Source organism: uncultured Thiohalocapsa sp., from assembly GCF_913062725.1.
GTDB lineage: Bacteria > Pseudomonadota > Gammaproteobacteria > Chromatiales > Chromatiaceae > Thiohalocapsa.
This window is the reverse complement of record NZ_CAJXWY010000001.1, coordinates 56855-112958: the sequence shown is the minus strand read 5'-3', so window position 1 is coordinate 112958 and position 56104 is coordinate 56855. Positions and strand designations below refer to the sequence as shown.

The following is a 56104-nucleotide window of genomic DNA, read 5'->3' as shown; positions in this document are numbered from 1 at the left end:
GTACGAGCAACGCGAGCGTCATAGGATAAATGCTGAACGCGTCTGCGGCCGTGACCCGAGACCCGCGACCCGAATCACCGGCACCGCCTTCGCCGCCCGGCGGCGTGGTGATGGCAACACGGGCGACGCAGCGCCGGGCCCCGCGGCAGCGGAAATCCTGGGGCCGAGCACATGCTGCTGTCGAGCGGACGCGACAGACGCATCCCGGCCCGCGTCTCTGCAGCAATAACCGGCATGTTTGCCTCAGCGAATTGACGATTGTGACAGACGCCAACGCCGATACACCGGCACCCGCCGACGAATCCGCCACCGCCGTGTCGGCGGCCGATGCCGCGCGCCTCGCGGCTGCGATCAAGCATTGGGGTGAAGAGCTGGGCTTCCAGCAAGTGGGCATCGCCGATTGCGACCTCAGCCTCGCCGAAGCGCGTCTGGGCGCCTGGCTGGAGCAGGACATGCACGGCCACATGGACTGGCTCGCGCGCCACGGCAACAAGCGCACGCGGCCCGCCGAGCTGGTGCCGGGCACCCTGCGGGTGATCTCCGTGCGCATGGACTATCTGCCCGAATATCAGGTGAATATCGAGCGCGTGCTCGCCGACCCCGGGCAAGCCTTCGTGTCCCGCTATGCGCTGGGGCGGGACTATCATAAAGTGCTGCGCCAGCGCCTGAAGCGCCTCGCCCAGCGCATCGAGGCCCAGATCGGCGCCTTCGGCTACCGCGTGTTCGTGGACTCGGCGCCGGTCATGGAGAAGCCACTGGCGCAGAAGGCCGGGCTCGGCTGGATCGGCAAGCACACGAATGTCATCAATCCACAGGCCGGTTCCTGGTTTTTTCTGGGCGAGATCTATTGCGATCTGGATCTGCCCACGGACCCGCCGGCCCAGGACCACTGCGGGCGTTGCAAGGCCTGTATCGACATCTGCCCGACGGACGCCATCGTCGCGCCCTATGTGCTGGATGCACGGCTTTGTATCTCGTATCTCACCATCGAGCACCCCGGTCCCATCCCCGAGCCGCTGCGCAGTCGGATGGGCAACCACATCTACGGCTGTGACGATTGCCAGCTGGTCTGCCCGTGGAATCGCTTCGCACGCCTCACCGAAGAGACCGATTTCCTGCCGCGCGAAGGACTGGACACGGCGACGCTGCTGGCGCTCTTCGCGTGGGACGAAGACGAGTTCCTGAAGCACACCGAGGGCAGCGCTATCCGCCGCATCGGCCACGAGCGCTGGCTACGCAACATCGCCGTTGCACTGGGTAATGCGGCGCCGTCGCCGGCCGTGCGCGAGGCACTGCAGGCGCGCGCCGACCACCCGAGCCTGCTGGTGCGTGAGCACGTGCGTTGGGCGTTGAGTGCCCATGGTGTAAGCCCGTAGCGCACCAGCATCAGCACTTGCCCAGGCTCGGGCCCGCGCGCGTGCCCGCCGGACATGGCGCGGGTCAGCGGCAACGCCCGCCACGCCACCGCCCGAGCAGCCCGCACCGACCGCCCGATCGGCAGGGGCGCCCCGCTTCAGACCCGCAACAACGCCGCACGATAGTGCTTGAGCTCGGCGATGGACTCGCGAATATCGTCGAGCGCCTGGTGCTTGTTTTGCTTCTTGAAGGCCTCGGCGATATCCGGCGCCCACAGGCGGGCGAGGATCTTGAGGCTGCTGACGTCGAGATTGCGGTAATGGAAGAAGGCCTCCAGCCGCGGCATGCAGCGCGCCAGGAAGCGGCGGTCCTGGCAGATGCTGTTACCGCAAAGCGGTGCTTGCTTCGGCTGACACCAGTTGCGCAGAAAGGCCAACGTCTGCGCCTCGGCATCGGCCTCGGTGATATCGCTGCTGCGCACCCGCTCCAGCAGACCGGACGCGCCGTGGTGGCGGGTGTTCCACTCGTCCATGCCCGCGAGCACGGCCTCCGGCTGCTGGATAGCCAGCACCGGTCCCTCCGCCAGCGTGGTCAGATCCGGGTCAGTGACGATGCTGGCGATCTCCAGAATTCGGTCGTTGAAGGGGTCGAGCCCCGTCATTTCCAGGTCGATCCAGACCAGATTTCCCGTTTGCTCCATTGGCTTCTCCCGGCGGCACCACGATTTGTCGGGATGGTAGCGCGATCGTGCGCAATAGGGCGGCGAGCGTTGCTAGAATCCAACCCCAGCGATTTCCTGGAGAATAGCCATGCGCATGAAGTTCCCCACAGTCCAACTGCTCACCGCCAGCACGCTGCTGGTCGGCGGCACGGCATTGTTGCTGGCGAGCCTCGCGGCTGCGGCCAGCGAAGGCGCCGACGCCCATGCCCTGATCGAGAAGAACTGCACCAGTTGCCACGGCAGCGAGGTGTACACCCGAGACAATCGCAAGATCAACTCCTACAGCGCGCTCGAGACGCAGGTGGAGGCCTGTAACACCAACCTCGACACGGGCATGTTCCCGGAGGAAGTACAGGCCGTGGCCCAGCGCCTGAATCAGGAGTACTACAAGTTCGATCAGTGAGCCTGAGCGGACAGCCGGCGCGGCGGCGCAGCACGGCACACCGGCGGACGGCCGGCTAGTGCCCAAGCGGCGACTGTCGGAGCAGCAGCGCCGGCGCATCCTGGCCATCCAGGAGCGCCGGCGCCAGCGGTTCGAGACACGTGCGCAGGCCGTCCTCGATACGCTCGAGGCCGAGCAAGCGGGCACCGGCCAGACGCCCGCAGGCGCAGGACACGACGCCGACACTCCGGCCCGGCAGGGCCTGGTGGTCGCCCGCCACGGCGCCCATCTCGCCGTCGAGGCCGGCGACGGCATGCTGTACCACTGCGTCGCCCGCCGCCATCTCGGCCACCCGGTGTGCGGCGACCACGTCGTCTGGGTGGCCACCGAGCCCGGCCGCGGCGTGGTGACAGCACTCGCGGCGCGCGCCAATACCCTGAGCCGCCCGGACTATGCCGGCCGGGACAAGCCACTGGCGGCGAATCTGACGCTGCTGGCCGTGGTGGTGGCCCCGCAGCCGCCACCGAGCGGTTTTCTGCTGGACCAGTATCTGGTGGGCGCGGAGCTGATGGGCGTGCGCGCCCTGGTGGTGGTCGCGAAGATGGATCTGCTGGATACCGCCACGCGCCCGGTCTTCCTCGACACCCTGGCGCCCTACGCCGGGCTCGGTTATCCACTATGCCCCATCAGCACCAAGGGGCCGCCCGGCATCGATGCGCTGCTGGCGCATCTGCCCGGCGAGACCGCCATCCTGCTGGGGCAGTCGGGCGTCGGTAAATCCTCACTGGTGCAGGCATTGCTGCCGGACCAGGACATTCAGGTGGGTCGGTTGTCGGCGGCGACGGGCTTGGGGCGTCATACCACGTCCACGGCCACCTGCTACCGGCTGCCGTCGGGCGTCGCAGAGGGCGGCCGGCTCATCGACTCGCCGGGGGTGCGCAGCTTCCGGCTGGCGGGCCTCACCCAGGTGCAGCTCGAGTATGGCTTCCCGGAGCTGCGCACGCTGCGCGGCCAGTGCCGCTTCCGTGACTGCCGGCACCAGGATGAGCCTGGCTGTGCCGTGCATGCGGCGGTGGCAGCGGGCCGTATCCATCCGCAACGCTTGGAGCGCTTTCAGCAGCTGCGTACGGGATTGGTGCGCTGAGCGCGACGGCCGTCGACGGGCATTAGTCGCCATCGCCGGCCGCAGGATCATCGCCGAAAATGCCGTGCAAAAACCAGCCGCCGGCACCGCGCAGCTCGCGATAGATCCAGAGCCGCTCGCCGGCGATGGTGCGGGCGGCATAGTAGTCTCGGGCCACCGGGCAGTCGTCCCACCAGCCGGTGTCGATGCGCTCGCAGCCGGCCCCCAGATCCAGCGGCCCGTCCAGCCAGGGACGGCCGTCGCGCAATGACAACGCCACCGGCGCCGCCAGTAGCCACAGCGGTCGGTCACGACGCGCACCGGTGGCCGCGCCGGGCACCACCGTCTCCTGCGCCTGGGCCGGTTGCTCGCGGGCTGCCCTGCCCCGGCCGGCGGCCGGCGGCGCCCCGCGCCTGGGGCCCGCTGGCGCCAGGCTCGGCTCGCCCAGGCGCCACGCGCGCTCCGGGCGATGGTCCGCCACCGCCGCCAGCCCCTGCACCGCTGTCCACCCGAGCCGTGCCCGCAAGCGGTCCAGAAGCGCCGGATCGGGTGTCGCGCCGCCGATATCCTGGGGGAAGAGCTCGGTATCGGCGGGCGCCAGCGGGCGCAGTCGCTCGCTGCTGACGCTGATGGCCCGCACCGGCGCCGCCAGCCGCAGCCGGTCCAGGCGCTCGCGCAGCAATGCCAGCCAATGCTGCGGATCCCGCGCCGGCGCCGCCGAGCCGAGGACGAGTGGCGTGGGCGGCCCGTCGGCGTGGTGGAAGCGCCAGTGCAGGTGCTGCACGCCGGCCTGGCGGGCGTAGAGCACTGCGGCCAGCTCGTCGATGAGGCGTCGGCAGGCGAAGGCGAGTGCCGGGGCATCCGGTACCTCCGCCGGCAGCTCCAGCGTGGCGCGAAAGCGTGTCGGCGGCACGTGGGCCCGACGCGGGTCCGGGCGCTCGCCGAGCAGGCACTCCAGCTGCTGCAGCCGGTCGCTGCCCAGGCGCTCGGCGAGCCCGGCCCGTGGCAGACGCAGCAGTTCTCCGACGCGGCCAATGCCCATGCGCTGCAAGTCGTCCAGCTGCGCCGCCGTGAAGTCCAGCGCCGCCACCGGCAGCAGGGCGAGGCGGCGGCGCAGGGCGGCGTGGTCGGCGACGATGCCGGCCCCGGCACCTGCGGTTTCGTTGGCGTCAGTGCCTGCCCGGACATTCAGCTGTGCGGCCTCGCCGGCGGCGGCGAGCACCAGCGCCGCCGCCGGCGTCGGCGCCAGCACACAACGCGCCTGCCAGCCGAGGCCGGCGACGCCATCGAGCACCCGCCGGCGCAATGCCACCGCACCCCCAAAGAGCTTGAGGCTGCGGCCCGCCTCCAGCACCAGGGCCGCCGGCGGCGCCAGGCTCACCTGGTCGCTGAAGCCATAGGCCCAGGTCGCAAGCCGGCTGAGAGCGGCCCGCTCGGCGGCGGGCCGACGCGGCAGAATGCGCAGCTGCGCCGACAGCGCGCGGGCGGCGGCGGCCGATAGCGCGGGCACGATGCCGAGCCGTGCGGCGGCGGCATTGCAGGCGATGATGCGATCATGCTCGCTTACCGCCAGCGGCTGCGGCTGCGCCGATGCCGGCAGGTCTGCGGTCACCGCGGTGTCCGGCCCGTCCGCGGCGAGCGCGGCTCGGGCATCTGCCCCTGCCAACGGCGGATACGAACGGCGCCCGGCGGCTGGTGCGGGAGCGCGATCGGGCGGCAGCGCGCGGCTGTAGACCTCGAGCGCCAGCGCCGGCAGGTGCAGCGCGAGCCAGTTCATGGCGGTGTCCGGCCAGCACCGATGGCGGCGCGCGGGGCGGCTTCAGCGCCGCGGTGCGCTGCGCCGGCGGCGGCTCCGGCGGGCCAGCGGGGCCGGCGGCAGCCCATCGCCGACGGCCTGCACCTTGATGCCCGGCCCCGCCGACACGACGCCGACGCCGGGCCGTGGCTCGCCGCCGCTGTCGGCATCCGGTTGGGCCGGCAGGCGCAGCCGTTGTCCAGACCGACCGCCGCGCTGCTTCAGCAGGGTCACGTCGAGTCCCTCGGCGCAGGCGCTGACCTTGAGCCGCAGTGCCGCCGGGGAAGTCTCGCCGGCGGCGGCCAGCGGGCGCACCAGCAATACCGGCGTGCTCCTCTCGGCGGCGGCGAGCTGCAGGCGGCGCAGCGCCGCCGGTGTCCAGCCGTTGGCGCGCCGCTCGCCCGCGATGCCGCCGGCCCGAGCCCATCGCTGACCATGGGCATGATGATCCATCCAGCCGGCGCCCGGACCGGTCCAGGCCAGCACCGCAGCACAGGTGCCGGAGCGCAGACCCTGCTCCGCCGCCCAGGCGGCGTCGGCCCCGGCATGCACCAGCAGCATGCGTCGCAGGTCCAGCCCGCGGGCCGCCAGTGCCGGTGCGAAGGGAATGTACGGTGGACCCACCCAGAGGAGCCAGCGTGGCTGTCCGGGGTATCCGCCACGGCACTGATGGCCGTGGCTGAACGCCGCCAGCAGCGGCATCAGCAGCGCGAGGCCGGCGCCCGCGTGGGCGCTCAGCACCTCGCTGAGCCCAGCCGCCGGCCAGCCTTGGCCGGCCAGTGCGGCGTCCAGCGCGCGAAAGCCGGTGGGCAGGCCCGTGGGCGCCGCCGGCGGCGCAGCGTGGCCGCGCCAGAGGTCGGTACGATCGGCGAGGAGTTGATCGAGCTGCATGACGCTGCGCTGGGGTGATGTCTACAACGGGCGGGCGTCGCCGGCGCCGGGCGTCAGCCCGCGGCGGAGCACCCCAACGCCGAGCCCTTCGATGACGAGCGTCTGCTTACGCAGATCCACGTGGATGGGTGCGAAATCCGGGTTATCCGGCAGCAGCTGTACGCGGTGACGCCAGTGCGTCTGACGGCGCAAGCGCTTGACGGTCACCTCGTCGTCCAGCCGGGCGACGACGATCTGGCCGTTCTCGGCCGTGGGCGTACGATGCACGGCCAGCAGATCACCATCCAGGATGCCGGCCTCACGCATGCTGAAGCCGCGCACGCGCAGGAGATAGTCCGCCCGCGGATGAAACAGCCCGGGATCCAGCTGGTGGTGCTCCTCGATATGCTCGGCGGCGAGGATGGGGCTGCCGGCGGCCACCCGCCCCACCACGGGCAATTGCCGTTCGTCCGCCGCCGGCACCAGCAGGCGGATGCCGCGGGAGGTGCCCTGCTGCATCTCGATGACGCCGTGCCGGGCCAGGGCCTTGAGGTGGTCCACGGCGGCGGTGACGGACCTGAAGCCGAACGCCTGCGCAATCTCGGCGCGCGTCGGCGGATAGCCCGTCTCCCGTACGTGACGGCGAATCAGCTCCAGGATTTGGCGTTGGCGGGCGGTGAGCCGGTTGGACATGGGTGCGCCGGTTGCCGGGATGAAGGACTGTCATTTTAGACAGTTCTTACGCCGTCGGTCAAACGGATCATCGGCGCCAACGCATCGCCCGTCAGCGCCGTGTCCGCTCGCCGGACCCGGCCCCCCTCGATGCGGCCGCGACAACGGCGCCCGCCGCCGCTATGCTTGGCGCCGCCATGAACCGCGCCAAACGCACCGAGATCTTTTCCCGCTTGCGGGACGCCAACCCCAATCCCACCACCGAACTGCGCTACAGCAGCACCTTCGAGCTGCTGGTGGCGGTCATCCTCTCGGCACAGGCCACGGACAAGGGCGTGAACAAGGCAACGGCTAGGCTGTTTCCGGCGGCGAATACGCCGCAGGCCATCCTGGCGCTCGGCGAGGAAGGTCTGAAGGCGCACATCCGCACCATCGGCCTCTTCAACAGCAAGGCCAAGAACATCATGGCCGCCTGCCGCATCCTGGTAGACGCCCACGGCGGCGAGGTGCCGCGGGAGCGTGCGGCGCTGGAGGCCCTGCCCGGCGTGGGGCGAAAAACGGCCAATGTGATCCTGAACACCGCCTTTGGCGAGCCGGCCATGGCGGTGGATACGCACATTTTCCGCGTCGCCAACCGCACGCGCCTCGCCGTCGGCAAGACGCCGCTGGCGGTGGAACAACGACTGCTGCGGCTGGTGCCAAAGGCGTTCCTGCAGGATGCCCATCACTGGCTGATCCTGCACGGGCGCTATGTCTGCACGGCACGCAAGCCGCGCTGCCCCGAGTGCATCATCGCGGATCTCTGCGAGCACAAGCACAAGACGCCAGCGCCAAACGCCGCCGCAGAGACCGCAGCCAGGGGCGATGAAAAGCCGGCGCGTGACGCCACCTCATGAAACCCAGGCAGTCTTAATCTTTAAGGAGCGACATCCATGTTCGGTGCCCAGCGCGATCCCTATCGCCGCCGTTTCATCGCGGCATGGCAGAAGGCGCAGTCGGGGCAACCCCTGGATCCGCTGGAGCAGCGCATCGCCGAGGTCGTGGAGAAGCACCCGGAGTACCACGGGCTGCTCGCCGATGCAGACAAGGTGCTCGACCGGGACTGGCGACCGGAAGGCGGCGAAGCCAACCCCTTTTTGCACATGGCGCTGCATCTGGCCCTGCTGGAGCAAATCGGCGCCGATCATCCCCGGGGCATCGCTGCCCTCTACCAGGGCGCGCTGCGCGTGCACGGTGATGACGTGCACACACTCGAGCACCGCCTTCTGGACTGCCTGGCGGAGTCCATGTGGCGCATGCAGCGCGACGGCCGCGAGGATGATCCCAACAACTACCTCGCCTGCATTCGCCGCACCCTGGGCTTGCCACCCGCAAGCACGGATACCCGCCGGCTCTGAGTCTTGGGCCATTTACAGGACGTCGTTCGGCGCTGCTTGCGGTGCCAGGGGGTATGGAACGCCGTCACCCGGCGAGCCCGCATCAGCGACGCGCCAACGCCATGGCGGCGGACACCGGCTCAGTGCCCCCCGCCCTTGAGCGCGGACACCATGCCTTCGATGGTGTCCTTGGCATCGCCGAAGATGAGTGACGTGTTGTCCTGATAGAACAACAGGTTGTCGACGCCCGAATAGCCCGGTCGCATGGAGCGCTTGAGGAAGTAGACCTGGCTGGCGCGGCCCGCCTCCAGGATGGGCATGCCGTAGATGGGGCTGGAGGCGTCTTCCTTGGCGGCGGGGTTCACCACGTCGTTGGCCCCCACCACCAGCGCCACGGCGGCGCCCTGGAATTGCGGATTGATCTCGTCCATCTCGAGGACATGATCGTAGGGGATGTCCGCCTCCGCCAGCAGCACATTCATGTGGCCCGGCATGCGCCCCGCCACCGGGTGGATCGCAAACGTCACCGCCACACCCCGCGCCTCGAGCAATTCCATCAGCTCCTTCAGCGCATGCTGGGCCTGGGCCACGGCCATGCCGTAGCCGGGCACGATGATGACCTTGTTCGCATCCTCCATCCAGTAGACGGCGTCGTCGACGGAGGCGGATTTGATGCCCTTCTCAGCGGCCACGGCGCCGGCGCTGTCGCCGCCGCTGGCGTCGGTGCCAAAGCCGCCGAACACCACATTGATGATGCTGCGGTTCATGGCCCGGCACATGATGTAGCTGAGGATGGCGCCGGAGAAGCCCACCAGGGCGCCGACGATGATGAGCAGGTCATTGTGCAGCGTGAAGCCCGTGGCCGCCGCCGCCCAGCCCGAGTAGCTGTTCAGCATGGAGATGATCACCGGCATGTCGGCGCCGCCGATGGGGATGATCAGCGTGCCGCCGAGCACGAAGGCGAGCAGCGTCATCAGCAGCAGCGAGAGCACACTCCCGGTCATGGCGAAATGCACGGCCAGCAGTACCGTGACGATGGCGATGCCCGCATTCAGCAGGTGCTGCCCGGCGAATTTGATGGGCGCCCCGGACATGATGCCCTGGAGCTTGGCGAAGGCGATGACCGAGCCCGTAAAGGTGATGGCACCGATGACGATACCCGCCGAGAGCTCGCCCATCAGCACGGCGTTGAGGGTGCCCGCCTGGGCGCGATTGAGGAAGGTGCCGATGGCCACCAGCACCGCTGCCATGCCGACGAAGCTGTGCAGCGCCGCCACCAGCTGCGGCATCGCCGTCATCTGGATGCGCAGCGCCACCGCGATGCCGATGCCGGCGCCGATGACGCCGGCGATGATGATGAGCAGATAGTCCTGCACCTCGGTGCCGAGCAGGGTCGCGCCCAGCGCGATGACCATGCCGAGCATGCCAAAGAGATTGCCGCGCCGGGCCGTCGCCGGGTGTGTCAGCCCCTTCAGGGCAAAGATGAAGAGCACGGCCGAGACCAGGTAGGCCACGGCCAGTTGATTCATGCTCAGTGCCATGCGTCCGTCCTCCTATTTCTTCTTTTTGAACATGGACAGCATCCGGTGCGTCACCAGAAAGCCACCGAAGACGTTGATGCTTGCGAGCAGCACCGCGAAGAAGCCCATGCCGGAGGCGAGCCAGCCGGCCTCATCCAGTCCGGTCACCAGCAACGCTCCCACCAGCACAATGCCGGAAATGGCGTTGGTGAGTGCCACCAACGGGGTGTGCAGGGACGGTGTCACACCCCAGATCACGTAGTAGCCGATGAAGCAGGCGAGGATGAAGACGTAGAGGGCGGTGAGGGATTCGGACATGGGTGCTCCGCGGCTGAGTCAGCGGGGTTGAGTAAGCAGGGCTGGGATGTCAGCGAAAAGCGGCGATGCCGGGGGGCCAGTGACGTTCCCATGCCGCAGCATGGCGGTGCGGCACGGGCTGACCGGGTGTGCTACCGCGCGCCGCGTCGTCTCACGGCCGTCGTGCATGGGCGCTGCGTGCGCTCAGGCCGACACCAGCATGGCCTGAGTGATCTCATCTTGGCGAAGATCCTTGAGCACCGGGCCGCGATCGCTCTTCTCCACCATGATCTCCAGCAGGTTGGCGAGGTTCTTCGCATAGAAGGCGCTCGCATCCGCCGGCACCATGGCCGGATAGTTGGTGTGGCCGACGAGGATCACGCCGTGGCGCACGACGATCTGGTCGGCCTCGGTGAGCTTGCAGTTGCCGCCATTGGCCGCGGCGAGGTCGACGATCACCGAGCCCTCGCGCATGCGCCCGACGACCTCCTCGGTGATCAGCTCGGGCGCCGGGCGACAGGGAATCAACGCCGTGGTGATGATCACGTGCGCTTTCGCCAGCTCATCGGCCAGCAGCTGCTGCTGCTTCGCCTTGGCCTCCGCGGATAGCTCTTTGGCATAACCGCCCTCCCCGGCGCCGCTCTCGCCCAGGTCCAGCTCGATGGCCTTGGCGCCGAGGGATTCGATCTGCTCTTTGGTTTCGGGGCGCACATCGTAGGCATGCACATCGGCGCCGAGCCGCCGCGCCGTGGCGATGGCCTGCAGCCCTGCCACGCCGGCCCCGAGCACCACCAGCCGCGCCGGCTTCGCAGAGCCCGCGGAGGTCATCATCATCGGGAAGAAGCGCCCGTAGCGGGCGGCGGCCTCGAGCACCGCGCGATAGCCGGCGATGTTGCTCTGGGAGGACAGGGCATCCATGGACTGGGCACGGGAGATGCGCGGCATGCGCTCCATGCCCAGCACGGTGACGCCGTTCTCAACCATGCGGCCGACGGTGGGATCATCACCGCAGCTTTCCAGCAGACCGATGTAGACGGCGCCGGCGCGCACCGCCGCGGCCTCGTCGTCGCTGGGGCGGCGAACCTTCAGCACGATATCCGCCTGGAAGCAGGTCTCGCGCGCCACCAGCCGCACGCCGGCGGCTTCATAGGCGGCATCGGTGTAGTGGGCATCGGCGCCGGCGCCGGCCTCCAGCAGCACTTCAAAGCCCTGCTTGATGAGCTTTTGCGCCACCTCCGGCGTGGTGGCGACACGGGTTTCGCCGGCGAGGGACTCTTGCGGAATTCCGAGCTTCATGGGCTTGGTGTCAGGGCTGGTGGTGCGGTGATGCGTTTATTATCGGGCGGGCCGGCGCGTGGCCGGTCAGCGCTGCGGCATTATCGACGCTGCACCCGGTGATCTCAAGGAATCCGCGCCGCCGCCACCCGCCGGGCTGCGTCGGATCAACCGGCGATGAGCCGGATCACCGGGTCTGCCATCGGCGCCGGATGCCGGCGCACGCCCCGCATGGCTGCAACGCCAGGCGCCGCCGGCGGCGGCGTTTCAGTGCGTGCCGCCGTTGGGCGATTTCATGGCTCGCAGGATCTGGGCGGCGATCTCCTCGATGGATTGGTTGGACGTATTCAGCACCGAGATGTTGTGGCGTCTGAACATGGTCTGGGCTTCGCGGATGTCGCGTCGACAGCGCTCCGCAGAAGCATAGGCGCTGCCGCGGCGGCGCTCTTCGCGGATGGCCTGCAGGCGCTGGGCGTCGATGGTGAGGCCATAGACATGCGCACGGGCGTCGATCACCTCGGGGGGCAGATCGCCGCGCTCGAAGTCCTCCTCGGTGATGGGATGGTTGGCGGCGCGCAACCCGTAGTGCATGGCCAGGTACAGGCACGTGGGCGTCTTGCCACTGCGCGAGACCCCCACCAGCACCACATCGGCATGGCGGAAATTGTCCGGGCGCACGCCGTCGTCGTTGGCCATGGCGAAGTTGATGGCCTCGATACGCTTGGTGTAGCTGCTCGGCTTGGTGATGGCGTGGCTGCGCCCGGATTCGCGGCTCGGCGCCACACCCAGCTCAACGCTCAAGGGCTCCACGAAGTGCTCGAACAGCTCCAGGTAGAAACAATCGCCCTGCTTCAGGATCGCCGCGATCTCCTCGTCCAGCATGGTCGCGAAGACGATGGGCCGCACGTCGTCGCGGGCGTGGGCCTCGTTCATGCGCTGGCAGAGCGCCCGCGCCCGCGCCTCGGTGTTGATGTAGGGCATGTAGACCTGCTCGAAATCGACGGTGTCGAACTGCGACAACAGGCTGAGCCCCATGGTCTCGGCGGTGATGCCGGTGCTCTCGGATACGAAGTAGACGGTACGCTTCATGGGCTGTGATTCATATCAATGCGGCTCGGGACCTGCGGGGGGCAATATTAGTCGATGGTGAAAGAGCGCCGCCGTCATGGCGACGCAGACACCGCCACCGCGATAGAGGCCAGAGCCATGCCCACCATCAGCACCGACCAAGATCTGCGCAGTTTGCTCAATCGGTTACCCGAGGACCAGCAGCGGGTCGTCGGCGCCCGCTTCGCCGACAGCGTCAAGCGCTTGAGCCGCGACGAGCGTGTGAACCGCGCCATCGCCACGGCGCTGCGCGCGGATGCCGCCGCCGGCGAGCTGGAGGATGCCTACCGCACCACCAGGGCCTACGCCACCAAAACCTACACCGACTGCGGCAAAGACACGGACTGGCTGGCGCAGGCGGACCACTTCGTTGCGGCGGCGGCCGCCGCTGCACTGACACCGGGCAACCTGCTGCCGGAGAAAAGCAACCGTGCCTGGAAGGCCGCGATGCAGGCCCGCATGGCCAACAACTGCGAGCTGGTGGAGCGCGATGACGACGGCCACGGCGACGAGGTGCAGCGCCAGTACGCCATCGCCGGTGAGTTCCTGGGCGCCGCGGGCTGAGCCGTGTGCCACCGGCGGTCTGGCGCCCTCGCGCCAGCCCCGGGAGCGGTGCCCGACGGTGGCGATCGGCCGGGGACATCGCTCGGGGCCATCGATCGCTGCATGGACTTCCGGTCAGGCGCTCTGTCCGTCGCCTGCGGTGCGGGCATCCAAGTCCTGTGCCGCCAGCATCTCGTCGTAGAGCGCCCAGGCCTCGGCGGCGCGCGCGGCGTCGATGCGCTCGATGACATGGCCCAGATGCACCACCACGTAGTCGCCGACGGCGACAGTCTCCGGCCCCAGCAGCAAAAGCGTCGCCGCGCGCTCCACGCCCTTCGCCTCGCAGCGGGCGACGAGACCGTCGATGGCTGTGATCTGCATCGGAATACCCATGCACATGATGGCGACCCGTCCCGTTAAGCGTTGTCATCAAGCCTAAGGCGCGCCCGCTGGTGCCCGCAAGCCGTGATCACCGTCTTCCTGTGCCCGATCAATCCAAACGGGCGATGGCTGCGGCATCATCCGATGCACAAGCCCGCGCCCGGCGCCAATGCCGCCTCCCAATGCCGCCCCCCGGCGCCGCTTCCAGCACCGCCCCCAATGCGGCCCCAGTGACCACCCCGAGTGCCGCCCATCCCGGCGGCGAGCGAAGATATGCCCGTGATCGAGCAGACGCACAAGCCTTTCGAAGCCGCAGCGCCCACCCTGATTCTGGGTCTCGGCAACATACTGCTGACGGACGAGGCCGTCGGTGTCGCCGTGCTCCAGGCCCTGGAGGCCGCCACCGAAGGTAATCCCAATCTCACGCTGATGGATGGCGGCACGCTGAGCTTCACCCTCGCCGGGCCCATTGCGGAGGCGGCCTGGCTCATCGTCGTCGACGCCGCGCGCATGGGCCAGGCGCCGGGCACCGTCCGCTTGCTCGAAGGCGATGCCATGGACGCGCAGCTCGCCAAGCACGCGAACAACGTCCACGAGGTGAGTCTCTCGGATCTGTTCGACATCGCCCGGCTCACCGACAGCCTGCCTGCTCGCCGGGCGCTGGTAGGGATCGAGCCGGACACCGTGGATTGGGGTAGCACCCTGACCCCGGCGGTTGCCGCCGCCGTGCCGCAGGCGGTGACACAAATTCGCGCCCTGCTCGCGCGCTGGGGCGCGGAAGGCTGATATGGGCCCGCAGACACTGCCTTGGGTCAAAGCCCGCACAATTAGATTCAACTAAAATTATCAAATAGCGATATGGGAGCATGACATGGCATCCATCGGGGACATCCCGATCAAGGTGGAGGGCGAGCCGGCGGCCCCGGTCGCTTACGGCAATGCACTGCCGGTGCTGAGCCAGGTCCGCCACGCCTTGGCGCAGCTCATCCAAGGTGGCGAGCCGACGCAGATCGACCTCGGCGCCATGCCCTTTGGTCCGGGGGATGAGGAGCGGCTCATGACCCTGCTGGGCAGCGGCGAAGTCACCGCCAGCGTCGATGCACTCGGGCCCACCCGCATCCAAGAGACCGCCTTCAGCGGTGTCTGGGTGGTGGAGTACCTGAATACCGACGGTCAGCGGGTCGCCCTGCACCTGGAAGTGGACCATGCGCCGCGGCTGCTGCGCAGCCAGCCGGCAGATCTGAGCGACGCCCTGGCGGCCCTCGATGCCAGACTCTCGGCCCCGGACGCCAACCCTGCGCCGGGCGACTGAGCGCCCATGCGCCGGCGTGCCGGGCGCCCGATGAGGCGCGGCGGGGTGCCGATGCATCGGCGTCACGCAGAGGCGGCCCGTCCGCCAGCTTTTTTACGTCCGGCAAGGGATTGCCTGTCCCTCAAACAGCAGGAGGAATGATGGTCACAGCAAGCCCGCATCGGCCGGATGGGCGGCCCGCGCCGGCCCGGCAAGCGACACTCGGCGAGAGTCTGCGCCGCAACGGCGTCTCCCGCCGTGGTTTTCTGAAATTTTGCGCCGCCACCGCCAGCATGATGGCGCTGCCGCCGAGCATGGCGCCGGCCATCGCCGCGGCGTTGGAAAGCGCGCGGCGGCCGTCGGTGATCTGGCTCTCCTTCCAGGAGTGCACCGGCTGCACCGAGTCTCTCACCCGCAGCTTCTCGCCGACGGTGGAGAATCTGATCCTGGACACCATCAGCCTGGACTATCACCACACGCTGCAGGCCGCCGCCGGCGATGCCGCCGAGCACGCGCGCGAAGCCGCCATGCACGCCAATGCCGGCGAGTATCTGGTGGTGGTGGACGGCTCCCTGCCCGGCCCCGGGGCCAATCCCGGCTACAGCACCATCGCCGGCATCAGCAACTATGACATGCTGATGGAAACCGTCGCCGACGCCGCCGCCGTCATCGCCGTTGGCAGCTGCGCCGCCTTCGGCGGCTTGCCCAAGGCGAGCCCGAACCCCTCCGGGGCCGTGGCGGTGCAGGACCTGGTGAAGGACAAGCCCGTCATCAATGTCTCCGGCTGCCCGCCGCTGCCCATGGTCATCACCGGCGTGCTGGCGCAGTACCTCACCTTCGGCAAGCTGCCGGAGCTGGATCAATACAACCGCCCGCTGGCCTTCTTCGGTCAGTCCATCCACGACCGCTGCTACCGGCGGCCGTTCTATGACAAGGGCCTGTTTGCGGAAACCTTCGACGACGAGGGCGCCAAGAAGGGCTGGTGCCTGTATCGCCTCGGCTGCAAGGGCCCCATGACCTACAACGCCTGTGCCACCATGAAGTGGAACGGCGGCACGAGCTGGCCGGTGGAGGCCGGGGCGCCCTGCCTGGGCTGCTCGGAGCCCGATTTCTGGGACGCCGGGGGCTTCTACGACGCCCTGTCGGTGCCACCGGGCAATTCCGGCGACATGCTGCTCGCCGCCGGTGCGGCCGGTGTCGCCGTCGGTGCCGGCGTCGGTCTGCTGGCCCGCAGCCAGGCGAAGGGTGCCGCCAAGCAACACCAGACCGTCACCGCTGAAGAGCTGGAGCAGAAGCTATGACCGCTGTGGAGTTCCTGATGCTCACCAAGGGTCCGCTGTTCCAGGCGGCCCTGGCCGTGTTCGCACTCGGTGTGCTGGTGCGGCTGGTGGAGATTCTGGCCCTGGGGCGCGCGCACAACTACGCCGCCCCCCGCGGCAGCGCCGCGCTGGGTGGCCTGCGCACCATGTACAAGCGCTTCGAGCCCGACCCCGGCACCTTCAAGGCCGCGCCCTTCGATGTGGTGGTGGGCATGGTGTGGCACATCGGCTTCATCGTCGCGCTGCTCCTGTTCATCCCGCACGTGGAGCTGATCAAGTCCACCTTCGGCATCGCCTGGCCGGCCCTGCCGAATCCGGTGGTCGATGCGATCACGGCGATTACCATCCTGGGTCTGCTGGCGGCCCTGGTGCACCGCCTGGCGCATCCGGTCAAGCGCTTTCTGTCCACGCCGGAGGACTACCTGATCTGGGGTGTGACCTTCCTGGTGATGATCACGGGCTATCTCGCCTATCACCGCCTCATCAACCCCTATCCGCTGGCGCTCGGCATCCACATCCTGGCGGCCGAGATCTTCCTGGTGGTGCTGCCGTTCACCAAGCTCACGCACATGTTCACGGCCTTCGTCGCACGCTACTACAACGGCGCCACGTTCGGCCGTAAGGGGGTCCAGTCATGACCGAAGCCGTGCTCACACCCGGGGCCGACCTGCCTGAGAGCAGCGGCACCACGCAAGCCGCCGGTGGCTTCTCCTTGGCGCGCGGGCTGAATGCGCTGCGCGAAGAGATGGACGCCCCCGTCGCGTCCTTCTTCTCCAGCTGCGTGCACTGCGGGCTCTGCGCCACCGCCTGCCCGTTCTTCGTCGAGACCGGGGACCCGAAGTACACCCCCATCCACAAGCTGGAGCCCATGCGCATCCTGTGGGAGCAGGAGTTCACCTTCTGGGGCAAGCTCAAGGGGGTGCTTCGAGAAAAGCTGCCGCTGGACAAGCTCGGTCTGGACAAGCACTTTGCGGGCAAGCAGGTCACCGACGAGATGCTCGCCGAATGGGAGCCCCTGCTGTACGACTCCTGCACCATGTGCGGGCGCTGCTCCATGGTGTGCCCCGTCGGCAATGACATCCAGTACATGATCCGCAAGGCCCGCGAAGGCCAGGTGGCCTCCGGCCACTCGCCGGAGGGGCTCGTCGCCGCCTCGGTGCGCGCCGTCAATACCGGCAGCCCCATGGGGCTCAAGTGGAAGACGCTGGATGTGCAAATCAGGCATGTGGAGCAATCCACCGGCCTGGAGGTGCCCATCGACAAACAGGGCGCCGACTATCTGGTGTTGCTGTCCTCCATGGAGATCATCAACTTCCCGGAATATCTGGAAGCGCTGACCAAGATCTTCGCCCATGCCGGTGTCAGCTGGACCCTGAGCCAGCAGTGCTTCGAGGCCACCAACGCGGGCATTCAGATCGGCTCCAAGGACATCGCTGCGGTGCTGGTGCAGCGGGTGGTGGACGCCGCCGAAGCCCTGGACGTGAAGAACGTCATCAGCCCCGAGTGCGGTCACGCCTATACCGCCATCCGCTGGGAAGGCCCCAACGCCATCAAGCGCGCCTATCCGTTCAAGGTGTTCCACATCATTGAGGTGCTGGACCAACTGCGCGCCGACGGGCGCATCAAGACCGAGGGCAGGGAGGACGACAGGCTGTCGCTGCACGACCCCTGCAACCTGGCGCGCAAGAGCGGTGTGATCCAGCAGCAGCGCAACCTGATGGATCTGGTGGCGGAGAACTTCGTCGACCTGAAGGAGCACGGCAAGATGCAGTGGTGCTGCGGGGCCGGCGGCGGCGTCTCGTCCAACGAGCGCGCCGAGGCGCTGAAGCTTGCCGCCTTCAAGAAGAAGAAGGCACAGATCGAAGAGGTGGAGCCGGACCGCATGGTGACCATGTGCGCCACCTGCCGCACCCAGCTCGAGGAAGGGCTGGAAGAGTTCACCATGGACATCCCCGTGATCGGCCTGACAGAGCTCATCGCCGACCACCTTGTGGAGAGTGACGAGGGTACTCACGCATGAACCAACGCGTCGTCGTCGACCCCATCACCCGCATCGAGGGCCATCTGCGCATCGAGGCGGAAATGGATGGACAGAATATCGCCCAAGCCTACTCCTCCGGCACCATGGTGCGCGGCATCGAGACCATCCTGAAGGGACGGGACCCGCGCGACGCCTGGGCCTATGCCCAGCGCATCTGCGGCGTCTGCACCCTGGTGCACGGCGTAGCGTCGGTGCGCTCGGTGGAGGACGCCCTCGGCGTGGACGTACCGCCGAATGCGCAGCTGATTCGCAACATGATGATCGGCGCCCAGTACATCCACGATCATGTGATGCACTTCTATCACCTGCACGCGCTGGACTGGGTGGATGTGGTCTCGAGCTTGCGCGCCGACCCCAAGGCGACTTCAGAGCTGGCGCAGAGCATCAGCCGCTGGCCCAAGTCTTCACCGGGTTATTTCGCCGATGTGCAACAGCGCATCAAGGGCTTCGTGGAGTCCGGCCAGCTCGGCATCTTCGCCAACGGCTATTGGGGCCACCCCGCCTACAAGCTGCCGCCGGAGGCCAACCTGATGGCGGTGGCGCATTACCTGGAAGCGCTCGGCTGGCAGCGGGAGGCGGCCAAGCTGCACGCCATCTTCGGCGGCAAGAATCCGCACCCGAACTTCGTCGTCGGCGGGCTCACCTCCCCCATCGATCTGAACTCGGACTCGGCCATCAACGCCAAGAAGCTGGCCCAGGTGCAGGATCTGATCAAGCTGATGCAGCAATTCGTGGCCCAGGTGTATGTGCCGGACACCATTGCCATCGCAAGCTTCTACAAGGACTGGGCCGAGCGCGGCGAAGGGCTCGGCAACTTCCTCTGCTACGGCGACCTGCCCATGTCCGGCGGCAGCCTGCGCAATACGGCCGACTTCCTGTTCCCGCGCGGGGCCATTCTCAACCGGGACCTCGGCAACATCCAGCCGGTGGACCTCCATGCCGACGGCGAGATCCAGGAGTTCATCGCCCACTCCTGGTACGAATACGACGCGGGCAACGAGGCCGGCCTGCACCCCTACGCCGGCGAGACCAATCTGGAATACGACAGGCGCGGCGGCGTGAAACCGCCCTACAAGCAGCTCGACGTGCAGGACGGCTACTCCTGGCTCAAGTCCCCGCGCTGGAACAACGCATCCGTGGAGGTCGGCCCGCTGGCGCGCATGCTGCTGCTCTACGCCGACACCAGCGCCCAAGCCCATCCACAAGCCAAGGAGCTGGTGGACTCGACCATGGCGCAGCTCGGGCTGCCGGTGGACGCGCTCTTCTCCACCCTCGGGCGCACCGCCGCGCGGACGCTGGAGTCTCAGATCGTCGCCGACGCCATGCAGGGCTGGTACGACCAGCTCATCGCCAACGTCAAAGGCGGCGACAGCAAGACCTTCGCCGAGGCCCTGTGGCAGCCGTCCAGCTGGCCCAAGCGGGCCCAGGGTGCCGGTTTCATGGAGGCCCCGCGCGGCGCGCTCGGGCATTGGATCGTCATCGAGGACGAGAAGATCGCCAACTACCAGGCGGTGGTCCCCTCCACCTGGAACGCCGGCCCCCGCGATCCCGAGGGCGTCCCCGGCGCCTACGAGGCCGCCCTGCAGCACAACACCCAGCTGCATGATCCCAAGCAGCCCATCGAGATCCTGCGCACCATCCACTCCTTCGACCCCTGCATCGCTTGCGCCGTGCACCTGGCCGACCCCGAGACCGGCGAGTCCATCGAGATCAAGGTGAGCTGAGACCCACGCCCCGGCCGGCGGCGCAACGCCGCCGGCCCACGCCCTGCATGTCGCTGGTCCTCCAACACTATTTCATGTAGGTGCTCAACGAGCGTAAGCTGGCGCCGGTGAGCGTGCGCCTGCCGACCTTCGAGGAGCAACCCCCTGATCTCCAGCCCCCGCGTCATCGTCGGCCTCTCCGGCGGCGTCGACTCCGCCGTCGCGGCGCACCTGCTGCGGCGTCAGGGCTACGCGGTGGAAGGCCTGTTCATGAAGAACTGGGAGGAGGACGACGCGCCCGGCTATTGCTCGGCCGCCGAGGATCTGGCCGACGCGCAGGCCGCGGCCGATCAGCTCGGCATCCCGCTCAGAACCGTCAACTTCGCCGCCGAATACTGGGACCGCGTGTTCGCCGCCTTCCTCGCCGAATACCGCGCGCTGCGCACCCCGAACCCGGACGTGCTCTGCAACAGCGAGATCAAGTTCCGCGCCTTCCTGGACCACGCGCTGGACCTGGGGGCCGAGTGGATCGGCACCGGCCACTATGCCCGGGTCACCCACGGCGCAGCGGGCAGCCGCCTCGGGCGCGCCCGGGATGCGGCCAAGGACCAGACCTACTTCCTGCATCGGCTCACACAGCACCAGCTCCAGCACGCACTGTTCCCGCTGGCGGACCTCACCAAGGCGGATGTCCGCGGCATCGCCCGCGGGCTGGGGCTTGCGAATGCGGGCAAGAAGGACAGCACCGGCATCTGCTTCATCGGCGAGCGCCGCTTTGCGGACTTCCTGGCGCGCTGGCTTGCGGATGACCCAGGCCCCATCGAGACACCCGCAGGCCGGGTCCTGGGCGAGCACCGTGGGCTCGCCTGGTACACCATCGGCCAGCGCTCGGGGCTCGGCATCGGCGGCGTGCGCGAGGCCGGCGAGGCGCCCTGGTTCGTCGCCGCCAAGGACGCCGCGCGCAACGCGCTGATTGTCGTCCAGGGGGCTCGACATCCCCTGCTCTACGCCCAGGGCCTGTGCGGTGAGCAGCTGCACTGGATCGCGGGGGCACCGCCGGTAGCCGCAGACCGGCTGCCGTTCACCTGCCTGTGTCGGCTGCGCCACCGCCAGCCGCTGCAGCGCTGCACCCTGGTCGAGTACGATACGGCCCTGTGCAGGGTTCGCTTCGCCGAGCCGCAGCGCGCCGTCACGCCCGGGCAGTCCGTGGTGTTCTATCTTGGGGATGAATGCCTCGGCGGTGCCGTGATCACCGCGGCGGCTTAGGCCCCGCCGACGTCGCCGGCCCAGGCGGCCTGGACGCTTGACGCTTGCCCTTGCGGATTGCCCCGGCCCTGCCCCCATATCCGTCAGACCGGCGGATGCGCCAGACACCCGCAACGCCCTCCACACTCGCCCTCGCAACTCGCCACGCACCATGGAACACTCCGACCAAGACCGCCTCATCGCACTCGCCGGCCTGCATCAGGCCGCCTACTGCGTGCAGCGCATTGCCAACCGCGGCACCGTGGACTCGGCGCAGATGGAGCCCTGCATCTACAGCCTGTTCCAGATCGACGCCGCTGATGTGGCATCGGTCTATGGCGAGCCCGGCGCCGTCGCCACCGGCGCGCGCCAGGTGGTCGCGCAGCTCACCGGTGAGCCGCAGCGCGAGATGGAGCTCACCCGCTATGTCATCGCCCTGATGCGCCACGAGCGCAATCTCGGCGGGCGGCGCAAGATGCAGCAGGAAATCGCCCGGCGCGTGCAGGGCGCCGCCGCCGCCCGCGGCGACCTGCCGCTGTTGGACCGGGAAGTGCTGGCGGGCCTCGCCGGCATCTATCAAGACACCATCAGCAAGCTCACGCCGCGCATCATCGTGCGTGGCAACCCCCTCTATCTGCAAAACCCGGACAACCAGGACCGCATCCGCGCCCTGCTCCTCGCCGGCATCCGCGCCGCCCTGCTCTGGCGCCAGTGCGGCGGCAGCCGCTGGCAGGTGCTGCTGGGCCGACGCAGGATGCTGGACGCCGCCCGCGCCTATCTGCGGGATACCGAGCGCGTCTGAGCAGGGGTCAATGACCCCGCCAGAGCGTTGAAAAGCTCAGTCGCTCCGGGACGCCAGGACGAAGTCCCCGAGGAATGCGAGCCGCCCCCGGGGGCTGGCCTTGCGTGCATAACGTTCGTCAGCGGTAATGAGCGTGGCCTCACGTTCCAGTGCAACGGCATGATAGAGGGTGTCGAAGAGGTGATGGTTCAGGTCCGTGGCAAGCCGCGCCGCGCGCAGCAGCACCGAATGCTCATCGCAGACCTGAAGCTCCAGCGCATCGAGCAAGCCGGACGCGCGCTGCAGGATATCCGGGTTCAGGCGCACCACGACGGCCGTGGTCTCTAACAGCCAATGCACTGGCTGGATCACGTCGATGCGGCCCTGGCGGACCGCATCCAGGATGTCGAGCGCCCGGTCAGTGTGCGGCTCGGTCAGCGGGTCAGGAAAGACCCACTTGACTGCCACACTGGCATCGATCACCGCCCTCACGGGCGCCCATCCTCCCGGGCGCTGCGGATCTCCTGATCCGACCTCGGATGCTGCTCCGCGCGCAGCGCCAGCAAGGCATCGATCGCGGCTGCACGCCGCTGCTGGCGCCGTCTATCCTCAATCGCCTGCCGCATCAGAGCGGTCAGCACGGCGCTCTTGTTCTCACCTGCAAACAGGGCGTTGAATTCCGCTTTGACCTCGTCGGGCACGCTGAAATTGACTGTGGCCATCGGTCTGCGCTGTTGCGTTGTTGATGATTTCAACACACACTAGCCGGACCAACCGGAGACTGCAAGTGCCATAACATCCGGTTTGGCGGCGACACGCATCGCCAGATGTCTCGCCGCGGGCGCTTTGTCCCATGACAGGCAGTCTGGCAAAGGGGGAAGGCAGCGCCCGGCATTCGCTGCATTGATCAGGCGTCGGCCGCCGGCTAATCTGGAGGGACATTCCAGATCAGCCGAGCAACCCGTGCTCCAATATCACCCGCGCACCCTCGCCGCCACCATCCACAGCGTCTCGGCCCACTTTCCGGTGCTGTTGCTGACCGGGCCGCGTCAGGTCGGCAAGACTACCCTGCTGGAGCATTGCTCCGGGCCGGCGCGCCGGCGCGTGACGCTGGACGATCTGGATCAGCGGGATCTGGCCCGGCGCGACCCGAAACTCTTTCTGCAACGGCATCCGCCACCCGTGCTGATCGACGAGGTGCAGTACGCCCCGGAGCTGCTGTCTGTCATCAAGATGACCGTGGACAGTACGCAGCAGCCCGGGCAGTTCTGGCTCACGGGGTCGCAGAAGTTCCGGCTTATGCAGGGGATCTCGGAGAGCCTGGCGGGCCGCGCCGCCGTACTCGATCTGCTCGGACTGTCGCGGGCGGAGATCGCCGGTCACGCCGAGGATGCCCGGCCATTTCTGCCAACCGCGACCTGGCTATCGTCGGCCAGAGCCGGCGCAGAGCCCCTGGCGCTCCCGGATGTCTATCGCGCGATCTGGCGCGGCTCCCTGCCCCGGGCGGCGCTGGATCCCAGCATGCCGCTGGAGGTGTTCTTCAGCTCCTATCTGCAATCCTACGTTCAGCGCGACGTCCGAGCCCTGGCACGGGTGGGGGATGAGCTGGTGTTCCAGCGCTTCGTGCGTGCCGCCGCTGCCCGGACAGGCCAGCTGCTGAACTACGCGGATCTCGCCCGTGACGTGGATGTCGACCAGAAAACTGCCAAGCATTGGCTGGCGATCCTGGAGGCATCCGGACTGGTGTTTTTGTTGCCCCCCTGGCACAGCAACCTGACCAAGCGGCTGGTGAAGACGCCGAAGCTGTATTTTCTGGATACCGGCCTCTGCGCCTACCTGACGCAGTGGACATCACCCGAGTCCCTGGAGGCGGGCGCGATGTCCGGGCACATCCTCGAGACCTATGTCGTCGGCGAGATCCTGAAGAGCTGGTGGCACAACGGGCGGCGTGCCCCGTTGCACTTCTACCGGGACCGCGATGGCCGCGAGATCGATCTGATCATCGAGCAGGACGACCACCTTTACCCCGTCGAGATCAAACGGACCGCGACACCGCGACGCAACGTGACCACCGCCTTCGACAGGCTCGACGGCCTCGGTCCGGAGCGCGGGGCAGGCGCGGTGATCTGCCTGTGCGAGTCCGATGTGCCGTTATCCGATGATGCGACCGCGATCCCCGTGGGCTACCTGTGAGCCAGCGTCGTCAACATCGAGCCGTCCGCTGGTCAGCCGCAGAGTATCCCAGCCTGGGCTTGACGGGAGGGCCTTGCCGCCACAGCCTGGATCAGCGCCCTCGCCGCCGGTCATGCAATGGCAACAATTGCGGGGGGGCTGGTGCATCGGGGGCCATGCATCGCTAGAATCGGTAGGATTCCGCACCGCAACAAACCCCTCCGGAGTCCCAGATGCACGACAGCTTCAAGGCCAAGGCCCTCCTCGACGTGGCCGGTAAGCGCTACGAGATCTTCCGCGTGGACGCCGTGGCGAACAGCGCCCGGCTGCCCTTCTCCATGAAGATCTTGCTGGAGAACCTGCTGCGCCACGAGGACGGCGTGACGGTGAAGCGCGCCGACATCGAAGCCGTCGCCAACTGGAACCCCAAAGCCGAGCCCGACACCGAAATCCAGTACCGCCCCGCCCGCGTGCTGATGCAGGACTTCACCGGCGTGCCGGCGGTGGTGGACCTGGCGGCCATGCGTGACGCCATGGGCGCGCTCGGCGGCGACCCGGACAAGATCAACCCGCTGCAGCCGGCGGAGTTGGTCATCGACCATTCGGTGCAGGTGGACAAATACGGCTCCGACGCGGCGCTGGGGCTGAACGCGGAGCTGGAGTTCTCGCGCAACAAGGAGCGCTACCAGTTCCTCAAGTGGGGCCAGCAGGCCTTCGACAATTTCAAAGTGGTGCCGCCGGACACGGGCATCGTGCACCAGGTGAACGTGGAATACCTGGCCCGCGTCGTCTTCGGCCGCGAGCGTGACGGCGTGCTCCAGGCCTACCCGGACACGTTGGTGGGCACCGACAGCCACACCACCATGATCAACGGCGTCGGCGTGCTCGGCTGGGGCGTGGGCGGCATCGAGGCCGAGGCCTCCATGCTGGGCCAGCCGGTGTCCATGCTGATCCCGAAGGTGGTGGGCGTGAAGCTCACCGGTAAGCTGCCCGAGGGCGCCACGGCGACGGACCTGGTGCTGACCATCGTGGAGATGCTGCGCAAGCACGGCGTGGTGGGTAAGTTCGTGGAGTTCTACGGACCGGCGGTGAAGACCCTGCCCATGGGCGATCGCACCACCATCGCCAACATGGGCCCGGAATACGGCGCCACCTGCGGCCTCTTCCCCATCGACGACGAGACGCTCGACTTTCTGCGCCTGACGGGCCGCAGCGACGAGCAGGTCGCACTGGTGGAGGCCTACGCCAAGGCCCAGGGCATGTTCGACGCCGACGGCAGCCTGGAGGCGGACTACAGCGAGACCCTGGCGCTGGACATCGGCACCGTCGTGCCGAGCCTCGCCGGGCCCAAGCGCCCGCAGGACCGCGTGGCGCTCACCGATGTGAAGGCGGGCTTCGAGGCGGCGCTGAAGCAGGTCAACGCCGAGCGCGGCGTGGAGCGCAACCCGGGCGTGCAGACCACCATGGACGGCCAGGACGTGGCGCTCGGCGACGGCGCCGTGGTCATCGCCGCCATCACCTCCTGCACCAACACCTCCAACCCCAGTGTCATGCTCGGCGCCGGGCTGGTGGCGAAGAAGGCCGTCGAGCGTGGCCTGACGGTGCCGCCCTGGGTCAAGACCTCGCTGGGTCCGGGCTCCATGGTGGTGACCAGGTATCTGGAGGACGCCGGGCTCATGGCGCCACTCAAGACGCTGGGCTTCCACGTGGTGGGCTACGGCTGCACCACCTGCATCGGCAACTCCGGGCCGCTGCGACCGGAGGTCTCCAAGGCCATCGCCGACGGCGACCTGACGGTGGCGTCCGTGCTCTCCGGCAACCGCAACTTCGAGGGCCGGGTGCACGCCGAGGTGCGCATGAACTACCTGGCCTCGCCGCCGCTGGTGGTGGCCTACGCCATCGCCGGGCGCATGGACTTCGACCCCTACAACGATCCGCTGGCCACGGACCAGGACGGCAAGCCGGTGTATCTGCGCGACATCTGGCCCACCCAGGGCGAGGTGGCGGACACGGTGGCGAGCTTCCTGGGCCGTGACGACTACGTCCAGACCTATGCCGACGTGTTCAAGGGCGACGCCCGCTGGCAGGGGCTATCGGCGCCCGCCGGCAAGACCTTCGCCTGGGATGCGAGCAGCACCTACGTGCAAGAGCCGCCCTATTTCCAGGGCATCACCATGGCGCCCGAGCCGGTGGCCGCCATCACCGGCGCCCGCTGCCTGGCGCTGCTCGGCGATTCGGTCACCACCGACCACATTTCCCCCGCCGGCAACATCAAGGCGGACAGCCCCGCCGGGCGCTACCTGATGGAGCATGGCGTGCAGCCCGCGGACTTCAACTCCTACGGCTCGCGCCGCGGCAATCATCAGGTGATGATGCGCGGCACCTTCGCCAATATTCGCCTGCGCAACAAGATGGCGCCGGGCACCGAGGGCGGCGTGACCCTGCATCAGCCTTCGGGCGAGCCGATGTCCATCTATGACGCCGCCATGCGCTATCAGGCCGACGGCGTGCCGGCCATCGTCATCGCCGGCAAGGAATATGGCTCCGGCTCCTCACGGGACTGGGCCGCCAAGGGGCCGCGGCTGCTGGGTGTGCGCGCCGTCATCGCCGAGAGCTACGAGCGCATCCACCGCACCAACCTGGTGTGCATGGGCGTGCTGCCGCTGCAGTTCCAGCCGGGCGAGAGCGCCGAGTCCCTGGGGCTCACCGGCCATGAGTCCTTCAGCATCGAAGGCCTGGACGACGGCCGCGCCAAAGCCGTCACCATCACCGCCACCGGCGCCGATGGCGGCGGCAAGCAGTTCCAGGCCCGGGTGCGCATCGACACCCCCAACGAGGTGGAGTACTACCAGCACGGCGGCATCCTGCATTACGTGCTGCGTAAGCTCGCCGCCTAGGCCGCTGCCATGGACCTCTCCACCCTCACCGCCATCTCCCCCATCGACGGGCGCTACGGCAACAAGACCGAAGCCCTGCGGCCGCTGGCGAGCGAATACGGCCTGATCCGCCATCGGGTGCTGGTGGAGGTGCGCTGGCTGCAGGCGCTGGCGGCGCATCCGGGCATCGCCGAGGTGCCCGCGCTCTCGCCCGCCGCGCGGGAGCGCCTCGATGCCATCGTCGAGGCGTTCTCCGTGGACGACGCCGGCCGGGTAAAGGCCATCGAGCGCACCACCAACCACGACGTCAAGGCAGTTGAATACTTCCTGAAGGCGCAGGTGGCGGACGACGCCGAGCTGGCCGCTCTGACGGAGTTCATCCACTTCGCCTGCACCAGCGAGGACATCAACAACCTCGCCCATGCGCTGATGCTGCGCGCGGCCCGGGAGGCTGTCCTGCTGCCGGCCATGGATGCGGTGATCGGCGCCGTGCGCGATCTGGCCCATCGCTACGCCGAGCAGCCCATGCTCTCGCGCACCCACGGTCAGCCGGCGTCGCCGACGACTCTTGGCAAGGAGATGGCCAACGTCGTCCATCGCCTGCGCCTGCAGCGCAATGCCGTTGCCGGCGTCCACCTGCTCGGCAAGATCAACGGCGCCGTTGGCAACTACAACGCCCACCGTGTCGCCTATCCCGGGGTCGACTGGCCGGCACTGGCCCGGGACTTCGTGGAATCCCTGGGCCTCACCTGGAACCCCTACACCACCCAGATCGAGCCGCATGACTACCTCGCCGAGCTGTTCGACGCCCAGGCCCGCTTCAACACCGTGCTGCTGGACTTCTGCCGCGACGTCTGGGGTTACATCGCCCTTGGCTATTTCAAGCAAAAGACGGTGGCCGGCGAGGTCGGCTCATCCACCATGCCGCATAAGGTCAATCCCATCGATTTCGAGAACGCCGAGGGCAACCTGGGCATCGCCAATGCCCTCCTCGGCCACCTGGGCGCCAAGCTGCCCGTGTCACGCTGGCAGCGGGACCTCACGGACTCCACGGTGCTGCGCAACCTCGGCGTCGGCCTGGCCCACACGCTGATCGCCCTGCAGTCCGCGCAGAAGGGCATCGGCAAGCTGGAGGCAGACCCCGCACGCCTGGCCGCGGACCTGGATGCCAACTGGGAGGTGCTCGCCGAGCCCATCCAGACGGTCATGCGCCGCTACGGCGTGGAGCAGCCCTATGAGAAGCTGAAGACCCTCACCCGTGGGCGCCGCATTGGTCCAGACGCCCTCGCCGCCTTCATCGAGCAGCTCGCCATTCCTGAGCACGCCAAGACCGAGCTCAAGGCCCTCACGCCAGCCCGCTACCTCGGCAATGCCGCGGAGCAGGCGCGGGCCGTCTGACGCGCGCCGACGCGCCGGGTGCGCACGCCTGATGCCACGGCCTTCAGCACAGTAGCAGACACAAAAAAGCCCGCCGCAGGGCCTGCGGCGGGCTTCTGGGGCATGGCCGCCGGCCTGCGCCGCCGGCCGCCGGCCCGCTACATCGCCTCGGGTACCTCGAGCACCACCACACGGCGGCGCAGCGGGTTGTTCTCGAGCGGGCCCAGATCACCGACCTGGAACTCGGGTGGCACATCCCAGGAGTAGCCGGTGACGCTGGCGATGTCACCCCGGGGGATGCCCTGATCGATCATGTATTCGCGGATGGTGTTGGCGCGGTTCTCGCTGAGCACCAGGTTGTAGTCGAAGGTGCCGAGCTTGTCGGTGAAGCCACCGATGACCAGACGCTCCTGACGCGGCGAGGCCTTGACGTCCTGGATATAGTCGTCCAGAGCCGTCAGGACCGAGGGGTTCAGGATATCGTTCAGGCCGTAGCGGTCCAGCGCAAACTGGATGCGCAGCACCAGCGGGTCACGGACCTCGATCACCTGGCAGGGCGGCAGGTTGGTGGGGCCGTCGGGCGGCGTCGACTGCCAGCACTCGCCGTAGCTGGTGGCCCACAGCTGGCCCTCCGGTGCGGCCGGGTCGCCGGCGGCGTACCAGTAGGTCTCCTCGGGCTCCTGGGCGACGGCGCCGAAGCTGAGGGCGGCGGTCGCCGGCAATGCCAGCGCCAGGGTTCGCAGGGTGGTGAGATATCGCATCTTAGACTCCCAAAATGTTGCGTGATGTCAAAATAGGCAGTGGCGAGCGCTGCTGCAAGTGCCCTGTTGCAGTGTGGCGTTCGCCGGCGGGCAGGAACGCAGCGGCGCGCATACTGGGCGGGATACAGGCATCGGCCCCGATAGTTTAGCCAAAGTTCGCGGCATTCGCGCAACTTTTTCGATCTTTTCGGTTTTCTTGCATCACGGCATTCGGGTCTTTCCTGTAAGCCATTTACCTAAAAAGGCTTTCTATCGTGCTCATGGCACTTGCGTACCTTACAACTGTTGCTCTTGAACAACATGATCGCAACCGCCGTGCCCGCCATGCCTGATGGTTCCCAGTTACTGGTCCGCGGTGCGGTCTTCATCGTGCTCGGCGAGCTGTGCTTTGCGAGCATGGGCGTTGGCATCCGACTGGTCTCCACGGAGCTGGATAACACCATGATCGTCTTTGCCCGCAACCTCCTGGGGCTGTTGTTGCTGCTGCCATGGCTCGCGCATCGCGGCGTGGGCACGCTGGCAACCGCGGTGCCGGGCTTGCATCTGCTGCGTGCGGGGGCCGGCGTCGCCGCCATGTATTGCTTTTTCTACGCCATCGCCGCCATGCCGCTGGCTGAGGCCATGTTGCTGAAGCTCACCGCGCCGATTTTCATGCCTCTGATCGCCGTGCTTTGGCTGCACGAACGGGTGACGCCGACGCTGGCGTTGGCGCTCGGCATCGGTTTCGCGGGCGTCGCCGTGATCCTCGACCCGGGGGTGACGGGCAGTGGCATCAGTGTCTCGCCGGTGGCGCTGATCGGGCTCATGGGCGGCGTCCTCGCGGCCCTGGCCAAGGTGACGGTGCGGCGACTCTCGCGCACCGAGCCGCCGACACGCATCGTTTTTTATTTCGCCCTCATCGCCGCCGCCATTTCGGCGGTACCGCTGACCTGGAGCTGGCAGACGCCGTCCTGGCCGGCGGCGGCAGGCCTCGTCGCCATCGCCGTCGCCGCCACCCTGGGCCAGCTGGCGCTGACCCGGGGCCTGTCGTTGGCGCCGGCGTCGCGCATGGGCGTGTTCGGCTACTCCGCCGTCGTCTTCGGGGCCGCCTACGGCTGGCTGCTCTGGGACGAGCCGCTGACGCTGACCACCATCACGGGCACCCTGCTCATCGCCGCCGCCGGCCTGCTCGCCACCCGTGCCCGCACCCGCTCGCGGCGACGACCGCTGCCGACGCCGACCAGGGCCGTGCCTCCCGGGCAGCGCTGATCACGCGCGCGCATCGCCTGTACCGCATCACCGGTATTGGCCCGCTGGCCTCGCGCCCGTCGCAGGCGCGCCCTTCAGAATGTATCCACCAGCTTGGTGGCGAGCCGCGTCTCCAGGGCCTCGGCGACGGAAATCCAGTACATGCGATCGTTGGGAACGGAGGCCGCCGCCAGCGCGACGGTGTCGTCGATGCCCATTTCGCGCAGGTAGAGTGCCGCCGCCACCACCGACAGCTGCCCACCCTCGTGGCTGCTCAGATGCTTGGGCACCTTGCTCTGATGAATGCCGAGCTTGGCGCTGCGGGTCACGTAGCGCTCGATGCCGCCGGCGAGCACGTCGACACAGGCCGATGTGCACACATCCTGCACGCCGACCCTGAGACCGTTCTGGCGCAGGTAGCGCCCCAGCCGCCGGGCCTCGAAGAGCGAGCCGCCGGGGCTCGAGATGAGCAGACCAACCGCCTTCTCGCTGCGCAGCTTGTCGATGACCTCATCGGCGAAGCCTTCCTGAATCTCGCCATTGACCACGACCCAGGTGTTTCCAATGTTACCGGCGGCATCGAACCGGACCAGTCCGGAAGCGGCGTCGGTGAGCGCGGCGAGCTGCTCGCAGGCGTTGCGCGCCAAGCGCCGCAAGGCATCCCGTGCCCCCGCATCGCCGACGGCGGCGACGGTCAGGGCGTTGGCGCGCTGCACCATCTCTTCCACCGTAAAGTCGTAGCGCTCCACGGCGGCGATGACCGCGGCGTCGGTGGCGCCGCGGTCATCGTTCTGCACGACACGGCGCAGGTGACAGGTGGCGATGGTGGTCAGCAGCTCGTCGCGATCCATGCCGGCGGGTCGTGTCGCCGCCGGCTGCTCGGGCTCGAGGCCGAGGCCGGCGCAGCCCGCCAATAGCAGGGCGGCGCAGAGCGCCAGGGCCACCGCCGGCGCATGCCGGCGCCTGCGCGCGGATGCCGGGCACCGACGGGACCCCGCATCCATCAGATGATTCGCACCGGGATGTCGGCCTCGGCGAGCGCCGTCTTCACGTCCGCAATGGGCACCTCCCGGCGATGGAAGATCCCCGCCGCCAGGGCGGCATCGGCACCGGTGGCGGTGAAGACCTCGACGAAGTGGGCCGGCGTCCCGGCGCCGCTCGAGGCGATGACCGGGATGCGCACGGCGGCGCGCACGGCGGCCACCAGCTCCAGATCGAAGCCCAAGCCGGAGCCGTCGCGGTCGATGCTGTTCAGCAGGATCTCGCCGGCGCCGAGGGCCTCGCAGGTCCGGGCCAGCTCCACCGCATCCACATCGCGGCCCTCGCGGCCACCGCTGACGGTGCATTGGAACCAGCAGAAACGCTCGCCGTTCGGGCCCGGGTGGGCGGTTTCGATGACGGGGCGCTCGGTGGCCTCGGGGCCGCTCACATACACCCGCCTCGGGTCCACGGAGATCACCACCGCCTGATTGCCGTAGCGCGCGGCGATCTGCTCGATGGCGCTGCCGCCGTCGGCGCCCCGTTCGCGCACCTGCTCCACGGTATAGACGGCATCCGAGCCGATGGAGATCTTGTCGGCGCCGGAGCGGAAGTACTCGTCGGCGACGTCCAAGGCGCTGTAGCTGTTGCCGTCGGCATCGGTGAAGGCGCGGATGCCGCCGCCGATGGTCAGTGGCACGAACACCTGCTCGGAGGTGCGCCGCAGAACCTCGAGCATGGGCTGATCGCGCAGCGGAAAGTCGCGGAAGGCGGTGATGTTGAGGAAGGTGATCTCATCGGCGCCCTCTGCGTAGTAGCGCGCCGCCAGCTCCACCGGCTTGCCCAGGTTGCGTACTTCCCCATCCTCGCGCACGTCGTACTGGTCGCCCTTGGTGACCACCAGATCGCCGGCGTCGTTACTGCGCACATCCAGGCACGCGATCACACGCCTGGCGAGCCGGGTTGGCGGCGCCGGCGGATGCGGTGTCTTGGCGGCTTCCGGTGCCGAGAGGATGCGCGGCGCAAACGCCGGTGCCACGGCGACGGTGCCCGTGAGAAAGCGTTGCAGGAAGGCGAGCCCGGCGGGCCCGCTCTTTTCGGGGTGGAACTGCACCGCGATCACCTGCCCGTGCTGGACGGCGGACACGAATGCATCGCCATAGTCGGTCTCCGCCAGGAGCCAGTCCGCATTGGCGGCCTCCGGCCGGGCACAATAGGAGTGCACGAAGTAGAAGCGATCCGCCGTCAGCCCCGCGAAGAGCTCAGCATCACGGCACACCCGAACGCCGTTCCAGCCCATGTGCGGCACCGACAGCGCCTGCGACGGGAAGCGCGCCACGCGGCCCGGAATCAGCCCGAGGCCGGCGACCTCCGGCGACTCGTCACTGCCCTCGAAGAGACACTGGAGCCCGATGCAGATGCCCAGGAAGGGCCGATCCGCCCGCAGGTAATCCAGCAACGGCGCGACGAAGCCCTGGTCCCGCAACCGCGCCATGGCGGCGCCGAAGGCGCCGACGCCGGGAAACAACAGGCGCTCGGCGGCGAGGATGTCTTCGGGCGTACGTACATCCCTGACCTCGTAGCCGAGACGGGTGATGGCGTTGCGCAGGCTGCGGACATTGCCCGCACCGTAATCGAGAAGAGAGATCATGGCAGAGGGTCTTGGCTGGCGGCGCTGGAATTGGATGTTACCAGTCTGTGATCAGACATCGATGCCCTCCGCCTCCACCACCCGGGCGAGCGCCGCCTCCATGGTGGCACGGGCCTGCGCGGTGGCGGCATGCAGGAAGGCGTGCAGGGCGGCGTCGTCCGCATTGCGGTTTTCGCATTCGCGGGAGTAGGTCTCGAAGGCCACCAGGCTCGACACGAGCTGTACCAGGTGATGGGGGCATTCGCACTTGACCGTCGGCGACGCCGCGGCGATGCGTGACAAGGCCGCGGCATCGTAGAGGCGCGCCGGCGGCGGCGCACTGAGATCGAAGTCCGCGAGCAGCGCCGCCGAGCTGCCGCTGCCGGCCACATGCATGGCGCCGCACCAGCGCCGCAGCTCGTCGGCATTCACCGGCGCCCGCTTGGCCAGCATGTGCTGCGCCTCGAGGCGGCCCACCACCTCGCGGCTCGCATAGTTGTAGATCACAAGCGTGCGCGGCGCCCCGCTGCGCACCGCCAGGTCGGCGAGCTGGCGCAGCTGGTCATCGTGGATGGTCGGACACTCCAGCACCAACAAATCCAGGCCGAGCCTGCCCACTTGGTCGCGGAACACCGACTCTTCGGTGTAGAGGCCGACGAACTGGACCTGTGCCTCCGTCTGCTCCTGGTCCCGACACGGCTCGGTCTGAATCATCACGGGCAGCGACGGCCCCAGCACAGCCACGCGGCAGGGATGGGCTTCCTGCAACGCCGGCGCCGGCGTGTCCAGCCCCTGGGCGCGCTGGCGCAGATGCTCCAGCGACAGCCGCGCCACGTGGCTGATGGCATCGCCGTTGTCGACCAGGCGCTTGATCAGGTTGAGCCGGCTCACGTCCTCGGCATGATAGAGGCGCGTGCCCGCCTCCGAGCGCACCGGTGTGACCACGGCGTAGCGGCGCTCCCAGACGCGCAGGGTATCCGGCGGAATTCCCGTCAGCCGCGCCACGGCACCGATGCGATAGGTCTGGCCGACGGCGGGTGCGTTCGTATCGGTCACAAGCGGACCCCGCATGTTAATGTTTTGTCCATATCGTATTTAAACATTCTATTGACAGACGACCGATGACAGCCGAGAACTCCGACTCAAGGCTGGACAACTCATGGACACAACGCCGCCGCATGGATGCACTATCCCGGGCAGCGCCGCCACCATTGCCTTCGAGTATGGAGTCAACTCGGGCGCGTCCAAGTTTTGAACAGCCTATCACCGATGTCCCGCCCCGCCCGGCAGGAGGGCCGTGCACGGCGGTGCGGTTGCTCAGCGCCCGCGCAGCCGCGCCAGGAGCCGGCGCCACAGACCGCTGCCCGGCAGCAAAGCGGCGAAGACGATGGCAACGATGGCAGCCTGGTACCAAAGCAGGCCCAGCCAGGGTGGCGTCACCCCCCCGGTCATCCATTCTTCGGCGAGCCGCTGGCCGTTGAAGAACGCAAAGTACGCCAGAAACGCGAGCGCGAGCCGCCCACCGCTGCGCTGTCGCGGCGACAGCTGTATCAGCGGTACCGCAAGCAAGCCGAGGACGATGACACCCACGGCGGCGCTCAGGCGATGCTCCAGCTCCGCACGGTCACGGATATCTGTCGATGCGAGCAGCGCCGCCGTCGGCGTCGCCGCCCGGCGCCAGCGCTCCGCCTGGCCGGCGCCCGCACCACTGATGTAGTACGTCAGTCGTGCAAAGTCGAACAACGTATAGGCGGCCTCTCCGGGGATGCCGTCGAAGCGTCGCCCCTGCTCCAGCACCACCGCCCGCGCCCCGGCCACGGCGGATTCGCGGTAGGCGCCACGCTCGGCGAGCACGATACGCGGCGGATCGCTGCGACGATCCTGCACGAACACGCCCGTCAAGCGGCCGCCGCTGTCCATGCCCGCCGCATAGAAGGTCACGGCGCCGTCGCTTTGCTGATAGAAGCGCCCGGCCTGCAAGCCGCCGATGCGCGTGGCCTCGTCGTCCTTGCGCGACTCGATGAGCTGGATCTGCGCCGAGGCGTAGGGCTTCAGCACCAACGCGAACCAGGCCGTCACCAGTGCCACCGGCAGCGCAAACAAGAGCACGGCCCACAACAGCCGCAACGGCCGCAGCCCGCCCGCCGAGAAGGCGATGAGCTCGCTGTCGCGGGCCATGCGCCCGAGCGCCATCAACACCGCGAGGAAGGCCGCCGGAGCCAGCAGCGTCGCCGTGTCACGCAGCAGTTGCAGCCCCAGGAAGTGCAGCACCAGCCCGGCGCGCAGATTGCCGATGTTCACCTGCTCGAGCGTGCGCAGCAGGAGCATGCTCGCCACCACCAGCACGAGCGTCGCCATGATGGCCCCGAAGACCTTGACGATCTCGGTGAGGCAATAGCGCTCGGCGATGTGCCACATGGTCGTCCCCCCCCGCAAGCCTCAGGCGCCGCCAACGCTACCGCCCGGACGACGGCAGGTCTGCGCAATGGCGGCGAGCCGGGCGCGGCGGAGGGCTTCGGGGATATCCTGGCGCGCCGTCGCCGCAGCGGCGATGGCGCGCTCGTTCACCTGGCGCACGGCGCGGGCACAACGGCGGATCAGCTCGCCCTGGGCGTAGGTGCGCTCCTCGAAGCCGGTGCGCCCGCGATAGTCGGCCTCGCAGGCCAGCAGCATTTGCTCCAGCCGGCGCGGGCGCCGGAACAAATCCGCGGCCTCGAACAGGCCGAGCAGGGCCGCAGGCGCAAGGGCGTGCGCGCGATGCACCTGGCCATGATAGCGGGCGGTCAGCCGCGCCAGCTCGCAGAAGCGCCTGGGCACCCTGAGCCGCGCACAGACATCGCCCACCAGCGCAACACTGCGCGCCTCGTGACCGTGGTGCTGCGGCCATTGCGCCGCCGGCGTGGTCGCCTTGCCAAGATCGTGGCAGAGCGCGGCGAAGCGCACCTCGAGCGCATCCGACAGCCGCGCCGCCATATCCACCACCAGCATGGCGTGCTCACCGGCGTCGATCTCCGGGTGCGAGCCTGCGGGCTGCGGCACGCCCCAGAGCCGATCCAGCTCGGGCAGCAGCCGTGCCAGTGCGCCGCAGTCGCGCAACACGCGAAAGAACCGCGACGGCCTGGACTCCGACAGTGCCTTGGCCATTTCCTGCCAAACGCGCTCCGGCACCAGCGCATCCACCTCGCCGGCGGCGACCATCTCGCGCATCAGTGCCATGGTCTCGTCGGCGACGCGGAAACCCAGCTCGGCGAAGCGCGCCGAGAAGCGGGCGACGCGCAAAATCCGCACCGGGTCCTCGGCGAAGGCCGCGGAGACGTGACGCAGCACCCGCGCCTTGAGATCCGAGACGCCGCCGAAGGGGTCGATGATGCGCCCGTCCCAGTCCTCGGCGAGGGCATTGATGGTGAGATCCCGACGCGCCAGATCCTGCTCGAGCGTCACCTCGGGCGCGGCATAGACATCGAAGCCGTGGTAACCCGGTGCGCGTTTACGCTCGGTGCGCGCGAGGGCATATTCATCCTTGGTCTCCGGATGCAGGAAGACCGGGAAGTCCTTGCCCACCTGCGTGAAGCCGCGCCGGCGCATCGCCTGCGCGCTGGCACCGACGACGACATAATCGGACTCGTCCACCGGCAGGCACAGCAGCCGGTCGCGCACCGCGCCGCCCACCAGGTAAATCTCCAGGCCGTCGGTGGCCGCGCTGCTCACGTTTGGCGCTCCGGGGCGGCGGCACCAGGCGTGCGTGCGCGGGCGGGTCTGATTGTGGTGGCCGCTGACATCGGCACTCCGCGGCTGAGACGGCACTGAATTATAAACGCGGCAGCGCGGCGCCTTGACAGCGTTTGGCGCACGCTCACGGGGCCACGGCAGACACACGCCCGGGCTGCGAGCCATTACAATGCAGGACCTTGCACACTGCGCGCGGGTGACGTGCCATGACTCGCCTTCTGGGCTACTTGCTGGTGCTGGCCGTGCTGGCCTATGGCCTCTGGCCCTACGACACCGTCTTCAGGCTGGACGATGCCGTGCGTGCCACCGAGCCCGAGGACCTGGCGCCCTTGGTGGATCTCGCCGCCATCCAGGCCAACTATGCGGCCCGCCTCGGCGCATCGGTGCCGGTCTTCGAGCCGCGCGGCGGTCCCGGCCCCGGGCAGGCGCTGCTCTGGCTGCAGAGTAACCTGCAACGCCTGGGCGATGCCGCGCTGGATCAGGCCATCACGCTGCAATGGGTGCAGGACAGTCTGCGCCAGGCCGCCGAGCGCGTCAGCGCAAGCCAACCGGCCCTGTTCATCGACGCCGTCGACTTCGCGTTTTTCGAATCCTGGAATCGCTTCGTCATCCGGCTCGGCCCCCTGGGAAGCGAAACCCACGTGGTGCTCGGACTCGAGGGCAAGGACTGGCGCATCGTCGATCTCGTGCGCTGAGGTGGTGCGCACGCCCTGGGACGCCATGGGCGCCGTCTCCAGCCTGACCGCCCGCTGCTGGTGAGCATCCGCCCCGACTCGCGCGGCTGGGGCATGTCCCGCGCGGGCGCATCCTGATTCAGGCGCGCCGGGGCGGGCGCACTGTAGTCAGCCCGTCGTAACGGCCGTCGGATGCCAGCCCATAGCCCGTGACGCCCCGCCGTGTGGCGAGCACCTGATCCTCGAGCCACAGCGGCAAATAGGGCAGATCCCGGTGCAGCAGATGTTGTAGCGCCCGGTAGAGGGCCGCCTGACGCCGGGCATCGGGCTCGGCCGCGGCCGCCTCGATGAGTCGGTCGGCCGCGGCGCGGCGATACCGCCCGCGGTTGGCCCCATCCGGTGGCACTGCTTCGCTGTGGAACGCGTAGCGGAAGAGATCCGGGCTGCGGATGCCCACCCAGGTGAGGCTGTAGAGCTGGAAGCGGCCCGCCTTGATATCACCGAAGAAGGTCCCCCAGTCGTAGCTCTGCACCCGCAGGTCGATGCCGACGGCGGCGAGCTGCGCCTGGATGACGGTGGCGAGACGAATCCGAAAGGGATCGCTGGAGGTCTTGTAGCTGAGCGCAAGCGGCCGGCCGGGGCCGTAACCCGCGTGCGCCAGCAGGGCGCGGGCGGAGACCGGGTCGTAGGGGTAAGGCGCCAGGTCCGCGGCACCGGCCCAGTGCTCGGGCGGAAACAGGGCCTCCGCCAGGCGCCCGTTGCCCTGAAAGAGCCAACGCAGAATCGCGGTGCGGTCGATGGCATGGGCAATGGCGCGGCGAACCTCGGCGCGGCCGGTGGCGGGGTCCGCGAGGTTGAAGCCCAGATAGGAACAATTGATGCCCGCGCTCTGCACCACCCGCACCGACGGCTGGCGGCGCAGATAGCCCACCAGCGCTGGTGGCAAATCGTTCTGCAGCAGCTGCACCTCGCCGCGCAGCAGCTTCATGACCCGGACGTTCGGGTCCTTGACCGTCACCAGTTCCACGGCCATGTCATCGTGCCGGCGCCGCAGCATGAGCCGCCCCGGCGCCGGCCAGCCCGCCAGCACGAGGGGCCCGCTGCCGACGGGCGCACGCTGAAAGCCGTGGCCCGCCTCCACCAGCGAGGCCGGCAGAATGCCAATGCCCAAGTGATAGGCGAAAAGCGGCTCGGGCTGGCGGAGATGGAAATCGAGGGTGCGTGCATCCCGCACCTCCATGCGCGCGATCACCGACAGCACGGCGCGATGATGGGAGGCGGTCGCCGGGTCCAGCACCGAGGCATAGGTTGCCACCACATCCGCCGCACCCACCGGCTCGCCGTTGCTGAAGGCGGCGCGCTCGGCACGCAGGCGAAAACGCCAGTGCCGGGGAGCCAGCTGCTCGAAATCGGCGATACCGGGGACCGGGCGGCTCGCACCATCGAATTCCACCAGCCGTGCATAGAGCAGCCGATTCACCCGCTCGGACGCGGCGTCGGTGGCGAGCCGCGGATCCAGGTTGCGCGGCGCATCGGCGATACCAAGGCGCACAGCCGCCGTCGCCGGCCCATCCCGGCCACAACCTGCGCCCAGGCCGACCATGGGCCCGGCGAGGGCGGCGCGGATCAGACTGCGGCGGTGCACATCGACGACGCGGGCAATCCGCAAATCACCAATGCCGGTACGGATGCCGCGCGAGATTGACGTTGTAGTAGCGCCCGTCAGCGGTGACTTCGCGGCCGGCCCAGTCGGGCATATCGAAGGGCTCGTCCTCGTGGCCCAGCTCCACTTCCGCCATCACCAGCCCCTGATTCTCGCCGGCGAAGACGTCCAGATCCCAGACATGGGCGCCGCAGCGCACGCGATAGCGGACCTTATCGATGGGGGCGGAGACCGCCAGCTCCGCGAGCATGGCCACCGCATCGGCGCTGGGGATGGCGTATTCGTACTCACTGCGGCTCGCCCCCCGCGCCATGCCCTTGATGGTGAGCCAGGCCCGCTCACCCGCCACGCGCACCCGCACGGTCGCGTTCTGATTATTCGCCAGATAGCCCTGCATGATGCGCGTCTCGGACTCCACCGCATCACGCCAGCTATCACCGATGACGAGGAACTTACGCTCGATTTCTGTAGGCATCGCCGGCAACACACCCAAGTCGATCAATAGCATTCAGGCACAAGCATACAAGCGCCCAGTACAGCAATGAACAATCAACCACCAATAACCATTAACCAACAACCATTAACCAACAACCAATCACACCCCCCGCTCAAACACCGCCATCGACTCCAAATGCGCCGTATGCGGAAACATGTCCATGGCGCCGGCGGCCATCAGCCGGAAGCCGAGGCCGTGCACCAGGTGCTCGGCGTCGCGCGCCAGCGTGGCGGGATAGCAGGAGACATAGACCAGCCGGCGCACGCCGGTGGCGGCCAGCGGATCGAGCACCTCGCGCGCGCCGCTGCGGGGCGGGTCCAGCAGCGCCAGATCGAAGCGCTGGCCGTGCCAGGGGGCGGCCGCCGTGGGCTCGGCATAGAGGTCCGCGCACTGGAATTCGACATTGTCGATGCCGTTGTGGGCGGCATTGCGGCGCGCCCGGGCCACGAGCCCGGCATCGCCCTCCACACCCACCACACGCCCCGCGCGTCTCGCCACCGGCAAGGTGAAATTGCCCAGGCCGCAGAACAGATCCAGCACCGCCGCATCCGGCTGCGGGTCCAGCAGCCCCAGTGCCTGATCCACCATGCGCCGATTCATCTCGAGATTGACCTGGGTGAAGTCCGCGGGCTCGAACAGGATGTCCAGATCGCCACTCGACGCCCGTTGCAGCTCGGGCATCGGCAGGCGGTAACTGAGCTGAACGTCCTGGCCCGGCAGCGGCGCGATGGAGTCGGTGCCGCCGGGCTGCAGATACAGATGCAGTCCGGTGTCGGCGGCGAAGGCCTGCAGTTTGTCCACGTCCTCCGCCGACGGCGGGTCCAGCACCCGCAACACCAGCACCGGGGGCCCGTCGCCCTGGGCCACCTCGATCTGCGGCAGGCGCTCGCGGATGGAGAGGCTGTCCACCAGCGCCGCCAGCGCGGGCAGCCGTGCGCCCACCGCCGGATGCAGCACGTGGCAATGCGCGAGATCGGCGACGAACGATGATCCCCGCTCGCGAAAGCCCACCAGCACCCGGCCCTTTTTGGCCACCCGGCGCACGCCGAGGCGCGCCTTGCGGCGATAGCCCCAGGCCCCCCCGGCCAGCGGCGGCAGCCAGCGCGCCGGCGCCACCTGGCCGATGCGCGCCAGCGTCTCCGCCAGCACCTGCGCCTTGAGGTGCACCTGGGCGGCCGGGTCCATGTGCTGCAGCGCACAGCCGCCGCAGACGCCGAAATGGGCACACCGGGGCTCGACGCGCGCCGGCGACGCCCTGAGCACCTCGGTGACCACGCCTTCATCGTGACGCCGCGCCCGCCGGGTGTAGCGCATCAGCACCTGTTCTCCCGGCAGGGCGCCGGGCACGAAGACGGCTTTGCCATCCACGTGGGCCACGCCGCGGCCGTCGTGGCTCAGGGATGCCACGTCCGCGACCACGGGGGCGGTGGGCAGGGGCTTGCGCTGCTTGCTCAAGGTGCTGGTGTGCGGCCCCGGGCGCTCAGGCGGGATAGACGCCGGTGGAGAGGTAACGATCGCCGCGGTCGCAGACGATGCTGACGATCACCGCGTGCTCCACTTCCTTCGACAGCCGCAGCGCCGCGGCCATGGCGCCGCCGGAGGAAACACCGGCGAAGATGCCCTCCCGGGCGGCCATGGCGCGCATGGTGTCTTCGGCCTCCTGCTGGGAGACATCGATGATGCGGTCCACCCGCGAGGCGTCGTAGATCTTCGGCAGATAAGCCTCCGGCCAGCGGCGGATGCCGGGGATACTGGCGCCCGGCTCCGGCTGCACGCCGACGATCTGGATGGCTGGATTCTGCGCCTTGAGATAACGGCTGGTGCCCATGATGGTGCCGGTGGTTCCCATGGCGCTGACGAAATGCGTGACCGTGCCGCAGGTATCGCGCCAGATTTCCGGACCCGTGGTCTCGGCGTGGGCCAGGGGATTGTCCGGGTTGGAGAACTGATCCAGGCGCACGCCGATACCCTGGGCTTCCAGTTCCCGGGCCAGATCGATGGCGCCCTCCATGCTCGCCTCGCGCGGTGTCAGGCGAATCTCGGCACCGTAGGCGGCCATGGCCTGGCGGCGCTCGACGCTCATGTGCTCGGGCATGATGAGCAGCATGCGGTAGCCCTTGATGGCCGCCGCCATGGCGAGCGCGATGCCGGTATTGCCGCTGGTGGCCTCGATCAGCGTGTCGCCGGGGCGGATACGCCCGCGCGCCTCGGCGTGGCTGATCATGCTCAGCGCCGCGCGATCCTTCACCGAGCCCGCCGGATTGTTGCCCTCGAGCTTACCGAGAATGATGTTGGACGTCTCCCCCGGCAGGCGTTGCAACCGCACCAAGGGTGTGTTGCCGACGAATTGCTCGATACCCGGATAGTCCATCTGTCGATGCTCTTGCTGGTGGCCGCCGGCGAAGCACCATTGTGCAACAGTGCCGGCGCCCGGCAAAGCCCCGGACACCATGCCCGCATGCCGCGCCGCGGCGTCCTCCCCGGGGCCCGTCAGCCCACCCGCCGCAGCAGCACGAAGGCGGCGGCGGCAAAGATCAGCGGCGGTGCCAGCGCCGCCACCGCCGGACTCATGCCGTACAGCAGAGACAAAAACGCAAAGCTGCGGCTGACCAGATAGAAGGCGATGCCAATGACAATGCCAACGAAGACCTTGAGGCCCGTGCCGGTGCTGCGCGACGTGCCCAGCAGCACCGGGATGGCGACGAAGATCATGGCCAGAATCAACAGCGGCTGCACCAGCTTGCCCCAGAACGCCACCTCGTAGCGGCCGGCGTCCTGGTCGGTGCGGCCCATGAAGCGGATGTACCGGTAGAGCCCCCATACCGAAAGCGCCTGGGGCTCGACGACAATGACCTTGAGCAGCGCCGGGCGCAGCAGCGACGACCAAGCCGTCTCCGCGAGGCGCTCCACGCGCACGCCGTCGCCGCTGATCAGACTGCGCTCGATATTCTTCAGCACCCAGCTGCCGTCGCGATAAGTCGCGCTCTCGGCGTAGGTGGCGGCGATCAGCGTCGTGCCACGCACCTCGTAGATATAGATGTCGCGCAGGTCCGCCCCCAGGCCGAGCCGACGGATGTTGACGAAGGTCTCGCCGTCACGGGCCCAGAGACCGGCGCTGGTCATGGCGACATCGTCACCGCTTTGGCTCAGCTGCCGCAAGGCCACAGCACGCTGCTCCGCCGGCGGTGCCACCAACTCCCCCACCACCACCGTGGCCGCCGCCAGCAACGCGCCGCCGAGCATGGCGCCGAGCACAATACGCCCGATGGACACACCCGCGGCGCGCATGGCCACCAGCTCGGAGCCCTGCGCCAGCTGACCCAGCCCCACCAGGGCGCCGATCAGGGTCGCGATGGGGAACACCTGATAGAGGTAGCGCGGCAGGCTCAGGGTGACGAACCACAGCGCATCTTTGAAACCATAAGCCTCGGTGCCCAGCTTATTCAGCTCGTCCGCGAGCAGAAAGAACGCGAGCAGTGGCAGCAGCACCGCCAAGGTCACCAGGGTGCCGAGGATCACGGCCCGGGCCAGGTAGCGGTCCAAACGGGTCACAGTTGCATGCCCAGTCGTGTATCCAGTCGTGTGGTCCGTCGTGTGGTCCGGGCGCGGCTGTGGCGAGTCGCATTTCTGCCTTCCACGGCATTCCGGTAGACTCAAGGCCGCGGACATTAGCACAGCCGGGCGCCGCCACGGTGCCGGCGCCCGCAGCAGCAGCAGCCAGCCAGTCGCAACAGGAGACCCCATGCAGCTCAAGATCGTCGGCGGCGACCTCGCCAAGGCCAAAACTCCCTGCCTGATCCTCGGCGTCTATGACAAGCACAAACGCTCCGCCCCGGCGGCGGCCGTCGACGAGGCCAGCGACGGCGCCATCACCCAGCTGCTGCGCAAGGGCGATCTGGACGGCGGCAAGGGCCTGCTGCTGGCCTACGATCTACCGGGCATCGCCGCCGAGCGGGTGCTGCTGCTCGGCCTTGGCAAGCGCAAGGAGTGCAACCGCGGCACGCTCACCAAGGCCCTGGGCACGGCCCTGTCGCGGCTCGGCGAGCATCGCGTCACCAAGGCGCTGCTCGCCCTGCCGGACGACCTCGACGACTACGCCGGCGTGCGCGCGGCCGCACTGAAGGCGGCCGAGGGCGCCTATCGCTACGAACAGACCAAGCCGCCAAAAGCCGATGCGCCGCCACTGCTCGAGCGCTTCGAGCTCTGGGTGGCGCCGGCGCAACACGCTGGCGCCGAGCGCGCCGTCGCCCATGCCGAGGCCATCGGCGCCGGCGTCGCGCTGGCCCGGGAGCTTGGCAACCTGCCCGGCAACATCTGCACGCCCACCTACCTCGCCGAGCGCGCCACCGCCCTGGCCGACCAGCTCGGCGCCCTCAGCACCGAAGTGCTGGACGAAGACGCCATGGCCGAGCTCGGCATGGGTGCGCTGCTGTCGGTCAGCCGCGGCAGCCGCCAGCCCGCCAAGCTCATCAAGATGACCTACCAGGGCGCAGCCGCCGACGCCAAGCCCATCGTCCTGGTGGGCAAGGGCCTCACCTTCGACGCCGGCGGCATCTCCATCAAGCCCGCCGGCGAGATGGACGAAATGAAATACGACATGGCCGGCGGCGCCAGCGTGTTCGGCGCCATGGTGGCCGCCGTGCGCATGGGCTTGCCCATCAACCTGATCGGCGTGGTTGCGGCCTCCGAAAATCTGCCTGGGGGTGCCGCCAACAAGCCCGGCGACGTGGTCACCAGCCTATCCGGGCAGACCATCGAGATCCTCAACACCGACGCCGAGGGCCGGCTCATCCTCTGCGACGCCCTCACCTACGTGGAGCGCTTCGAGCCGGCGGTGGTGCTGGACATGGCCACCCTCACCGGCGCCTGCATCATCGCCCTCGGCAAACATCCCTCCGGACTCTTCACCAGCGACGACACGCTGGCGAAGGAAATCACCGCCGCCGGCGAGGCCGCCGACGACCGCGTCTGGCGCCTGCCGTTGTGGGATGACTACCAGCAGCAGCTCGACACCAACTTCGCCGATATGGCCAACATCGGCGGCCGTGAGGCGGGTGCCGTCACCGCCGCCTGCTTCCTCTCGCGCTTCACCAAGGCCTACCCCTGGGCGCACCTGGATATTGCCGGTACCGCATGGGTCAAGGGTAAGGAGAAAGGCGCCACGGGCCGGCCCGTGCCCCTGCTCAGCGAGCTCCTCATTCGCCGCAGCGGCGTAGCGGCCGCGGACTAGGAACGACCCGCAACGGACCGCCGGCGACCGCGCCATGACCCGGGTGGATTTCTACGTGCTCGCCGACGGCGCCCGCGGCGACCGCCTCGGCCTCACCTGCCGCATTGCCGAGCGCGCCTACGGCGAGGGCCGCCGGGTGCTGGTCCACTGCCCCGACATGGATCTCGCCCGGCGGCTCGATCGCCTGCTGTGGACCTTTCGCGACGGCAGCTTCCTGCCCCACGGCCTGGTGGGCGAGACCAACCCCCGCTACACGCCCCTGCTCATCAGCACCAACGGCGAGCCCGCCGACGAAGATCAGGTACTCATCAACCTGGGCGCAGAGGTGCCGGAATTCTTCGGCCGCTTCGAGCGCCTGTGCGAGCCGCTGGACCGCGACCCGAGCATCCTGCGGGCCGGACGCCAGCGCTGGAAGTACTACAGCGACTGCGGCTACGACCTCAAGCACCACGAGGTACGCTGACCCGCGCCGCATCCCGTGCTGGTGCTGACCGGCCCGCGCCAGGTCGGCAGGACATCCCTGCTGGAGCGTCTCTTGCCTGCGCACCACTCTGTCAGTCTGGATGTGGCCACCAACGCCGAGAGGGCGAAGACCCGCCCTGCTGAGGGCTGCGCTGGCGCGACTGGCATCAGCCTGCCGCGACGCTCTGGTTCTCCTGGCCGCCGTAGGGTCTTGCGCCGCGGCTTGAGCACGTCGGGCGCGCGGGGCCGGCGGCGGCGGTGCGCGGCTAGCGCTCGCGCAGGCCGAGCACGTCCTGCATGTCGAACTGGCCGCGCTCCTGGCCGGCGATCCAGTGCGCGGCGCGCACGGCGCCGCGGGCGAAGGTCATGCGGTTGCTGGCGCGGTGGCTGATCTCCACCCGCTCGCCGTCGGCGGCGAACCAGACCGAGTGCTCGCCGACGGTGTCGCCGGCGCGGATGGTTTCGAAGCCGATGGTCTGGCGCTGCCGCGGGCCGGTGTGGCCGTGACGGCCGTAGACGGCGACATCCTCCAGTGTGCGGCCGAGGGTGGCGGCGATGACCTCGCCCATGCGCAGCGCCGTGCCCGAGGGCGCATCCACCTTGTGGCGGTGGTGGGCCTCGATGATCTCGATGTCCACGTCATCACCCATGACCTGGGCGGCCATCGCCAGCAGCTTGAAGCAGAGATTGACGCCGACGCTCATGTTGGGCGCATAGACCAGGGCGATGTCGATGGCCGCCTCGCTCACCGCCTCGCGCTGCCCCGGGCTCAAGCCGGTGGTGCCGATGACCATGCGGCAGCGCGCGTCGCGGCACAGGGTCAGGTTGTGCATGGTGGCGTCCGGCGTGGTGAAGTCGATGAGCACGTCGAACTCGCCGAGCACCTCGTTCAGGTCGGGGCGCAGCGCGGCGCCGAGCTTGCCGACCCCCGCGACTTCGCCGGCGTCTAGGCCGATGAGGCCACTGTCGGCCTGCTCCGTGGCGGCGCTCACCACCATCCCCTCGGCCCGGTGCACGGCGCCTACGAGGGTACGCCCCATCCGCCCGCCCGCTCCGGCCACTGCCACGCGTATCGCTGCCATGGTTTTCCGCTACCTCAGTCTCAGTTCTATCGCTTTGCTCTCGGCGCAACCATACCCGAGCCCGCGGCGGGGCGCGATGCGCCAGCGCAGCCCACCGGATGGTACGGCGCCGCGCGTCGCGACACGGCTGGACGCGCCGGCGGCCGGGGCGTAGGCTCGGGCGCCAATCCGTCGACAACAGCAATTGCAGTCACGTCCATGGCCGTCCTCAACCGTCAGACCGTGCAGAAGATCTCGCGCGGGCTGCGCTCCCGCTATCCCCTGTTCTATGTCATCGGCTGGGAGGAAGCGCGCCTCGAGCATCTGCTGCGCTCGGTGGCCAGGAGCTACTACAACGGCGCCGGTACGCTCATCGTCTGGAGCGCCACCGAGGGCTTCCGCGCCGGCGACGGCGACGGCGACGCGGCGGAGACGGCGCTGGCGGCGGTCGCCGATGCCGCCGGCGACGGCGATCTGCGCGACCCCGTCGCGGCGCTGCGGGCCATCGCCGGGTCCGAGCAGCCGGCCTTGTATCTGATGAAGGATCTGCCCGCCTGGTTCGAGGCGAATCCGGCGCTGGTGCGCGCGGTGCGGGATCTCTACTACCGCCTCGAGCACCGCAGCATCCATGTGTTCTTCAGTTATCCGCAGCTGCTCCTGCCGGAGATTCTCAAAAAAGAGCTGTTCCTCATCGATATGGACCTCCCCGCCGAGGAGGAGATCGTCGAGGCCCTGGCCGCGGCGCCCAACACCGGCGATACGCCGCGGGCGGATCTGTATCGCTACGCGGCGGCGATGCGTGGGCTGTCGCTGAACGAGGTCATGCACCTGCAGGCGCGGTTGTTTCGGGGCGCGCCGGTGGCGCTGGACGCCACACTCGCCGAGATCCAGGAGGAGAAATCCCAGCTGCTGCGCAAGGAGAGCTGCCTGCGCTTCTACCCGCCCCAGCGCAGCCTCGACGCCATCGGCGGCCTGGAGAATCTGAAGGCATGGGTGACCAAGCGCGCCGATCTGTTCTCGGAGCAGGCCTACGAGGCGGGCATTCCGCTCCCGCGCGGCGTGCTGTTCATGGGCATTTCGGGCTGCGGCAAGAGCATGGCGGCCAAGGCCATCGCCGCGGCCTGGCAACTGCCGCTGGTGCGCATGGATATGAGTCTGGTGCTCTCGGGCAGCTTCGGCACGCCGGAGTACGCCTTCGAGCAGGCCACGCGCATGGCCGAGGACGTGGCTCCGGTGGTGCTTTGGGTGGACGAGATCGAGAACGCCTTCGGCTACGACGACCACGGCGGCGGCGGTGCCCACGGCGCCGGCAATGTGAACATCTTCTCCAGCTTCCTCACCTGGCTGCAGGAGAAGAACCCGCGCGTGTTCGTCGCCGCCACCGCGAACCGCATCCAGGCCCTGCCGGCGGAGCTGATGCGCAAGGGGCGCTTCGACCAGTTGTTCTTCCTGGATCTGCCCCATCAGGACGAGCGCCGCGAGATCTTCCGGCTCCACATCCAGGCCAACGGCGGCGACCCGGGGGCGTTCGATCTGGGCTATCTCGCCGCCAGCACCCGGGAATGGAGCGGCGCCGAAATCGAGCAGGCGGTGAAGTCCGCCCGCATCGACGCCTACCAGGAGGGCCGGCCGTTCAACGAGCGCGATGTGGTGAGCAACATCGTCGCCACCATTGCGTTGTCGCGGACCATGGTGGAGCAGATCAAGGCCATCAGGGACTGGTGCTTCAAGCGGGCCATCAATGCCTCCAAGCCGGCGGCGACGGAATAGTCGCGGGCGCTCAGCGGATGCCTTCCTGCTCCAGCTGTTTCTTCAGCACCTCGATCTGCACGTCCAGGTCCATGACGTCGGCCTGTTGCAGGCGCCGGCGCTGGTGGCGGAACTGCGCCTCGATGGTCTCGAGCACGCTGCGGAAGTTTTGGGTGAGCTCCGGCGTGTCGCTGTGGCGGTGGGTGCGGACATAGCCATCGGAGACCTGCTCGGCGCCTTCGAGGAACACCGTCAGGAAGCGCCGTGCCCGGCGCAGGTCGGACGGCCGCTCGGCGATCTGCGCCAGAATGCCGCGGCCCTCGGCGGCGATGCGCCCCAGCCGCGCCTCGAGTTCGGCGTTGCCGACGGCGCCGGCGGCGCGCTCGATGGTGATGAGCCGCTGCTCGGCTTCCGCCAGCGCCGCGGCCACCTGGCGGGATTCACGGTCGCCGGCGCTGAGCTGCGCCCGGCCCGGCGGCGGCTCGAAGCGGTAGATGAGATGGAAGGCCAGCGCCGCCAGCGCGCCGAAGGCGATGCCCACCGGCCAGGTGTGGCCCGCGCGCAGCACGGCGGCGACGGTGACGCCGGCGGCCACCGCGAGTCCGCCGAGGTGCTTGCGCGGCAGGCGCAGCCGCCGCGAGAAGCGTTGCTGCGGCGCGGCGGTGTCGTCTGCGCTGCGGCGCGTCAGCAGGGCGCCCAGGGCGATGAGGCCCCAGGCCAGGGCGTCGCCGGCGAAACCGCCGAGGCGCCCCACCGCCAGGGCGATGACCGCTGAGCACAGCAGCGGCGCCGATAACAGCCACAGGCCGAAGACACCCGGGCGCCGGCGCCCGCGTGCGCCCGCCCGCCCGGCGGCCGCCCGGCGTGCCCGAGCGGGCAAGGTGCCCTTGGGGCCGGCGGCGGGCAGATTGAGATGCAGATCCAGCTCGGCCACCTTGCTCAGCAGGCGACCGAGGTCGCGTCCGGGACCGGACGCCTGCCCGGGCTCGGTGCCGGCTTGGCCTTGGCGCTCTTCGCTCATAGCACGAACAGGGACTGGCAGGACACCAGCCCGAGACTGCATGTCATCAACGTCCAGCCCAACACCCGGCGGCCGAGACGCGGGGGCGGCGGCTCCGCGGTGTGCGGCGGGCGGGCATCGCGGTGGTTGCGGGGCTGCGGGTCAAGGTTGCTCATGTCGCCGAAGATATGGGCTCGGGAGAACGATCTGCACCCTGCGGCGGCCCGTCATGCAGGCGCCCGCACTGCCCAAGCGCCGCCGGTGTCTCGCCACCGGCCCCGGGGCGCAGCCGCCCCTGGGCGGCGTTCAGCGCGACATCGACCCGGTCCCGACGGCGAGCGGGCTCAGTCGTCGCGGGCTTCTCGGCCCTCATGATAAGGGAAGCGGAAATGCCCGAACCGCAGCAACAGCACCGCGCCGGCGATGATCAGAATCGCCACGGCGGTTGCGATCAGCGCGATCTCGGACATGGATTTCATGTCCAGGATGAGGTGTCGGGCCAGGGCGACGATGGCGATGTACAGGGGCATGCGCACCGGCAGGGCGCCGGAGCGCAGATAAATGCCCACCATGGTCAGCACTTCCAGGTAGATGAACAGCAGCAGCAGGTCCGCGAGGGTGACTTCGAGGACTTGCACCATCTTCGCCACCTCCTGGGCGGCGGCGATGACGGTGGCGATGGTGATGAGCAACAAGCCGAGCACCTCGAGGGCATAGATGCTGCGATCACCGACGGTGATGAGCCGGCGCTGGGTGTCTTGCTGTTCTTTCGTCATCATGGCGCGGATGATAGCGCCGTTGGCACCGATGACACCATGCCCGGTTCCGACGCTGGCGGTTTCGGTTTACAGTGCCCGGGTGGGGCGGCTCGCGCAGCCCAGCCCGCCGGAGCGGCCCCGCACCCCCCGCCAACGCCCATCCAAGAGCCCGCCGCCCATGCCCCAAGACCCGCCCAGCGCCGCTTCCCCGTCGGACATCGCGTCCGACCCGCAAACCGTCGGCGGTCCGTCCAAGGGGCTGCGCCAGAGCACCCTGCTCTCGCGTGATGCGCGTCTCGCGGGGCGCCCGAATCTCTGCAGCGATTGCGGCCTCTGCGATACCTGGCTGAAGCCCGACATGGCCCAGGCCTGTGTGTTCGTGCGCAACCGCAGCGAAGAGATCGAGTGGCGCCTGTTCGGACGCAACCGCCGCGACGGCGATGAGCTGCAGTTCGGCGTGTTTCAGCAGATGCTGGCGGCGCGCCTGCGCCAACCGGTGGCGGGTGCGCAGTGGTCCGGCATGGTGACCACCCTCGCCGCCCGGCTGCTGGAGCGGGGCGAGGTGGATGCGGTCATCACGGTGGGCACCGTGCCCGGTACGCGCTTTGCACCGCAGCCCGTGCTGGCGCGCACCCCCGCCGAGGTGCGGGCGACGGCCGGCAACAAGCCCTGCCTGGCGCCGAGCCTGGGTTTACTGGATACCGTGCGCGCCGCCGGCGTCCGCCGTCTCGCGGTCATCGGCACCGGCTGTCAGGTGCACATGTTGCGGGCGGCCGAAGACAAGCTCGGCCTCGAGCGCCTGGACGTTATCGGCATCCCCTGCTCGGACAATGTCACCTACCCCGATCTGACCCACTTCCTGGCGCAGGTATCACGCTCCCCCGACACCATCGTCCACTACGAGTTCATGCAGGACTACAGCCTGCACATGCGCCACGAAGACGGTACGACCGAGCGCCTGAACTACATCGACTTTCCCATGGACAAGCTGGAAGACATCTTCCCCTCCGCCTGTCTCTCGTGCTTCGACTATGCCAACACCCTGGCCGATATCACCATCGGCTACATGGGCGCCCGCCTCGGGTGGCAATGGGTGCTGGTGCGCACCGACCGCGGCGCCGCGCTGCTGGAGCTGCTCCGCGACGATCTGGAGACCACCAAGCTGACCAGCGCCGGCGACCGCAGCCGCGGCGTGCCGCGCTTCATCCAGATGCTGGCCAAACCGCCCGGCAAGCCGCCCAAGCCCGTGCGCCGGCTCATCGCCTGGCTGCAACGCAACCGCGGCCCCCGCGGCCTGGAGTTCGCGCGGGCGATCATCGACATGAAGCTGCTGCGCAACCTGCACCACGTGCGCAGCCGCTTCCGGCGCTTCGAGCCCCGCATCGTGCCGACGTTCGTCTATCGCGCGCTGGCCCCCTACGACGAGGCCAATCGCGACGCCCTCGGCGAAGGGGTCTGGCCGCCGACCACGAGCCGGCGGACCAAGCGGCCATGAGCCCGCCCGGCGGCGGCCCGCGGCGGCGGGGCGGCGCGTCGCGGGCGCCAATGGCGGCGCTGATCCGGCTGTGGCCGCTGTGGCTGTGGCTGGCCGCAGCACCCGCCGCCGCCGAGCTGCAGGCACAGCTCGGCAAGGCGCGCCTGGCCGCCGGCGAGCCGGTGACGCTGACCCTGACCAGCGACGCGCCGCTGCCGGCGGCGCCGGACCTCAGTGCGCTGGCGGCGGACTTCCAGATCATCGACCGCCGCCAGGCGCAGACCGTGAGCACGGTGAACGGCCGCCGACGCGAGCGCCACGCGCTGATCCTGACCCTGCTGCCCCGGCGCAGCGGGCAGCTCACGGTGCCGCCGCTCACCATCGATGCCGCGCGCACCTCCGCGCTGTCGCTCACCGTCGCCGCCGCCACCAGCGCGGATGCGCGCCTGCTGCCGGCCCCCGCCGAGGCCGCACCATCGGCGGCGGACACCCCGCCGCAGCCCATCACCCTCGACGCCGACATCACCCCGCGCGCCGGCGTCGTCGGCGCGCAATTCCTCATCACGCTGCGGGTGCGCTCGCCGGCGGGGCCGCCGCAGGGGCATCTGCCGACTCCGCAGATCGCCGGCGCCGAGCTGCTGCCCCTCGGCACCAACCGCAACACCGCCGCCGACGGCGCGCACATCCTGTCGGCGCGCTTCTCGCTGTTTCCGGCGCACGCCGGCGAGCTGGCGATCACCGGGCTCGGCTTCGATGCCTGGCAGCCCACCGGCGGCGCGCCGGTGCGCCACCGCGTTGCACCGCTCACCGTCGCCGTCCAACCCATCCCCGCCGGCGAAGACGCCGAGACCTGGCTGCCGGCGCGCGCGCTGACCCTCACCGAAGGGGGCCCCACCGAGGTGCGCATCGCCCCCGGGCAGGGCTTGGAGCGGATGCTCATGCTGCGCGCCGAAGGCTTGCCCGCGGAGCGGCTGCCGGCCATCGCCCCGGGCATCCCCGCGCCGCTGCGCGTGCAGCGCGACCCGCCGCGCCTGTGGAACGAGCACACATCGACGGGCATCGTCGGCTATCGCACCGAGCGCGTGCTGATCAGCGCCGCAGAGCCGGGCGGCTATGTCCTGCCGGGCCCGGCCATCGCCTGGTGGGACACGCAGGAGCGCCGGTCGCGCACGGCGCAGGTGCCGGACTGGACCCTGACCGTGGCGCCACTGGCCTCGGCTGACCGCCGCCCCGCCGCCCGCTGGGGCCGGGATCCGCCAGGCGCCACCGGCGCCGCGCAAGCGCCGGCGGCCGCCGAAGAGGCGGCGGACTCACCAGCCCGCACCGGCGCCGGTGATGACGGGTCGGCCCCGGGCTGGAGGCCGCTTGCGGCGCTCGCCGTGGGCCCGGGTCTGATCGGGGGTCTGATCGGGGGTCTGGTCGGCGCCGTGTTATGGCGGCTGCGGCGTCGCGCGCGGCGGCGGCGGGAATATCAGGCCGCGACACGCCCGCAGCCGCCGGCCGAGCACGCGATGGCGCCGGCCGCCGCGTCCGACCCGGATGGGCTGGTTGCCGCCGTTGCCGACGCCTACGCCAGGTCCGCCGCCGTGGAGGCGCGCACCGCGCTGCTGGCCTGGGGTGCGGCGATGTGGCCGCGGCGCCCGCCGGGCAATCTGGCGCAGATGATGCTGCGGCTCGAGCCGCCGCTCAGCGACGACCTGAAGCTGCTGGACAAGACCTTCTACGGCCCGGATGACGGCGCCTGGGCCAGGCGGCCGGTGGCGGCCAGGCTGGCGGCACTGAAGAGCGCCGGCGCAGCGGCATCGGCGGCCGGCGCCGGGGGCCCGGGGCAGAGCACCACCGCGTAAGCGTGGCGGGCCATGGTGCGTCAGCCGTGCGCCTGCACGGCACGGTCACCAGGCCGCCCGGCCAGGGGTCCGCCGGCCAGGGGGTGTTGTTGGGATCATGCGCACGCCCGGGTCGGCGACGCCCCCCGCCCGCTCATGCCGAGTGCGGCGCCGGCGGCGTGCATTCGGTCTCGATCAACCGCTTGAGGTTGCGCACGGTTCGCTCGGCGCCGTCCTGCACCGCCGAGCGGATCAGTTTTTCGAAGGGGCGCATCATGAGATCGATGCGCCGCAGCTCGAAGGTAAAGGTGAGCCTGGTATGCTGCAGCGTGTTTTCGGCTGCGCCGTCGAAGCGATAGTCCACCAGGAACGGAAAGCTGGTTCCCTGGAAGGTCAGCCGCTGCACCGGCTCCATGTGCGTGATCCGGAACGTGGACTCGGTGCGCCGGCCCTGGTCCACCCGCACCTGCCGGGCGATGGTGCCCACCCGCATCGGTCCCCTGGAGACCATGCGCAGCTCCTTCACTTCCGGCGACCAGCGCGGGTAGTTGCGCTCGAAGTCGTCGGCGACGAAGGCGTACACCGTGTCCGGCGGCCGCTCGATCTGGATGCTCGCTTGCGCTTTGATCACGACGATCTCCCAAGCCGGCTGCTGCGCGGCGCACCCCGGCCGCGCACACGATAGTTGTTGCGACCGGGAACGGCCCTGACGGTTCCATCTGCATTATGAACCACACACCACCTCAGTATGAAAGCGCCAGCGTCGGGCGCGATGTCTCCGGTCCCCCGGCGCCCGAGCGCGCCCTGGGCCAGCTCTACGATTTCGTCACCGGTGACGAGGACGCGCGCGTCTGCAAGGATATCCCGCCCGCATCCTGCGACGACCAGCCGCGCAACTTCTTCGCCTATCTCGGTGCCAATCTGCTGAGCAAAGTGGCCGACGAGCTCTCCAGCGCCAAGCTCGTACTGCCCTGGCTGCTGGGGGCGCTGGGGGCACCGGCGGTGTTCGTCGGCCTGCTCGTGCCCATTCGCGAGTCCGGTGTGCTGCTGCCGCAGCTGGCGGTGGCCGCCTACATTCGGCGCATGCCGCGACGCAAGCCCGTCTGGATCTTGGGTGCCCTCCTGTCCGCCGCCGCCCTCGGCGCCATGGCGCTGGCGGCGCTCACGCTGGCAGACGCCGCCGCCGGCTGGGCGGTGCTCGCGCTGCTGGTGGTGTTCAGCCTGGCGCGTGGTCTCTGCTCGGTATCGGCCAAGGACGTGCTGGGCAAGACCGTCTCCAAATCCCGCCGCGGCCGCCTCATGGGCTGGTCGGCGGGCATCGCCGGCGCCGCCACGCTGGCCCTCGGGCTCGGCCTCGGCCTGCTCGGCGGCCTGGACACCGAGCGGCTGCTCTACGCGGTGCTGCTCGCCGGCGGCGGCGTACTGTTCCTGTTGGGGGCGCTGGTCTTCGCCGCCGTTCGCGAGCAGCCCGGCGCCACCGCCGGCGGCGGCAATGCCTTGACGCAGGCCATCGCCAGCCTGGGGCTGCTGCGCACCGACCGCGACTTCCGTCGCTATCTCATCACCCGCATCGGTCTGCTGACGCTGGCCCTGGCGCCGCCCTTCTACGTGCTGCTGCTGCAACGCAGCAGCGATTCGGCCATCACCGGTCTTGGGCTGCTGATCATCGCCAGCGGTCTCGCGGCTGCGCTCAGCGCCCCGTTCTGGGGCCGGCTCAGCGACCACTCGGCGCGCTGGGTGATGGTGCTGGCGGCGGCCCTGGGGGGCGTCACCGGCATCGCCACCTGGGTCATCGGCGAGAACGGCCTGCAGGGGCCTGCGCTCACCTGGGTGCTCGCCGGACTGTTTCTGTCGGTGAACATCGCCCACGCGGGTGTGCGGATCAGCCGCAAGGTGTACTTGGTGGATCTGGCCAGCAGCGACAACCGGGCGGCGATGGTCGCGGTCAGCAACACCATCATCGGCGTCGCCATGCTGCTGGGGGGTGTCGTCGGCGTGCTGGCGGACATCTATGACACGGCGACGGTCATTGGCGTGCTCGGTCTCGGTGCCCTGGGGGTGGCCGCCTATGCGCTGCGCCTGCGCGAGGTATCGGCGGACGGCGCCGACTGACCATGCACCTTGACACCATGACACAAGCGCGCAGCCGCGTCCTTTGGCAGCAGGAGCTGGCGGGCGCCTTCACCGCTGTCGAGGCGCTGCTGGACTTCCTCGGCATTCCCGCCGCCGGGCGCGCCGGGGTGCTGGCCCAGGCGTCGGACTTTCGCCTGCTGGTCCCGCGGGGTTTCGCGGAATTGATGCGCCGCGGTGATCCGCACGACCCGCTGCTGCGCCAGGTGCTGCCCCTGCGCGCCGAGTCGGCGGCGGCGGATGGCTTCGGCACCGACCCCGTGGGGGAGCTCGCCGCCTGCACCGACGGCGGTCTGCTGCGCAAATACCACGGGCGTGCGCTGCTGATCGCCACCGGTGGCTGTGCGGTGCACTGCCGCTACTGCTTCCGGCGCCATTTCCCCTACGCGACGCTGCCGGCTCGCGGGGCCCTGGACGCGGCCTTGGCCGAGCTCGCAGCCGCCACGGACGTGCACGAGCTGATCCTCAGCGGCGGCGACCCGCTGCTGCTCGACGATCATGCCCTCGCCGACCTGCTCGGGCGCGTGGCGGGCATGGCGCATCTGCGCCGCATACGCGTGCACAGCCGGCTGCCCATCGTGCTGCCATCCCGGGTGACGCCGGCGCTCGGCCGCCTGCTCGCCGCACAACCCCAGCGCTGCGTCCTGGTGATCCACGCCAATCACCCGGCGGAGCTCGGCGCCGCCGCCGCCGACGCGCTGGCGGCGCTGGGCGAGGCCGGCGTGACGCTGCTCAACCAAAGCGTGCTCCTGCGCGGCGTCAATGACGACGCCGATTGCCTGACGGCGCTGAGCGAGCGGCTGTTCGATTGCGGCGTCCTGCCCTACTACCTGCATCAGCTCGATCCCGTCGCCGGCGCCGCCCATTTCGCCGTCGACGACGCGCGCGCCCGTACGCTGGCCACCGCACTGCGCAGCCGCCTGCCGGGCTATCTGACGCCGCTGCTGGTGCGCGAGCTGCCGGGCGCCGGCAGCAAGCTGCCGTTGCTGTGAGGCCCGACGCCCAACCGCCGTCGGCGCCCCCGCAGCCGCCG

Annotated in this window: 52 protein-coding genes; 26 read left to right on the top strand and 26 right to left on the bottom strand. The window is 69.1% G+C overall.

Annotation, left to right across the window (positions count from 1 at the left end):
- Positions 1–314: 314 nt before the first annotated feature.
- Entirely contained in the window at positions 315–1376 is a 1062-nt protein-coding gene (queG, locus tag QZ588_RS00520) for a tRNA epoxyqueuosine(34) reductase QueG (protein WP_295538507.1), read from the top strand.
- A gap of 137 nt (positions 1377–1513) precedes the next feature.
- Here queG and orn read toward each other — a convergent pair whose 3' ends face one another.
- Complete coding sequence (orn, locus tag QZ588_RS00515) at positions 1514–2056, bottom strand: oligoribonuclease (protein ID WP_295538462.1); 543 nt, start codon at positions 2054–2056, stop codon at positions 1514–1516.
- A 109-nt stretch (positions 2057–2165) separates the two neighbouring features.
- Between orn and QZ588_RS00510 the strand changes: the two genes are divergently transcribed.
- Positions 2166–2480 (top strand): cytochrome c, encoded by a 315-nt coding sequence (locus tag QZ588_RS00510; RefSeq protein ID WP_295538460.1) that lies wholly within the window; start codon positions 2166–2168, stop codon positions 2478–2480.
- Between the two features lie 58 nt (positions 2481–2538).
- Complete coding sequence (gene rsgA, locus QZ588_RS00505) at positions 2539–3603, top strand: ribosome small subunit-dependent GTPase A (RefSeq protein ID WP_295538457.1); 1065 nt, start codon at positions 2539–2541, stop codon at positions 3601–3603.
- A gap of 22 nt (positions 3604–3625) precedes the next feature.
- Here rsgA and QZ588_RS00500 read toward each other — a convergent pair whose 3' ends face one another.
- Genes QZ588_RS00500 through lexA form a run of 3 tightly spaced genes read right to left on the bottom strand, consistent with a single transcriptional unit; the run spans position 3626 to position 6940 of the window.
- Positions 3626–5359, bottom strand: a complete 1734-nt coding sequence (locus QZ588_RS00500) for a DNA polymerase Y family protein (protein WP_295538455.1) — start codon at positions 5357–5359, stop codon at positions 3626–3628.
- Between the two features lie 42 nt (positions 5360–5401).
- Positions 5402–6268, bottom strand: a complete 867-nt coding sequence (locus QZ588_RS00495; RefSeq protein ID WP_295538452.1) for a hypothetical protein — start codon at positions 6266–6268, stop codon at positions 5402–5404.
- Positions 6269–6289: 21 nt separating this feature from the next.
- On the bottom strand, positions 6290–6940 hold the full coding sequence (lexA, locus tag QZ588_RS00490) for a transcriptional repressor LexA (protein WP_295538450.1): 651 nt from the start codon (positions 6938–6940) through the stop codon (positions 6290–6292).
- Positions 6941–7116: 176 nt separating this feature from the next.
- Between lexA and nth the strand changes: the two genes are divergently transcribed.
- Together nth and QZ588_RS00480 are read left to right on the top strand one after the other, a co-directional pair.
- Positions 7117–7815 carry an endonuclease III gene (gene nth / locus QZ588_RS00485; protein WP_295538449.1) on the top strand — a complete coding sequence of 233 codons (699 nt, stop codon included), beginning with the start codon at positions 7117–7119 and terminating at the stop codon, positions 7813–7815.
- A gap of 36 nt (positions 7816–7851) precedes the next feature.
- A complete protein-coding gene (locus QZ588_RS00480) occupies positions 7852–8316 on the top strand; it encodes a DUF1841 family protein (protein WP_295538447.1) in 465 nt (154 codons plus the stop codon).
- Positions 8317–8435: 119 nt separating this feature from the next.
- Here the strand turns inward: QZ588_RS00480 and QZ588_RS00475 are convergent, their stop codons facing one another.
- The 4 genes from QZ588_RS00475 to QZ588_RS00460 all read right to left on the bottom strand — a co-directional run bounded on the left by QZ588_RS00475 (position 8436) and on the right by QZ588_RS00460 (position 12476).
- A complete protein-coding gene (locus QZ588_RS00475) occupies positions 8436–9836 on the bottom strand; it encodes an NAD(P)(+) transhydrogenase (Re/Si-specific) subunit beta (RefSeq protein ID WP_295538445.1) in 1401 nt (466 codons plus the stop codon).
- 12 nt (positions 9837–9848) lie between these two features.
- A complete protein-coding gene (locus QZ588_RS00470; protein WP_295538443.1) occupies positions 9849–10133 on the bottom strand; it encodes a proton-translocating transhydrogenase family protein in 285 nt (94 codons plus the stop codon).
- 183 nt (positions 10134–10316) lie between these two features.
- Entirely contained in the window at positions 10317–11408 is a 1092-nt protein-coding gene (locus tag QZ588_RS00465) for a Re/Si-specific NAD(P)(+) transhydrogenase subunit alpha (protein ID WP_295538440.1), read from the bottom strand.
- Positions 11409–11654: 246 nt separating this feature from the next.
- Positions 11655–12476, bottom strand: a complete 822-nt coding sequence (locus tag QZ588_RS00460) for a pyruvate, water dikinase regulatory protein (protein WP_295538438.1) — start codon at positions 12474–12476, stop codon at positions 11655–11657.
- A 117-nt stretch (positions 12477–12593) separates the two neighbouring features.
- On the opposite strand from QZ588_RS00460, the gene QZ588_RS00455 reads away from it, so the two are divergent.
- Positions 12594–13058, top strand: a complete 465-nt coding sequence (locus QZ588_RS00455) for a hypothetical protein (protein ID WP_295538437.1) — start codon at positions 12594–12596, stop codon at positions 13056–13058.
- A gap of 114 nt (positions 13059–13172) precedes the next feature.
- Here the strand turns inward: QZ588_RS00455 and QZ588_RS00450 are convergent, their stop codons facing one another.
- Positions 13173–13430, bottom strand: a complete 258-nt coding sequence (locus QZ588_RS00450; protein ID WP_366929519.1) for a HypC/HybG/HupF family hydrogenase formation chaperone — start codon at positions 13428–13430, stop codon at positions 13173–13175.
- A gap of 267 nt (positions 13431–13697) precedes the next feature.
- Between QZ588_RS00450 and QZ588_RS00445 the strand changes: the two genes are divergently transcribed.
- From QZ588_RS00445 to hflD, 8 genes are all read left to right on the top strand, one after another.
- Positions 13698–14204, top strand: coding sequence for a hydrogenase maturation protease (locus QZ588_RS00445; RefSeq protein WP_295538433.1), 507 nt, complete (start codon positions 13698–13700; stop codon positions 14202–14204).
- An 85-nt stretch (positions 14205–14289) separates the two neighbouring features.
- A complete protein-coding gene (locus QZ588_RS00440; RefSeq protein ID WP_295538431.1) occupies positions 14290–14730 on the top strand; it encodes a hydrogenase expression/formation C-terminal domain-containing protein in 441 nt (146 codons plus the stop codon).
- A gap of 137 nt (positions 14731–14867) precedes the next feature.
- Positions 14868–16010, top strand: a complete 1143-nt coding sequence (locus tag QZ588_RS00435) for a hydrogenase small subunit (RefSeq protein WP_295538429.1) — start codon at positions 14868–14870, stop codon at positions 16008–16010.
- The gene (locus QZ588_RS00430; protein ID WP_295538427.1) at positions 16007–16666 is read left to right on the top strand and encodes a hypothetical protein; all 660 of its coding nucleotides are present in this window, start codon (positions 16007–16009) and stop codon (positions 16664–16666) included. The genes QZ588_RS00435 and QZ588_RS00430 overlap by 4 nt, the downstream gene beginning before the upstream one ends.
- Before the next feature lie 107 nt (positions 16667–16773).
- Positions 16774–18048: a (Fe-S)-binding protein gene (locus tag QZ588_RS00425; protein WP_295538505.1), complete on the top strand. Its 1275-nt coding sequence runs from the start codon at positions 16774–16776 to the stop codon at positions 18046–18048.
- Positions 18045–19793, top strand: coding sequence for a nickel-dependent hydrogenase large subunit (locus QZ588_RS00420; RefSeq protein WP_295538424.1), 1749 nt, complete (start codon positions 18045–18047; stop codon positions 19791–19793). Before QZ588_RS00425 ends, QZ588_RS00420 begins: the two co-directional genes overlap by 4 nt.
- 144 nt (positions 19794–19937) lie before the next feature.
- Positions 19938–21038 carry a tRNA 2-thiouridine(34) synthase MnmA gene (gene mnmA, locus QZ588_RS00415; protein ID WP_295538502.1) on the top strand — a complete coding sequence of 367 codons (1101 nt, stop codon included), beginning with the start codon at positions 19938–19940 and terminating at the stop codon, positions 21036–21038.
- A gap of 151 nt (positions 21039–21189) precedes the next feature.
- Positions 21190–21819 carry a high frequency lysogenization protein HflD gene (gene hflD / locus QZ588_RS00410; protein ID WP_295538421.1) on the top strand — a complete coding sequence of 210 codons (630 nt, stop codon included), beginning with the start codon at positions 21190–21192 and terminating at the stop codon, positions 21817–21819.
- 36 nt (positions 21820–21855) lie between these two features.
- On the opposite strand, the gene QZ588_RS00405 is transcribed toward hflD, so the two are convergent.
- The gene (locus QZ588_RS00405) at positions 21856–22290 is read right to left on the bottom strand and encodes a type II toxin-antitoxin system VapC family toxin (protein WP_295538418.1); all 435 of its coding nucleotides are present in this window, start codon (positions 22288–22290) and stop codon (positions 21856–21858) included.
- Positions 22287–22520 carry a hypothetical protein gene (locus tag QZ588_RS00400; RefSeq protein WP_295538417.1) on the bottom strand — a complete coding sequence of 78 codons (234 nt, stop codon included), beginning with the start codon at positions 22518–22520 and terminating at the stop codon, positions 22287–22289. The genes QZ588_RS00405 and QZ588_RS00400 overlap by 4 nt, the downstream gene beginning before the upstream one ends.
- A gap of 241 nt (positions 22521–22761) precedes the next feature.
- Here QZ588_RS00400 and QZ588_RS00395 point away from each other — a divergent pair, with 241 nt between their 5' ends.
- The 3 genes from QZ588_RS00395 (at position 22762) to purB (ending at position 28244) form a co-directional block, all read left to right on the top strand.
- A complete protein-coding gene (locus QZ588_RS00395; protein ID WP_295538414.1) occupies positions 22762–23991 on the top strand; it encodes an ATP-binding protein in 1230 nt (409 codons plus the stop codon).
- Between the two features lie 212 nt (positions 23992–24203).
- Entirely contained in the window at positions 24204–26867 is a 2664-nt protein-coding gene (gene acnA / locus QZ588_RS00390; protein ID WP_295538412.1) for an aconitate hydratase AcnA, read from the top strand.
- 9 nt (positions 26868–26876) lie between these two features.
- Positions 26877–28244, top strand: coding sequence for an adenylosuccinate lyase (gene purB, locus QZ588_RS00385; protein WP_295538409.1), 1368 nt, complete (start codon positions 26877–26879; stop codon positions 28242–28244).
- 137 nt (positions 28245–28381) lie between these two features.
- Here the strand turns inward: purB and QZ588_RS00380 are convergent, their stop codons facing one another.
- Positions 28382–28984 carry an OmpA family protein gene (locus tag QZ588_RS00380; RefSeq protein WP_295538407.1) on the bottom strand — a complete coding sequence of 201 codons (603 nt, stop codon included), beginning with the start codon at positions 28982–28984 and terminating at the stop codon, positions 28382–28384.
- Between the two features lie 324 nt (positions 28985–29308).
- On the opposite strand from QZ588_RS00380, the gene QZ588_RS00375 reads away from it, so the two are divergent.
- The gene (locus QZ588_RS00375; RefSeq protein WP_295538404.1) at positions 29309–30232 is read left to right on the top strand and encodes a DMT family transporter; all 924 of its coding nucleotides are present in this window, start codon (positions 29309–29311) and stop codon (positions 30230–30232) included.
- Positions 30233–30306: 74 nt separating this feature from the next.
- Here the strand turns inward: QZ588_RS00375 and QZ588_RS00370 are convergent, their stop codons facing one another.
- The 5 genes from QZ588_RS00370 to QZ588_RS00350 form a co-directional block, all read right to left on the bottom strand.
- Positions 30307–31215, bottom strand: coding sequence for a hypothetical protein (locus tag QZ588_RS00370; RefSeq protein WP_295538401.1), 909 nt, complete (start codon positions 31213–31215; stop codon positions 30307–30309).
- Positions 31215–32840, bottom strand: a complete 1626-nt coding sequence (hisF, locus tag QZ588_RS00365) for an imidazole glycerol phosphate synthase subunit HisF (RefSeq protein WP_295538397.1) — start codon at positions 32838–32840, stop codon at positions 31215–31217. The genes QZ588_RS00370 and hisF overlap by 1 nt, the downstream gene beginning before the upstream one ends.
- 51 nt (positions 32841–32891) lie before the next feature.
- Positions 32892–33875, bottom strand: coding sequence for a MerR family transcriptional regulator (locus QZ588_RS00360; RefSeq protein WP_295538394.1), 984 nt, complete (start codon positions 33873–33875; stop codon positions 32892–32894).
- 261 nt (positions 33876–34136) lie between these two features.
- A complete protein-coding gene (lptF, locus tag QZ588_RS00355) occupies positions 34137–35237 on the bottom strand; it encodes an LPS export ABC transporter permease LptF (protein WP_295538393.1) in 1101 nt (366 codons plus the stop codon).
- A gap of 21 nt (positions 35238–35258) precedes the next feature.
- Positions 35259–36527: a multifunctional CCA addition/repair protein gene (locus QZ588_RS00350; RefSeq protein WP_295538391.1), complete on the bottom strand. Its 1269-nt coding sequence runs from the start codon at positions 36525–36527 to the stop codon at positions 35259–35261.
- 227 nt (positions 36528–36754) lie between these two features.
- On the opposite strand from QZ588_RS00350, the gene QZ588_RS00345 reads away from it, so the two are divergent.
- On the top strand, positions 36755–37243 hold the full coding sequence (locus QZ588_RS00345; protein WP_295538389.1) for a DUF2939 domain-containing protein: 489 nt from the start codon (positions 36755–36757) through the stop codon (positions 37241–37243).
- Between the two features lie 118 nt (positions 37244–37361).
- On the opposite strand, the gene QZ588_RS00340 is transcribed toward QZ588_RS00345, so the two are convergent.
- The 5 genes from QZ588_RS00340 to lptG form a co-directional block, all read right to left on the bottom strand.
- A complete protein-coding gene (locus tag QZ588_RS00340; RefSeq protein ID WP_295538384.1) occupies positions 37362–38891 on the bottom strand; it encodes an ABC transporter substrate-binding protein in 1530 nt (509 codons plus the stop codon).
- A 1-nt stretch (position 38892) separates the two neighbouring features.
- The gene (locus QZ588_RS00335) at positions 38893–39360 is read right to left on the bottom strand and encodes a CYTH domain-containing protein (protein ID WP_295538501.1); all 468 of its coding nucleotides are present in this window, start codon (positions 39358–39360) and stop codon (positions 38893–38895) included.
- Between the two features lie 120 nt (positions 39361–39480).
- Complete coding sequence (gene rlmD / locus QZ588_RS00330; protein ID WP_295538382.1) at positions 39481–40836, bottom strand: 23S rRNA (uracil(1939)-C(5))-methyltransferase RlmD; 1356 nt, start codon at positions 40834–40836, stop codon at positions 39481–39483.
- A gap of 25 nt (positions 40837–40861) precedes the next feature.
- On the bottom strand, positions 40862–41752 hold the full coding sequence (gene cysM, locus QZ588_RS00325; RefSeq protein WP_295538379.1) for a cysteine synthase CysM: 891 nt from the start codon (positions 41750–41752) through the stop codon (positions 40862–40864).
- 119 nt (positions 41753–41871) lie between these two features.
- Complete coding sequence (gene lptG / locus QZ588_RS00320) at positions 41872–42933, bottom strand: LPS export ABC transporter permease LptG (protein WP_295538376.1); 1062 nt, start codon at positions 42931–42933, stop codon at positions 41872–41874.
- Positions 42934–43123: 190 nt separating this feature from the next.
- Here lptG and QZ588_RS00315 point away from each other — a divergent pair, with 190 nt between their 5' ends.
- Together QZ588_RS00315 and QZ588_RS00310 are read left to right on the top strand one after the other, a co-directional pair.
- Entirely contained in the window at positions 43124–44611 is a 1488-nt protein-coding gene (locus QZ588_RS00315) for a leucyl aminopeptidase (protein ID WP_295538373.1), read from the top strand.
- A 34-nt stretch (positions 44612–44645) separates the two neighbouring features.
- Complete coding sequence (locus tag QZ588_RS00310; RefSeq protein WP_295538370.1) at positions 44646–45074, top strand: DNA polymerase III subunit chi; 429 nt, start codon at positions 44646–44648, stop codon at positions 45072–45074.
- Between the two features lie 265 nt (positions 45075–45339).
- Here QZ588_RS00310 and dapB read toward each other — a convergent pair whose 3' ends face one another.
- On the bottom strand, positions 45340–46155 hold the full coding sequence (gene dapB, locus QZ588_RS00305; protein ID WP_295538366.1) for a 4-hydroxy-tetrahydrodipicolinate reductase: 816 nt from the start codon (positions 46153–46155) through the stop codon (positions 45340–45342).
- A gap of 198 nt (positions 46156–46353) precedes the next feature.
- Between dapB and QZ588_RS00300 the strand changes: the two genes are divergently transcribed.
- Positions 46354–47904, top strand: a complete 1551-nt coding sequence (locus tag QZ588_RS00300) for an AAA family ATPase (protein ID WP_295538363.1) — start codon at positions 46354–46356, stop codon at positions 47902–47904.
- Positions 47905–47914: 10 nt separating this feature from the next.
- On the opposite strand, the gene QZ588_RS00295 is transcribed toward QZ588_RS00300, so the two are convergent.
- Positions 47915–48904, bottom strand: a complete 990-nt coding sequence (locus tag QZ588_RS00295) for a 5-bromo-4-chloroindolyl phosphate hydrolysis family protein (RefSeq protein WP_295538362.1) — start codon at positions 48902–48904, stop codon at positions 47915–47917.
- Between the two features lie 323 nt (positions 48905–49227).
- On the bottom strand, positions 49228–49662 hold the full coding sequence (locus tag QZ588_RS00290; protein WP_295538359.1) for a phosphate-starvation-inducible PsiE family protein: 435 nt from the start codon (positions 49660–49662) through the stop codon (positions 49228–49230).
- A gap of 157 nt (positions 49663–49819) precedes the next feature.
- On the opposite strand from QZ588_RS00290, the gene QZ588_RS00285 reads away from it, so the two are divergent.
- On the top strand, positions 49820–51136 hold the full coding sequence (locus tag QZ588_RS00285; protein WP_295538357.1) for a Coenzyme F420 hydrogenase/dehydrogenase, beta subunit C-terminal domain: 1317 nt from the start codon (positions 49820–49822) through the stop codon (positions 51134–51136).
- The gene (locus tag QZ588_RS00280; RefSeq protein WP_295538354.1) at positions 51133–52962 is read left to right on the top strand and encodes a BatD family protein; all 1830 of its coding nucleotides are present in this window, start codon (positions 51133–51135) and stop codon (positions 52960–52962) included. The genes QZ588_RS00285 and QZ588_RS00280 overlap by 4 nt, the downstream gene beginning before the upstream one ends.
- A 133-nt stretch (positions 52963–53095) precedes the next feature.
- Here the strand turns inward: QZ588_RS00280 and QZ588_RS00275 are convergent, their stop codons facing one another.
- Positions 53096–53572: an SRPBCC family protein gene (locus QZ588_RS00275; protein ID WP_295538351.1), complete on the bottom strand. Its 477-nt coding sequence runs from the start codon at positions 53570–53572 to the stop codon at positions 53096–53098.
- A 95-nt stretch (positions 53573–53667) separates the two neighbouring features.
- On the opposite strand from QZ588_RS00275, the gene QZ588_RS00270 reads away from it, so the two are divergent.
- Together QZ588_RS00270 and epmB are read left to right on the top strand one after the other, a co-directional pair.
- Entirely contained in the window at positions 53668–55053 is a 1386-nt protein-coding gene (locus QZ588_RS00270; RefSeq protein ID WP_295538348.1) for an MFS transporter, read from the top strand.
- Positions 55054–55055: 2 nt separating this feature from the next.
- Complete coding sequence (gene epmB / locus QZ588_RS00265) at positions 55056–56063, top strand: EF-P beta-lysylation protein EpmB (protein WP_295538346.1); 1008 nt, start codon at positions 55056–55058, stop codon at positions 56061–56063.
- The last annotated feature ends 41 nt before the right edge of the window (positions 56064–56104 follow it).

Bases quoted from the DNA above. Each gene is read 5' to 3' on its own strand.
- lexA (WP_295538450.1), bottom strand. From the start codon at position 6,940: ATGTCCAACCGGCTCACCGCCCGCCAACGCCAAATCCTGGAGCTGATT.
- QZ588_RS00290 (WP_295538359.1), bottom strand. From the start codon at position 49,662: ATGATGACGAAAGAACAGCAAGACACCCAGCGCCGGCTCATCACCGTC.
- QZ588_RS00310 (WP_295538370.1), top strand. From the start codon at position 44,646: ATGACCCGGGTGGATTTCTACGTGCTCGCCGACGGCGCCCGCGGCGAC.
- QZ588_RS00450 (WP_366929519.1), bottom strand. From the start codon at position 13,430: ATGGGTATTCCGATGCAGATCACAGCCATCGACGGTCTCGTCGCCCGC.
- hisF (WP_295538397.1), bottom strand. From the start codon at position 32,840: ATGATCTCTCTTCTCGATTACGGTGCGGGCAATGTCCGCAGCCTGCGC.
- orn (WP_295538462.1), bottom strand. From the start codon at position 2,056: ATGGAGCAAACGGGAAATCTGGTCTGGATCGACCTGGAAATGACGGGG.
- QZ588_RS00500 (WP_295538455.1), bottom strand. From the start codon at position 5,359: ATGAACTGGCTCGCGCTGCACCTGCCGGCGCTGGCGCTCGAGGTCTAC.
- QZ588_RS00295 (WP_295538362.1), bottom strand. From the start codon at position 48,904: ATGAGCGAAGAGCGCCAAGGCCAAGCCGGCACCGAGCCCGGGCAGGCG.
- QZ588_RS00475 (WP_295538445.1), bottom strand. From the start codon at position 9,836: ATGGCACTGAGCATGAATCAACTGGCCGTGGCCTACCTGGTCTCGGCC.
- dapB (WP_295538366.1), bottom strand. From the start codon at position 46,155: ATGGCAGCGATACGCGTGGCAGTGGCCGGAGCGGGCGGGCGGATGGGG.
- QZ588_RS00470 (WP_295538443.1), bottom strand. From the start codon at position 10,133: ATGTCCGAATCCCTCACCGCCCTCTACGTCTTCATCCTCGCCTGCTTC.
- QZ588_RS00375 (WP_295538404.1), top strand. From the start codon at position 29,309: ATGCCTGATGGTTCCCAGTTACTGGTCCGCGGTGCGGTCTTCATCGTG.
- QZ588_RS00440 (WP_295538431.1), top strand. From the start codon at position 14,290: ATGGCATCCATCGGGGACATCCCGATCAAGGTGGAGGGCGAGCCGGCG.
- QZ588_RS00455 (WP_295538437.1), top strand. From the start codon at position 12,594: ATGCCCACCATCAGCACCGACCAAGATCTGCGCAGTTTGCTCAATCGG.
- QZ588_RS00495 (WP_295538452.1), bottom strand. From the start codon at position 6,268: ATGCAGCTCGATCAACTCCTCGCCGATCGTACCGACCTCTGGCGCGGC.
- QZ588_RS00345 (WP_295538389.1), top strand. From the start codon at position 36,755: ATGACTCGCCTTCTGGGCTACTTGCTGGTGCTGGCCGTGCTGGCCTAT.
- QZ588_RS00285 (WP_295538357.1), top strand. From the start codon at position 49,820: ATGCCCCAAGACCCGCCCAGCGCCGCTTCCCCGTCGGACATCGCGTCC.
- QZ588_RS00510 (WP_295538460.1), top strand. From the start codon at position 2,166: ATGCGCATGAAGTTCCCCACAGTCCAACTGCTCACCGCCAGCACGCTG.
- epmB (WP_295538346.1), top strand. From the start codon at position 55,056: ATGCACCTTGACACCATGACACAAGCGCGCAGCCGCGTCCTTTGGCAG.
- QZ588_RS00460 (WP_295538438.1), bottom strand. From the start codon at position 12,476: ATGAAGCGTACCGTCTACTTCGTATCCGAGAGCACCGGCATCACCGCC.
- nth (WP_295538449.1), top strand. From the start codon at position 7,117: ATGAACCGCGCCAAACGCACCGAGATCTTTTCCCGCTTGCGGGACGCC.
- QZ588_RS00335 (WP_295538501.1), bottom strand. From the start codon at position 39,360: ATGCCTACAGAAATCGAGCGTAAGTTCCTCGTCATCGGTGATAGCTGG.
- cysM (WP_295538379.1), bottom strand. From the start codon at position 41,752: ATGGACTATCCGGGTATCGAGCAATTCGTCGGCAACACACCCTTGGTG.
- purB (WP_295538409.1), top strand. From the start codon at position 26,877: ATGGACCTCTCCACCCTCACCGCCATCTCCCCCATCGACGGGCGCTAC.
- QZ588_RS00300 (WP_295538363.1), top strand. From the start codon at position 46,354: ATGGCCGTCCTCAACCGTCAGACCGTGCAGAAGATCTCGCGCGGGCTG.
- QZ588_RS00435 (WP_295538429.1), top strand. From the start codon at position 14,868: ATGATGGTCACAGCAAGCCCGCATCGGCCGGATGGGCGGCCCGCGCCG.
- QZ588_RS00370 (WP_295538401.1), bottom strand. From the start codon at position 31,215: ATGGATGCGGGGTCCCGTCGGTGCCCGGCATCCGCGCGCAGGCGCCGG.
- QZ588_RS00480 (WP_295538447.1), top strand. From the start codon at position 7,852: ATGTTCGGTGCCCAGCGCGATCCCTATCGCCGCCGTTTCATCGCGGCA.
- hflD (WP_295538421.1), top strand. From the start codon at position 21,190: ATGGAACACTCCGACCAAGACCGCCTCATCGCACTCGCCGGCCTGCAT.
- QZ588_RS00400 (WP_295538417.1), bottom strand. From the start codon at position 22,520: ATGGCCACAGTCAATTTCAGCGTGCCCGACGAGGTCAAAGCGGAATTC.
- QZ588_RS00315 (WP_295538373.1), top strand. From the start codon at position 43,124: ATGCAGCTCAAGATCGTCGGCGGCGACCTCGCCAAGGCCAAAACTCCC.
- QZ588_RS00430 (WP_295538427.1), top strand. From the start codon at position 16,007: ATGACCGCTGTGGAGTTCCTGATGCTCACCAAGGGTCCGCTGTTCCAG.
- acnA (WP_295538412.1), top strand. From the start codon at position 24,204: ATGCACGACAGCTTCAAGGCCAAGGCCCTCCTCGACGTGGCCGGTAAG.
- QZ588_RS00465 (WP_295538440.1), bottom strand. From the start codon at position 11,408: ATGAAGCTCGGAATTCCGCAAGAGTCCCTCGCCGGCGAAACCCGTGTC.
- QZ588_RS00380 (WP_295538407.1), bottom strand. From the start codon at position 28,984: ATGCGATATCTCACCACCCTGCGAACCCTGGCGCTGGCATTGCCGGCG.
- lptF (WP_295538393.1), bottom strand. From the start codon at position 35,237: ATGTGGCACATCGCCGAGCGCTATTGCCTCACCGAGATCGTCAAGGTC.
- QZ588_RS00280 (WP_295538354.1), top strand. From the start codon at position 51,133: ATGAGCCCGCCCGGCGGCGGCCCGCGGCGGCGGGGCGGCGCGTCGCGG.
- QZ588_RS00425 (WP_295538505.1), top strand. From the start codon at position 16,774: ATGGACGCCCCCGTCGCGTCCTTCTTCTCCAGCTGCGTGCACTGCGGG.
- QZ588_RS00270 (WP_295538348.1), top strand. From the start codon at position 53,668: ATGAACCACACACCACCTCAGTATGAAAGCGCCAGCGTCGGGCGCGAT.
- QZ588_RS00420 (WP_295538424.1), top strand. From the start codon at position 18,045: ATGAACCAACGCGTCGTCGTCGACCCCATCACCCGCATCGAGGGCCAT.